General features: G+C 35.3%; 46 protein-coding genes and 2 pseudogenes (1 of these 48 running past the window's edge). 43 read left to right on the forward strand and 5 right to left on the reverse strand.

The genetic code is table 11. The annotated features are described in order from the left end of the window. Window positions 1–127 precede the first annotated feature (127 nt). Complete coding sequence (gene speD, locus ACIQXQ_RS18355; protein WP_402959345.1) at window positions 128–943, forward strand: adenosylmethionine decarboxylase; 816 nt, start codon at window positions 128–130, stop codon at window positions 941–943. Window positions 944–1,017: 74 nt separating this feature from the next. On the opposite strand, the gene ACIQXQ_RS18360 is transcribed toward speD, so the two are convergent. After that, window positions 1,018–1,686 carry a VTT domain-containing protein gene (locus ACIQXQ_RS18360; RefSeq protein WP_402873077.1) on the reverse strand — a complete coding sequence of 223 codons (669 nt, stop codon included), beginning with the start codon at window positions 1,684–1,686 and terminating at the stop codon, window positions 1,018–1,020. Window positions 1,687–3,223: 1,537 nt separating this feature from the next. Here ACIQXQ_RS18360 and ACIQXQ_RS18365 point away from each other — a divergent pair. The 20 genes from ACIQXQ_RS18365 to ACIQXQ_RS18455 all read left to right on the forward strand — a co-directional run bounded on the left by ACIQXQ_RS18365 (window position 3,224) and on the right by ACIQXQ_RS18455 (window position 23,614). Then, window positions 3,224–5,047 carry a polysaccharide biosynthesis protein gene (locus ACIQXQ_RS18365; RefSeq protein WP_402959347.1) on the forward strand — a complete coding sequence of 608 codons (1,824 nt, stop codon included), beginning with the start codon at window positions 3,224–3,226 and terminating at the stop codon, window positions 5,045–5,047. A 131-nt stretch (window positions 5,048–5,178) separates the two neighbouring features. Continuing rightward, a complete protein-coding gene (locus tag ACIQXQ_RS20780) occupies window positions 5,179–5,328 on the forward strand; it encodes a YwzD family small protein (RefSeq protein WP_483878347.1) in 150 nt (49 codons plus the stop codon). A 19-nt stretch (window positions 5,329–5,347) separates the two neighbouring features. Then, window positions 5,348–5,962, forward strand: a complete 615-nt coding sequence (locus ACIQXQ_RS18370) for a sugar transferase (protein WP_402959349.1) — start codon at window positions 5,348–5,350, stop codon at window positions 5,960–5,962. Between the two features lie 68 nt (window positions 5,963–6,030). Next, window positions 6,031–7,182, forward strand: coding sequence for an aminotransferase class I/II-fold pyridoxal phosphate-dependent enzyme (locus ACIQXQ_RS18375; RefSeq protein ID WP_402959438.1), 1,152 nt, complete (start codon window positions 6,031–6,033; stop codon window positions 7,180–7,182). A gap of 81 nt (window positions 7,183–7,263) precedes the next feature. After that, window positions 7,264–7,611, forward strand: a complete 348-nt coding sequence (locus tag ACIQXQ_RS18380) for a helix-turn-helix domain-containing protein (protein ID WP_402959351.1) — start codon at window positions 7,264–7,266, stop codon at window positions 7,609–7,611. A gap of 48 nt (window positions 7,612–7,659) precedes the next feature. After that, window positions 7,660–8,493 (forward strand): SGNH/GDSL hydrolase family protein, encoded by an 834-nt coding sequence (locus ACIQXQ_RS18385; RefSeq protein ID WP_402959353.1) that lies wholly within the window; start codon window positions 7,660–7,662, stop codon window positions 8,491–8,493. A 55-nt stretch (window positions 8,494–8,548) separates the two neighbouring features. Beyond that, window positions 8,549–9,238, forward strand: a complete 690-nt coding sequence (locus ACIQXQ_RS18390; RefSeq protein ID WP_402959355.1) for a YveK family protein — start codon at window positions 8,549–8,551, stop codon at window positions 9,236–9,238. Between the two features lie 18 nt (window positions 9,239–9,256). Then, on the forward strand, window positions 9,257–9,943 hold the full coding sequence (locus tag ACIQXQ_RS18395; RefSeq protein ID WP_402959357.1) for a CpsD/CapB family tyrosine-protein kinase: 687 nt from the start codon (window positions 9,257–9,259) through the stop codon (window positions 9,941–9,943). A gap of 74 nt (window positions 9,944–10,017) precedes the next feature. Next, window positions 10,018–10,773, forward strand: coding sequence for a tyrosine-protein phosphatase (locus ACIQXQ_RS18400; protein WP_402959440.1), 756 nt, complete (start codon window positions 10,018–10,020; stop codon window positions 10,771–10,773). Window positions 10,774–11,005: 232 nt separating this feature from the next. Next, the gene (locus ACIQXQ_RS18405) at window positions 11,006–12,175 is read left to right on the forward strand and encodes a glycosyltransferase family 4 protein (protein WP_402959359.1); all 1,170 of its coding nucleotides are present in this window, start codon (window positions 11,006–11,008) and stop codon (window positions 12,173–12,175) included. Window positions 12,176–12,359: 184 nt separating this feature from the next. Then, complete coding sequence (locus ACIQXQ_RS18410; protein ID WP_402959361.1) at window positions 12,360–13,481, forward strand: glycosyltransferase family 2 protein; 1,122 nt, start codon at window positions 12,360–12,362, stop codon at window positions 13,479–13,481. Window positions 13,482–13,558: 77 nt separating this feature from the next. Then, on the forward strand, window positions 13,559–14,863 hold the full coding sequence (locus ACIQXQ_RS18415) for a hypothetical protein (RefSeq protein WP_402959363.1): 1,305 nt from the start codon (window positions 13,559–13,561) through the stop codon (window positions 14,861–14,863). A gap of 55 nt (window positions 14,864–14,918) precedes the next feature. After that, complete coding sequence (gene murJ, locus ACIQXQ_RS18420) at window positions 14,919–16,445, forward strand: murein biosynthesis integral membrane protein MurJ (protein WP_402959365.1); 1,527 nt, start codon at window positions 14,919–14,921, stop codon at window positions 16,443–16,445. A gap of 123 nt (window positions 16,446–16,568) precedes the next feature. After that, window positions 16,569–17,552: an ATP-grasp domain-containing protein gene (locus ACIQXQ_RS18425; RefSeq protein ID WP_402959367.1), complete on the forward strand. Its 984-nt coding sequence runs from the start codon at window positions 16,569–16,571 to the stop codon at window positions 17,550–17,552. Then, entirely contained in the window at window positions 17,549–18,211 is a 663-nt protein-coding gene (locus ACIQXQ_RS18430) for an HAD family hydrolase (protein ID WP_402959369.1), read from the forward strand. Before ACIQXQ_RS18425 ends, ACIQXQ_RS18430 begins: the two co-directional genes overlap by 4 nt. A 170-nt stretch (window positions 18,212–18,381) precedes the next feature. Then, window positions 18,382–19,635 carry a type III PLP-dependent enzyme domain-containing protein gene (locus tag ACIQXQ_RS18435; RefSeq protein ID WP_402959371.1) on the forward strand — a complete coding sequence of 418 codons (1,254 nt, stop codon included), beginning with the start codon at window positions 18,382–18,384 and terminating at the stop codon, window positions 19,633–19,635. Between the two features lie 22 nt (window positions 19,636–19,657). Continuing rightward, window positions 19,658–20,620 (forward strand): ATP-grasp domain-containing protein, encoded by a 963-nt coding sequence (locus ACIQXQ_RS18440; protein ID WP_402959373.1) that lies wholly within the window; start codon window positions 19,658–19,660, stop codon window positions 20,618–20,620. Window positions 20,621–20,660: 40 nt separating this feature from the next. Next, complete coding sequence (locus tag ACIQXQ_RS18445; RefSeq protein ID WP_402959375.1) at window positions 20,661–21,755, forward strand: GNAT family N-acetyltransferase; 1,095 nt, start codon at window positions 20,661–20,663, stop codon at window positions 21,753–21,755. Between the two features lie 13 nt (window positions 21,756–21,768). Continuing rightward, window positions 21,769–22,581 carry a hypothetical protein gene (locus ACIQXQ_RS18450; RefSeq protein ID WP_402959377.1) on the forward strand — a complete coding sequence of 271 codons (813 nt, stop codon included), beginning with the start codon at window positions 21,769–21,771 and terminating at the stop codon, window positions 22,579–22,581. A gap of 79 nt (window positions 22,582–22,660) precedes the next feature. Beyond that, entirely contained in the window at window positions 22,661–23,614 is a 954-nt protein-coding gene (locus tag ACIQXQ_RS18455) for a methionyl-tRNA formyltransferase (RefSeq protein WP_402959378.1), read from the forward strand. A 1,077-nt stretch (window positions 23,615–24,691) separates the two neighbouring features. On the opposite strand, the gene ACIQXQ_RS18460 is transcribed toward ACIQXQ_RS18455, so the two are convergent. Beyond that, the gene (locus tag ACIQXQ_RS18460; RefSeq protein ID WP_402959381.1) at window positions 24,692–24,910 is read right to left on the reverse strand and encodes a hypothetical protein; all 219 of its coding nucleotides are present in this window, start codon (window positions 24,908–24,910) and stop codon (window positions 24,692–24,694) included. A gap of 773 nt (window positions 24,911–25,683) precedes the next feature. Between ACIQXQ_RS18460 and ACIQXQ_RS18465 the strand changes: the two genes are divergently transcribed. The 11 genes and pseudogenes from ACIQXQ_RS18465 (at window position 25,684) to ACIQXQ_RS18515 (ending at window position 41,759) form a co-directional block, all read left to right on the forward strand. Further along, window positions 25,684–26,445, forward strand: a complete 762-nt coding sequence (locus tag ACIQXQ_RS18465) for a glycoside hydrolase family 16 protein (RefSeq protein WP_402959384.1) — start codon at window positions 25,684–25,686, stop codon at window positions 26,443–26,445. A gap of 20 nt (window positions 26,446–26,465) precedes the next feature. Next, window positions 26,466–27,815 (forward strand): glycosyltransferase family 2 protein, encoded by a 1,350-nt coding sequence (locus ACIQXQ_RS18470; RefSeq protein WP_402959386.1) that lies wholly within the window; start codon window positions 26,466–26,468, stop codon window positions 27,813–27,815. An 896-nt stretch (window positions 27,816–28,711) separates the two neighbouring features. Then, the gene (locus ACIQXQ_RS18475) at window positions 28,712–29,338 is read left to right on the forward strand and encodes a metal-dependent hydrolase (RefSeq protein ID WP_402959388.1); all 627 of its coding nucleotides are present in this window, start codon (window positions 28,712–28,714) and stop codon (window positions 29,336–29,338) included. Window positions 29,339–29,566: 228 nt separating this feature from the next. Beyond that, on the forward strand, window positions 29,567–29,971 hold the full coding sequence (locus ACIQXQ_RS18480; protein WP_402873229.1) for a C40 family peptidase: 405 nt from the start codon (window positions 29,567–29,569) through the stop codon (window positions 29,969–29,971). 201 nt (window positions 29,972–30,172) lie between these two features. Then, complete coding sequence (locus ACIQXQ_RS18485) at window positions 30,173–32,299, forward strand: ATP-dependent Clp protease ATP-binding subunit (protein WP_402959390.1); 2,127 nt, start codon at window positions 30,173–30,175, stop codon at window positions 32,297–32,299. A gap of 435 nt (window positions 32,300–32,734) precedes the next feature. Next, a pseudogene (gene pulA, locus ACIQXQ_RS18490) lies at window positions 32,735–34,687 on the forward strand (type I pullulanase); the annotation flags it as partial. 230 nt (window positions 34,688–34,917) lie between these two features. Continuing rightward, a complete protein-coding gene (gene fdhF / locus ACIQXQ_RS18495; protein WP_402959392.1) occupies window positions 34,918–37,881 on the forward strand; it encodes a formate dehydrogenase subunit alpha in 2,964 nt (987 codons plus the stop codon). Beyond that, window positions 37,874–38,440, forward strand: a pseudogene (locus ACIQXQ_RS18500) (helical membrane plugin domain-containing protein); the annotation flags it as partial. The gene fdhF and the pseudogene ACIQXQ_RS18500, both read left to right, overlap by 8 nt. A 262-nt stretch (window positions 38,441–38,702) precedes the next feature. Then, window positions 38,703–39,200, forward strand: a complete 498-nt coding sequence (locus ACIQXQ_RS18505) for a PCYCGC motif-containing (lipo)protein (protein ID WP_402959394.1) — start codon at window positions 38,703–38,705, stop codon at window positions 39,198–39,200. Window positions 39,201–39,407: 207 nt separating this feature from the next. Continuing rightward, window positions 39,408–40,379, forward strand: a complete 972-nt coding sequence (gene uvsE, locus ACIQXQ_RS18510) for a UV DNA damage repair endonuclease UvsE (protein ID WP_402959396.1) — start codon at window positions 39,408–39,410, stop codon at window positions 40,377–40,379. 807 nt (window positions 40,380–41,186) lie between these two features. Continuing rightward, entirely contained in the window at window positions 41,187–41,759 is a 573-nt protein-coding gene (locus ACIQXQ_RS18515) for a tyrosine-type recombinase/integrase (RefSeq protein WP_402873024.1), read from the forward strand. Between the two features lie 234 nt (window positions 41,760–41,993). Here the strand turns inward: ACIQXQ_RS18515 and ACIQXQ_RS18520 are convergent, their stop codons facing one another. Next, on the reverse strand, window positions 41,994–43,598 hold the full coding sequence (locus ACIQXQ_RS18520) for an esterase/lipase family protein (protein ID WP_402959398.1): 1,605 nt from the start codon (window positions 43,596–43,598) through the stop codon (window positions 41,994–41,996). Window positions 43,599–43,946: 348 nt separating this feature from the next. Beyond that, a complete protein-coding gene (locus tag ACIQXQ_RS18525; RefSeq protein ID WP_402959400.1) occupies window positions 43,947–45,062 on the reverse strand; it encodes an NAD(P)/FAD-dependent oxidoreductase in 1,116 nt (371 codons plus the stop codon). Between the two features lie 176 nt (window positions 45,063–45,238). On the opposite strand from ACIQXQ_RS18525, the gene ACIQXQ_RS18530 reads away from it, so the two are divergent. The 4 genes from ACIQXQ_RS18530 to ACIQXQ_RS18545 all read left to right on the forward strand — a co-directional run bounded on the left by ACIQXQ_RS18530 (window position 45,239) and on the right by ACIQXQ_RS18545 (window position 48,815). Further along, entirely contained in the window at window positions 45,239–45,832 is a 594-nt protein-coding gene (locus ACIQXQ_RS18530; RefSeq protein ID WP_402959402.1) for a branched-chain amino acid aminotransferase, read from the forward strand. Between the two features lie 186 nt (window positions 45,833–46,018). Further along, on the forward strand, window positions 46,019–46,957 hold the full coding sequence (locus tag ACIQXQ_RS18535) for an MBL fold metallo-hydrolase (RefSeq protein WP_402959404.1): 939 nt from the start codon (window positions 46,019–46,021) through the stop codon (window positions 46,955–46,957). Window positions 46,958–47,134: 177 nt separating this feature from the next. Beyond that, complete coding sequence (locus ACIQXQ_RS18540; protein ID WP_402873015.1) at window positions 47,135–47,407, forward strand: hypothetical protein; 273 nt, start codon at window positions 47,135–47,137, stop codon at window positions 47,405–47,407. A 172-nt stretch (window positions 47,408–47,579) separates the two neighbouring features. Continuing rightward, entirely contained in the window at window positions 47,580–48,815 is a 1,236-nt protein-coding gene (locus tag ACIQXQ_RS18545) for an MFS transporter (protein WP_402959406.1), read from the forward strand. 77 nt (window positions 48,816–48,892) lie between these two features. On the opposite strand, the gene ACIQXQ_RS18550 is transcribed toward ACIQXQ_RS18545, so the two are convergent. Beyond that, window positions 48,893–50,497, reverse strand: coding sequence for an FMN-binding glutamate synthase family protein (locus tag ACIQXQ_RS18550; RefSeq protein ID WP_402873010.1), 1,605 nt, complete (start codon window positions 50,495–50,497; stop codon window positions 48,893–48,895). A 203-nt stretch (window positions 50,498–50,700) separates the two neighbouring features. On the opposite strand from ACIQXQ_RS18550, the gene ACIQXQ_RS18555 reads away from it, so the two are divergent. From ACIQXQ_RS18555 to ACIQXQ_RS18585, 7 genes are all read left to right on the forward strand, one after another. Continuing rightward, entirely contained in the window at window positions 50,701–51,840 is a 1,140-nt protein-coding gene (locus ACIQXQ_RS18555; protein ID WP_402959408.1) for a glycerate kinase, read from the forward strand. Window positions 51,841–52,094: 254 nt separating this feature from the next. Beyond that, entirely contained in the window at window positions 52,095–53,306 is a 1,212-nt protein-coding gene (locus ACIQXQ_RS18560; protein WP_402873005.1) for a quaternary amine ABC transporter ATP-binding protein, read from the forward strand. Beyond that, window positions 53,303–55,033: a glycine betaine ABC transporter substrate-binding protein gene (locus tag ACIQXQ_RS18565; RefSeq protein ID WP_402959410.1), complete on the forward strand. Its 1,731-nt coding sequence runs from the start codon at window positions 53,303–53,305 to the stop codon at window positions 55,031–55,033. The genes ACIQXQ_RS18560 and ACIQXQ_RS18565 overlap by 4 nt, the downstream gene beginning before the upstream one ends. 273 nt (window positions 55,034–55,306) lie before the next feature. Further along, on the forward strand, window positions 55,307–55,753 hold the full coding sequence (locus tag ACIQXQ_RS18570; protein ID WP_402959413.1) for a HEAT repeat domain-containing protein: 447 nt from the start codon (window positions 55,307–55,309) through the stop codon (window positions 55,751–55,753). 258 nt (window positions 55,754–56,011) lie between these two features. Next, entirely contained in the window at window positions 56,012–56,965 is a 954-nt protein-coding gene (locus ACIQXQ_RS18575) for an XdhC family protein (protein WP_402959415.1), read from the forward strand. Continuing rightward, window positions 56,962–57,567, forward strand: a complete 606-nt coding sequence (locus ACIQXQ_RS18580) for a nucleotidyltransferase family protein (RefSeq protein WP_402959417.1) — start codon at window positions 56,962–56,964, stop codon at window positions 57,565–57,567. Before ACIQXQ_RS18575 ends, ACIQXQ_RS18580 begins: the two co-directional genes overlap by 4 nt. Window positions 57,568–57,580: 13 nt before the next feature. Next, window positions 57,581–57,671 carry the beginning of a xanthine dehydrogenase family protein molybdopterin-binding subunit gene (locus tag ACIQXQ_RS18585; protein WP_402959419.1) on the forward strand. The gene runs 2,234 nt beyond the window's last position, so only the first 91 of its 2,325 coding nucleotides appear in the window; the start codon lies at window positions 57,581–57,583; the stop codon falls past the right edge of the window.

The following is a 57,671-nucleotide window of genomic DNA, read 5'->3' on the forward strand; positions in this document are numbered from 1 at the left end:
ATTACCTAATTTAGTTTAATTTAGAAGATATAGATAGGTAAACTCCACAACGATAATTAAAAGTTTTTATTCTCAAATAATGGGTAACTATAAATATGGTTGGTAAAAAAATTAAGGGGAATCGTTCATGAAAATTACACCTGAGCAAAGAATTGAACTCCATGGCTTCAATAATCTTACTAAATCATTAAGTTTTAATATGTATGACATTTGTTATACGAAAACGAAAGAGGAACGTGAAGCATACTTAGAATACATTGATGAACAATACAATGCGGAAAGACTCTCTAGCATATTGAAGAATGTATCGGATTTAATTGGAGCTCATGTTTTGAATACAGCCAAACAGGATTACATACCACAGGGAGCAAGCGTGACGATGCTTATTTCTGAGGGGCCCGTCGTAGAAGTACCCACCGATACCTATAAGGAAACGCCTGGACCTTTGCCGAACAATGTTGTCATGCAACTGGATAAGAGCCACATTACGGTTCATACATATCCTGAGTTTCATCCCAATGAGGGAATCAGCACATTCAGGGCTGATATTGACGTATCTACGTGTGGGGAAATTTCTCCATTAAAAGCACTCAATTACCTGATTCATTCTTTTGACACCGATATCATCACGATAGATTATCGGGTTCGAGGATTTACCAGAGATACAAATGGTCGCAAATTGTTCATCGATCATGATATAAATTCCATTCAAAATTATATCCCTGATGAAGTAAAGGGATTATACGATATGATAGATGTGAATGTGTACCAAGAGAATATCTTTCATACTAAATGTAAACTGAAAAGATTCGAGCTAAACAATTATCTATTTGGTTATTCAGAAGAAAAACTAAAACCAGCTGAACGTGATGAAATTATCGAAAGGCTTCAAACGGAAATGGATGAAATTTTTTACGGGGCAAATGTTCCGGTACCCAAGTAAGACTAGCACCTTGGATAAGAATAACTTGTTAACTTTACAATAGTAATTGAAGCCAAAACGGCTGCCGGCAAAAGTCAGATTTCAAGGACTTTTGCGGCAGCTGTTTTCTTTTTCGCATATTCAATGGTAAACGCGATGAATGGAGGGATAAAGCTGATAAGAGTAATGCCGAGCAATGAGAGGAATAAATGACTACCTACCCATGTAAGGTTGCCGAGTAGGTAACCCGCACATACCCAAGTGATCGTCCAGACCATCGCTCCGACCATATTATGTCCGATAAATCGTTTGAACGAATAGCGTGTGAACCCACTAATGAAAGGTAAGGTTGTGCTAAGTAAAGGAACGAATCGGGAGAACATAATCGCATATTTTCCATAACTGGTTAAAAATCGATGGGTCTTTTCAATAGATTTATTTGGGATGTACTTAAATACTGAGTATTTTTTTTCTTTCTTCGTGGATTTCCCAATCAGGTTCCCGATAAAATAATTCTGGGCGTCCCCCGCAACAGTTGCAAGGAAGAAAAGGAACAAAAGTGTAGGGAAACTCAAGTGTCCAATCGCAGCAATGGTACCGCTGGCAAACAAAGTCGCATCTCCAGGCAGGAAAGTCAGAACAATATAAGCCGTCTTCGCGAAAATGATGATGAATAAAATGACATAAATTTGTTTACCGAAAACAGTGATATATTGAGTCAGATCCGTATCGATCGATTGAGTAAAATGTAAAAGATTATGCAAATTAATGCACCCTCCTTTATGAGAATAAAAAATTCTAGAATGTAGTTTGATAAAAATAATTCCAAAGACGGATAAAAAGATAAAGGAAAAAGCCAGATTTACACCCTTAGTAATATTACATATTATATTATGCCAAGTAAATGGTTTATAACTGGGAATATGGGGATGAATTAAGTATTAAAATGTAATGTGAGGCGAAAAATGTTTGTATAGGAGTATAGGACTTCAAGGATGGTCCTACATTGTTGGATATTCTGTGATTGTAGCAAAATCTTAAGTATACAAATCTTGGGGATAATAAGTAGTCCTTCAACCACCTCTCCTTTGCTAATGTTTATTATTCGGATTAACTGTTCTTTCAAATACACCATGAATGCTGTTACGTTACTCAAAGGTAAACTAGTTTTAGTGAATTTATATTATATGTATATAGAGATTTGCACTAAGAATTTCCTGATAGACCGTTAATGAGAAATGGGTAGCGAATACCCACTTTAGCTCTGAACGGATAAGTTTTTTAAATTCACGGGCTTTATTAGCTCTTACATGAAACAGTGGAAAGAAACGGTTTGCATGGATTTAAAGAATACCACCCATTTAGCATAATCCAGTCAAACGTATCATCTTACCATTTATATGGAGTTACCGAATGTTGTTTTATCTTTGATGACATGGTCTTTTTAAATTATTAATTTTAATGCCTCTCTTTCAATGTGTAGTGACCATATACACGAGAAATAATGGAACAGATACGTAGTAATTGTTGCTATTTTAAAAAGCAAGGGGAATACAGAAAAACTTCGGTAATATCTTATTTTTATGCTAGAGCTTCGACACAATCTTTTACAAACGGATTCATAAGGAAGATCTTATTTCTAAAATTTGTCTTTTTAGTGTACTTATTCAACAGAAATTAGGTATTCTATTTCTGTATTTGTACTCTCATTTTCTTAAATTAGGTTCTAAAGACTTTTATGTGAGTAATTTACATAATATTTAAAGTGAATAAAACTTAATCTTATAAACATTAATCTGAATCTAGAAAACACTTATTGACATATCGTGTTGAGAGGTGGTATTTTTAACACTATATAAGTTCTTTATAAAGAACACTTAATTAAGATAAAATATAGACATGTAGATTATTGCCGATAAAAGTCATCAATAAGATGAAGAATATAGCTCTCATAATATATTCTTTTAAAGTTTAAATTTATTAAATTAAATATCTTGCAACTAAATAAAAAGTTTTTCGGTTACCTGGAGTTATCTAATTGTTCTTAATTAAGAATACTCATAATGATTACAAAAATGGCAATTTGGTGATGTCTCCTAACCAATATTAATGGAGGCACTCGACCATACTGTGGGTTGAAAAACCTTAGACGCGAGTCGTCAAGAGTGTGGTGAGAGGAGGGGTTAAATGCCCCATATTCTTGAAAAGTATAAACATATGTAGTTTCTTCAGAGACTACATATGTTTATACTTTTCAAATTCGAGAATGTAGATAGTTTATATAAAGAAGGGGGTTTTTTGATGAATTATAAATTACGACTGTCTTTACTTAATATAATTGATTCTTTAATTATATTAGTAGCAATCCTCTTAAGTCATTACCTTCTAGTGTCCGAAACACCTTCTAGTGGAGAACATATAATAATAGGTTTGATTTTTTTAGCTTGTTATCACCTTTTTTCTTTCAAATTCCAGCTAAACAAAAAGTCTTGGGAATATGCGAGTGTTAAGGATATAATCATTATTTTTAAAACGGTAACAGTTTCAACAGCGGTAACTATATGCATACAGCTCTTGTTCTTAAATACCATTGAAATAAGATTTCTTGCTATATCTTGGTTACTTTTCTTCCTATTCATTGGTGGATCAAGACTTTGTTGGAGAATTTATCGGGACTCTTACTTGTTGAAGGACTCAAGTAAAAAGCGCACTTTAATAATAGGAGCTGGATCAGCTGGAAGGATGGTAGCTAGACAACTTTTAAAAAATAATTCTGTAGACTTAATACCCGTTGCCTATATTGATGATGATATAAACAAACAGAAGCGCGATATTTTAGGTATACCTGTTATTGGGGCAACGAAAAAAATTGAGTATTATGTCAAATCTTTAAATATAGAGCATATTATCATTGCGATTCCTTCATTAGATAAACAAGCATTAAATTTAATTTTTCAAGAATGCGCTAAAACTGAGGCAAAAACACAAATTCTTCCGATGTTAGAAGATTTATTAACAGGAAAACTATCCATTAATAAATTTCGTGATGTCTCTGTTGAGGATTTGCTAGGTAGAGATCCAGTACAATTAAATATGGATTCTATCTCTGAATATGTCACTAATAAGGTCATCTTAGTAACTGGTGCGGGGGGGTCGATTGGATCAGAAATTTGTCGTCAATTAGTACACTTCAAGCCTAAGCAATTAATATTATTAGGACACGGAGAAAATAGTATCTACACGATTGAAATGGAATTAAAGGAGAAATATATACATACAAATATTGAATTCTTTACAGAAATTGCAGATATACAGGATGAAAAAAAGATATTATCGGTCATGGGAGATTATAAACCCGATGTCGTCTATCACGCAGCTGCTCATAAGCATGTACCTTTAATGGAGAAAAATCCTGAAGAAGCCGTTAAAAATAATTTGATTGGTACAAGAAATGTAGCTAAAGCCTCCAGCTGGCATGGAGTTCAAACATTTGTGATGATATCGAGTGATAAAGCAGTTAATCCGACAAGTGTAATGGGAGCGACGAAAAGATTGGCAGAAATGCTTATTCAGAATATGGATAAAGAAAATGATACAAAATTTGTTGCTGTGCGCTTTGGTAATGTGTTAGGTAGCCGTGGTAGTGTCATTCCATTGTTCACAAAGCAAATTGAAAAAGGGGGGCCATTAACCATTACCCACCCTGATATGGTTCGATATTTTATGACGATACCTGAAGCATCAAGACTCGTCCTTCAAGCCGGGGCCTTTGCTCAAGGGGGGGAAATCTTTGTGCTAGATATGGGACAACCAGTCAAAATTGTTGAATTAGCTGAGAAATTAATATTGCTATCAGGTCATACTATTGAGGAAATTGGAATTGAATTTACTGGGATAAGACCCGGTGAAAAGCTATTTGAAGAATTGCTAAGTCAAGATGAAGTTCACGAGAAACAAATTTATCCAAATATTTACGTTGGAAAGACTAGAAAACTATTTAAAATGGAGATTGAGAACATTATTGAAAATTATGCTAATCTCGATAAAGAGACGTTAAAGTTGGAACTAATTAATACAGCTAATCTTAACACTGTTTCACAACCTGTTATGTCTGCCTCAAGTTAAAGGACCTTATAATATGAAATTTGTAATATTCCCTGAATTAGGTCATGGAACAAGGGTTTAACCTGATATAAAAGCAATGCGATAATGATGATGTTTTAATTCAAATAATAAAAGATGGGTGACAATACTATATGAATAGTTCTGAAGATGTACTACAGAAAAAATTTAAAGAGGTTTTGTTTAATACCTATAAATTAAGTACCGAAGTAGAAAACATAAGTATCAATAACTTAATAGAAGAAATTAAACAGCAATTAATAATTGTAACAGATAGGAAGTAATAAATTTGGAAGTGATGACATGAAAAGACTGTTTGATATAGTAATATCATCATTATTAATTATGGTATTAAGTCCTATTCTTTTATTTATTGCAACTTTGGTAAGAATAAAAATGGGCTCCCCTATACTGTTTAAACAGAAACGCCCTGGTTTACATGAAAAACCTTTTTACTTATATAAGTTTCGTTCTATGAAAGAAATCAAAGACCAACAAGGAAACTTATTACCTGACCATTTACGTCTATATGCTTTTGGGAAATTCCTACGAAAATACAGTCTAGATGAACTTCCACAATTAATTAATGTAGTAAAAGGTGATCTTAGTTTAGTAGGACCACGACCATTATTAATGGAGTATCTTCCTTTGTATACTGAAGAACAATCAAAGAGACATCTAGTGAAACCAGGAATAACAGGGTGGGCACAAGTTAACGGAAGAAACGGTATATCATGGGAAGATAAATTCAAACTTGATGTATGGTATGTTAACCATCAATCCTACTTACTTGATATAAAAATACTATGGTTCACGATAATTAAAGTTATTCAATCAGATGGAGTTAATCAATCCGTAGATGTTACAATGGATGAATTTAAAGGAACTAATATAAATGATGTTAAAGAACATATATAAAAATTGTATTGGCTTAACAGAGGATTTATAGGTGGTCCATCTATTGGAAAGGTGATGAAATGGATAAAATGTTAAATACGACATTTGAAAAAAAAATCTTACTTTCTTCTCCCCATATGAGCGGAGAAGAAAGTAAATATATTAATGAAGCTTTCGAATCAAATTGGATTGCACCATTAGGCCCGAATGTAGATGCTTTTGAAAAGAGAATAGCTAGTTTTGTAGGGGTCAAAGGAGCAGTAGCTGTGAGTTCAGGAACTGCAGCAATTCATTTGGCCCTTTCTTTATTAGATATACAAAGAGAAGATGTCGTATTTTGTTCAAGTCTAACCTTTGTTGCAAGTGCAAATCCTATACTATATCAAGGGGCAGAACCTGTATTTATAGATTCAGAACCTGATACGTGGAATATGTCACCATCTGCCTTAGAGGAAGCATTTAAAGATGCTGAGAAAAGTAATAAGCTTCCTAAAGCAGTTATTATTGTGAATCTATATGGTCAGCCTGCTAGGTTCGATGAACTGGTATCCATTTGCAATGAATATCAGGTCCCTATTATAGAAGATGCAGCTGAGTCCCTTGGTTCAGTGTATAAAGGAAAAGCAAGTGGTACTTTTGGAGAATTTGGAATATTTTCTTTTAATGGTAACAAAATTATCACGACATCAGGTGGAGGAATGCTAATTTCCAATAATTTAGAAGCGCTAAAAAAATCGAGATTTCTAGCCACACAGGCAAGGGACCCTGCCCCTTATTATCAACATAGCACACTCGGCTATAACTACCGCTTAAGTAATATTTTAGCTGGTATTGGAAGAAGTCAATTAGAGGTGTTAAATGAAAGGGTCAGTAAGAGAAGGGAAATCTTCCAAACCTATCAACGAGAATTATCACAACTACCAGGTGTATCTTTTATGCCAGAATTAGAGAACACCATCTCAAATAGATGGCTTACCGCATTGACAATTAATGAAAAGGTAGCTGGAGTGACATCTCAAGAATTATTAACGGCCTTAGAAAAAGAAAATATCGAAGCTAGACCAGTATGGAAGCCACTACACCTTCAGCCACTCTTTAATAACTCTAAATACTACTCTCATACTCATGAGAGTATTTCAGAACAGCTATTCAAGAAAGGATTATGTTTACCATCAGGATCCAATATGCCTATTGAAGATCAAATGAAGGTGATTTCAACTATAAAAAATAAGATGGAATAATGAATTCTTATTAAAAAGTATTTCAAAGGGGATATAAAATATTTCAATTTATATTACAAAGAAGTTAAAAGAGGTATTCGGATGATTGGGAAAAATATAGCTGAAATCAGGAAAAGAAGAGGGTATACACTATCAGAACTAGCGAAAATGTCAAAAATATCAAAGTCTTATCTAAGTAATATCGAACGAAATATTAATAAAAATCCGTCATTGGAAGTAATGAAAAAAATTGCAACAGTATTAAAAGTAGATCTTCTTACATTACTGAAAAATGGTTCGGAAGAAGACAAGCATCTGCATATCGAAAAAGAATGGCTTGGTTTCTTAAACGATCTAAAGGAGCTAGGAGTAGAAAAGAATCAGCTTCAAGAATACAAAACTTTAATGGAATTTATAAAATGGAAAAATGAAAATTCAAAACATAAATGATATTAGAAATAAAACAAGCTTCGAAAGCTATTTGGAATGGTGATAATAATGAATAAGTATATTGTCTTTATATTGAGTGTACTTTGTATAGTTATATTGTTTTTGGGAAATCAACATTGGAAGAATATGAGTGAAAAAGCTGGCATAGAAGGAAAAATCGCAACAGAGAAAAACTTAAAAAAGGAACTAGAGGACAAAAACAATTTAATTAATAGTTTAAATCCTAAGAATAATAAAACACAATCAATGATTGATTTTTTACATTATCGAGCCCTTACACAAGAAAAGGTTATTGTTTCTATCTTAGGAAGTAACGGGACAGCAGGAACCGGTATAAGTAATCGTTCTAATGGCTGGCCAGAAATTTTAAAGAATGCTATACAATCAGAAAATGAGGATTTAGAATCCTTAGTATTAATTAATCATGGATATGAAGGATATTCAACATCTGATTTTTTAAAAGGGAAGAAAATTGACTTAGTCATTAAGGATCAGCCAGATTTAGTGATTTTCGAAAATGCACAAATTTCTAACCACTATCAATCAATCGAAATTTCAAGAACAGAAAATGATTTAGAAAATATAATGATTAAACTACAAAAGAAACTTCCAAACTCGAAGATAATAATCATTTCATCAAACCCAGTTGCTAATAGTAAGAATAAAAATAATATAGGTCTAAATTATCTAGATTATATAAAAGAATCAAAAAAGGTAATTAGTAAAAATAACTGGACCTATATTGATAGCATAGAAGGAATCAATAAACAATTAAAGAAAGAAAATATCTTACTAGTAGATATATTAGCAAAAGATCAAACCAGCCTTAACGATAAAGGTAATGTATTATGGTTTAATGCTTTATATGAACATTTTAAATGAAATACTAAATTTAATCAGATTATAAATCCTTAGGACAATTTTATTGGAGGTTTACATGGGGGAAACAGTTAGTATTAAAGAAATTTATATCTTTTTAAAAAAACGTTGGAAGCTAGTAATGTTAACGACATTGTTGGCAGTATTGATTAGTGGAAGCGTTACTTATTTTATTTTAACACCTGTATATCAGGCATCTACGCAAATCCTAGTAAATCAAAAAAATGCAGAGAATCCGATTGATGTTACTCAATTGCAAAGTAACATTGATTTGATAAATACCTACAGCGTAATTATAAAAAGTCCAGCCATATTGGAAAAAACCATAGAAAACCTTGAACTTACTCAAAGTGTGGAGGAACTCAATCGAAGAATTACAATTAACAGCCAAGAGAATTCACAGGTTTTTTCTTTGACAGTTGAAGATAGTAATGCAAATAAGGCGGTCGAGATTGCAAATAATGTGTCTGAAACGTTCCAAAAGGAAATCAAAGGTATTATGAATGTAGATAACGTGAACATCCTTGCGAAAGCCGAATATAAAGATTCCCCCATTCCTTCTAAACCAAAACCTTTACTGAATATTGCCATTGCAATCGTGATTGGAATGTTAGTTGGAATGGCTTGGGCTCTATTATTAGAATACTCAGACAGTACATTAAAGGACGATCAGGATATTGAATCATACCTTGGACTTCCCGTACTGGGCTCTATTCAAAAAATTCCACAAAAAAAAATTCCACAATGAATATGAGAGGTGAAACTTTTGACTCAAAAGTTGAAAAATAAAGGGAAAGTGGATGTTCATTTAATCGCCCATAGTGATCCTAAGTTATCTGTTTCTGAACAATATCGGTCTATAAGGACAAATATACAGTACTCATCAGTGGATAAACAAATAAAATCAATAATGATAACATCGCCTGAAGCCTCTGATGGAAAATCCACAACAGCAGCTAATTTGGCGATTGTCCTTGCACAACAGGGAGAATCAGTATTACTTGTTGATGCTGACTTAAGGAGACCTACTGTTCATTATTCTTTTAATATTAGCAATTTACTTGGGTTAACTAGTGTACTGACGAAGAAAATGAGCTTAGAGCAGGTCGTCTCTAGAACATCTATTCCAAATTTGAGCATTTTAACGAGTGGTCCCATTCCACCTAACCCTTCAGAATTACTAGATTCAAAAGCAATGGTAAAAATGATGAAAGAAATGCAAGATATGTTCGAATACGTTGTATTTGATACACCACCTGTTCTAGCTGTTACAGACCCTCAAATTATAGCAAATAAATGCGATGGAGTTGTAATTGTTGTGTCAAGTGGGAAAACCCATAAAGATGAAGCATTGAAAGCAAAAGACTTGCTAATAAAAGCTCAAGCAAAATTGCTAGGTGTGGTAGTTAATAGAGTCGAAGTCAGTAAAAATGAGTATTACAGCCCGATATAATTAGCAGGCTCAAGTAGTTGAAACTATTGTTTTTTTAATCCTCTAATAAAAAGGAGCATGATGGTTTGATTGATATGCATTGTCACATTATACCAAATGTTGATGACGGACCCCATGAGCTTTTAATGAGTTTAGAAATGGCAAATACTGCAGTAAAAGCTGGTATAACCCATCTATTTGCTACGCCACATCATATGAATGGGAGATATGACAATACTAAGACTGATATCTTAGAGCATGTTCATATGTTCAACAAACATTTACAGCTGAATAATGTTCCGCTTACAGTCCATCCAGGACAAGAAATAAGGATTCATCGAGAATTATTTCTTTCTCTTGAACACGATGAATTACTAACTTTGGGTAATAGGGGGAAATTTATATTATTAGAACTCCCTTCTGATCAAGTTCCTAGTTACACTCAGAATATGGTCTATGAATTGTTATTGAAAGGAATTACCCCAATAATTGTACATCCAGAAAGAAATAGAGGATTTATAGAGAATCAAAATCTCTTGTTTAATTTAGTCCAAGAGGGAGCATTGTCCCAACTTACATCCGGCAGTATCAATGGGCAGTTTGGAAAAAAAGTAAAATCCTTTTCGGAAATGATTATCGAACATAACTTGGCTCATTTTATAGCTACTGATGCGCATAATATTGATAACAGAGGATTTTCCCTACAAGAAGCTTATGAATCAATCAGAAAAAAGTATGGAATCAACCAAACATTTTTTTTAAAGAAAAATGCTGAACTTCTTATGCGAAATCAAAATATTATTATAGAGAATCCAGTTAAAATAAGAAAAAAGATTTTAGGGATTTTTTAAATTATATAGAGCTGTGCCAATCATTCTGATAATATCTGAGGAGCTCTAGGCTCCTTATATTTTTAGGTTTTCCGGCCTTTATTAGTCAGTAAAAGGATAATCAAACTTTATTTTTTAATCTAATCAAGAATGGTGTAATTTGAATATCAAAATATCATACCTTCTGTGAAACCTTGGAATAAGCATAAACATTAACCGGATTACTTAAGCTTCATAATGGGGAGTGATATAAATGAAAATTTTATATGTTACCACAATATCAAATACTATTAATTCTTTTTTAATTCCACATATAAGGCTTTTGATTGAACAAGGACATGAGGTTGATATTGCCTGTAATAAGGAAATGGACTTAGAAGAAGAGTTAATTTATTTAGGGTGCAATATACATTTAATTGAATTTCAAAGAACACCTTTAAAAAAAGAAAATATAATTTCTTATAAAAAAATTAAAAAGCTTGTTATTGATGAGGCGTATGATCTAATTCACACTCATACTCCTGTAGCTTCTTTTGTGACGAGATTAGCTTGTCGAAATATCGAAAATGTAAAGATTCTATACACGGCTCATGGGTTTCATTTTTATAAAGGAGCCCCTATTAAAAATTGGATATTATTTTATTTGATGGAAAAAACCGCTGCAAAGTGGACTGATGGAATCATTACTATAAATAATGAGGATTTTAAACTATCGAAAAAATTCAATATAAGGAAGAATGGCCAAGTTTTTTTAATTCCCGGTATAGGAGTTGATACCTCTCAGTTTAAATCCTTAACTCTGGAAGAAAAGAAAAAGTTAAGAAGTGAGTTTGGGTATAAAGAAGATGATTTTTTATTAATATATGCAGCTGAACTAAACAGAAATAAAAACCAAGAATTTCTGATTAAAAACGTGGCACTGTTAAAGAAATCTTATCCAAATATTAAACTACTCCTTGCAGGTGATGGAGAATTAAAGAAAGTTTATGAAAAATATATAGATATGTTAAATGTAAGGGATAATGTGAACCTTTTGGGTTACAGAAGCGATTTAGCTAAAATAGTACCTATGTGTGATGTAGGAGTATCTGCTAGTTTAAGAGAAGGACTTGGCATAAACATAATTGAGTATATGTCGTGTGAATTGCCTGTTGTTGCATCTGAAAACAGAGGGCATAAGGAAATAATAAAAAATGGGGAAAATGGCTTTTTGTTTAAAATGGATAACTCGAATTATTTTAATAAGTTGATAGAAAATCTGTATATAGATAGTTCATTAATAGAAAAATTAGGAGCAAATGCAGTGGATAGTATTGATAAATTCTCGATTGAAAATTCAAAGAAGGTTATGGGAGAGATATATAGTTTATACACAATAAATGAGGATGATCTTTATAAGGAGAAAAAAATGATTGTTGATTAAGTTTGAGTATCCTAATCCAGCCTAGTCTTCTCATTAATTAGGGAAATGTGAGTTTCATATTTTAAGTGTCATTAAATGATTTTATTTTTCTCGGTAATTATTCGTATCCATTCTATTTCTGTTTTTTTCCTGTATTAATTTCCAGACATAGTGTTTTAAGAAACTTTTAATGAGGTGAGTGATTATGCTCAAGGTTAGCATTATTGTCCCTATTTATAATGCTGAAAAATATCTTAGTCAATGTGTAGAAAGCCTAGTATGTCAAACATACACTAATATTGAAATAATCTTAATTAATGATGGTTCAACAGATAATTCCAGCACTATATGTGAAATGTTTGCTCAGAATGATAATAGGATCAGAACGATACATCAACAAAACAAAGGGTTATCAGGAGCAAGAAACGCAGGTATTGAAGTCTCCTCGGGGGATTTTATCATGTTTGTTGATAGTGATGACTGGATTGAATCAAATACATGTGAAGAAGCAGTTAAATATAGTCAAACATTTAATGCTGATATTGTTTTTTGGTCTTACACCAGAGAATATAGTGATACAGCTTTAGTAAAAAAAGTGATTAACACCAAAAATGATGTTGAAATTTTTAATAAAAGTGAAGTTAAATTTAAGCTCCATAGAAGAATAATGGGGTTAATTGAAGACGAAATGAGATATCCTGAAAACATGGATTCTTTGGTTACAGCGTGGTCAAAATTATATAGAAGGAACATATTAAAAAACAACGAAATTGAGTTCATTGATACAAGAATAATTGGAACAGAAGATGCTTTATTTAATTTGTATGCGTTTGGTTTCTGTGAAAGAGCTGTATATATCAATAAAGAATTATATCATTATCGAAAAACCAACCTAAATTCTATTACTAAAGTTCAACAAGCTGACCTATATGAAAAATGGAAAAATTTATTTATATATATGAAAAGGTATATAGAAATTAACAGCTTGGAAGAAATTTATACAACTGCTTTGAATAATCGCATTTGCTTAAGTATTGTTGGCTTAGGACTAAATATTTTAAACAGTAATCATAGTACCCGTAATCGCATAACTCTTTTATCAGACATATTAAATGATGAGTTATATACAAGTGCCTATGCGAATTTAAAACTTAAGCACTTTGATCTTAAGTGGCGAATATTTTTCTTCCTGGCTAAATATAAGAAAATTTCGCTATTATATCTGATGCTTGTTTCTATAAGTTTTATTTTAAACAAAAGAAACAAGTTAAAATCCATTGAAAATGGTTCAATTAAAAATATTTCCATTTCGGATGAGGGGATATAAGTTACAATGCTATAACCTAAAAGTCCAACTGTTCAATATGGTTAGAAATAAAGTTACTCATTATGGGGTGGAAATTTTTGGTCTTGGTGTGGGCGATTTTTTTTATCGAAGTTTTTGTATTAACACTATTAAAACCCTTAATAACTGACTTTGAATCTGCAACTCTATATTTAATCGCATTTAATGTCATATTTGTATTTATTAGCTTCATTAAATATAGGAAGGGTATACGAGAATTATTATTTGCTGCTTTTGTTTTGCGACTATTAACAATGTTTTGGGACGTTTATGCAAGGAACATTTATTTATTACCACATAGTGGAAATGACTCCGAGGGTTTTTTAATATCAGCTAGCCATATTTCTAATGATCTAAGTTTACTTAAAACTGATATGTATGGGGGTTTATATACTAAGGCATTAGGGGTTTTATTTTATATTACGGAACCTGAAAGGTTACTGGGACAGTATATAAATGTATTGTTAGGAGTATCCATTATAGTTTTTTTGTACAAAATTCTATCACTTTTAGAAATAAATAAAAAAACTAAAGAACTATCAATAACTTTACTTTGTTTTTTTCCACAAGCCATTATTTTTTCAGGGATTTTACTTAGAGAAAATATAATAAGTTTCCTTGTGGTCATTTCCTTTTATTTTTTTATAAAGTGGTATAAGTATGGAAAAAAATTCAATGGGCCCCTCTCAATTATCTTCTTAGCTATAGCCAGTATTTTTCATTCGGGAGTAATTGGCATCCTTGTTGGATACATTTTTATGTTTATGTTCTCTAAACAAGGAGAAAACAAGCTTACTTTTAATCGAAATACAATTGTAATCTTTTTCTTATTTACTTTTGCCTCACTATTCTCATATACACAATTAAATGAATTTTTATTTAGTAAGTTTAATAGTATCCAAGAGGTTAATGATTTATATGATTCAGTAAATGATCGAATTGGCAGCTCTACATACCTTGTAGGTCTTAATGTCGACTCCATATGGAAGCTGATATTTTTTTCCCCTATCAAAATGTTTTATTTTTTGACGTCCCCTTTACCTATGGATTGGCGGGGACTTAGCGATATTATATCATTTTTTTTGGATGGTCTAATTTACCTTGGAATAATGATGTATTGTGCCTTCCATATTAATAAATGGAAAAAAGGCCATCCTCTCATTATAGGTGTACTTGTCATGTTGCTTGCAGTAGTTTTTATATTTGGGATGGGTGTTGCGAATGCTGGTACAGCGATACGTCATAGACATAAAATTTATCCAATCATTATTATTATTTTTGCATTGGTCAACCATAGTAAAAAAAGTAGGCTTCAAAGTAAGGAAATCAAGGAAAAAGGGGAAAAGTCAGTAATTGATATATAATATTTTATCAATTACCAATATGTAGAAACAAGAGGTAGTAGAGGGGTAAAGTCAAATGAAGAAAGCAGTAATATTTCTAATGTTACTAACCTTGACTTCTAAATTGCTTGGGTTTTTAAGGGATATTACCCTTTCGTATTTTTTTGGAGCCTCAAATGTTAGTGACGCGTATTTAATAGCGCTCACCATTCCAGATAGTATATTTTCTTTTATCATAACGGGAATAGCTACAGGCTTTATACCACTTTATAGTCGAATTAACAAAGAAGGAAATGATCAGGTTGCGAATAAGTTCGTCAGTAACCTTATCGGTTTCATCCTTCTTCTTTGTACTTTCATAGCATTTATTAGTCTAATGTTTACGGAACCAATCGTAAAATTATTCGCTTCTGGGTTTGATAGAGAATCAATGGACTTAGCTGTTTTTTTTATGAGAATTAGCATATTTGGAATTTACTTTACAGGGTTGATTACAATATTTAATGGTTATTTACAGGTGAATAATAGTTTTATCATTTCCGCTCTCTCAGGAATACCATTGAATTTGATTATTATATTTTCCATAGCTTTGAGTGCGAATAACAATGTAACCATACTTGCTATTGGAAGTGTTATTGCGGTATTCATTCAATTAATATTTCTACTTCCCTCTGTATTCAAAAAAGGGTTTAAATATCATTTTATTTTAGACAGGCATGATGAGGATTTAAAGCAAATGCTATTTCTGTCTCTTCCCATAATCATAGGAGTATCAGTAAATCAAATTAACGTCCTTATTGATAAAACAATTGCATCCCATGTAGCTTTAGGGGGGATATCTGCACTTACCTATGCAGAACGTCTTAACTTATTTATACAGGGATCATTTGTAATGTCCATTATTACAGTAATGTATCCCTCCATTTCTAAATTGGCAGCGCAGAATGATTTGGAAAGATTAAAGAAAACTGTTTCAAATGTTATCAGCAGTATTAACATTTTGGTTATTCCTATAACAATAGGAACATTAGCACTTTCTAAACCAATCGTATTATTCCTATTTGGAAGAGGAGCCTTTGATGCTGCAGCAGTATCCATGACTTCCGATGCTCTATTTTTTTATTCAATAGGCATGTTGGGATTTGGATTAAGGGAGGTACTATCTCGGGTTTTTTATGCTTTTCAAGATACAAGAATACCAATGAACAACGCGATATTTGCAACGGTAATAAACATTTTATTAAGTGTATTATTATCCAAATATTTGGGTATCGGCGGATTAGCATTGGCAACCAGTATTGCGGGCATTTTAAGCAGCATCTTATTATTTATTAAGTTAAAAAGTAGAATAGGCTCGTTTGGAATTAAAAACATCTTTATCACATTTTTGAAAATTTCATTATCTTCAATTTTTATGGGGATAGTTGTAAAAACGACGTACGAAATATTAATAGACCAATTTAATTCGACACTAACATTATTATTGTGTATCATGCTAGGAATATTCGTATACTTATTTATCATAATATTCACAAAAGTTGAAGAAGTAGACATTATTATAATCGAATTAAAGAAAAGGTGGAAGGGGTTTTTCCAGAGATAAATAGGTGTGTAATCATGGGAATCACTCTTTACTACTTTGATAATAATTTATTTTATAATCAATGAAGTTTCATTTAGTTAGATTAAAAGTAAATCGTAGTCTATGAGAAGGAAGGAAGTAAGAATGAGTGAATTTACTGTTTTATTTACTAGTAGTGGTCGTAGAGTCAGTTTAATTAAGCATTTTAAAGAGGTGTTCAAAAAAATAAGTCTAAATGGAAAAATAATTACAGCGGATTGTAAAAGGACATCCCCTGCAGGGTTTATTGCTGATATTCATGTAATAGTACCGCATGTCATGTCAGAAAATTATATCACTACTTTATTAAGTATTTGTCAAAAACACAATGTTTCTTTAATTGTACCTCTTATTGATATTGAACTTGAGATTTTGTCCCTCCATAAAAATCTTTTTGAAGAAATAGGTGTAACCGTATTGGTAAGTTCGCCTGCTGTAAATGAAATTTGCTTAAATAAGCGTAAAACTTCTAAATTTTTCATTGAAGCCGGTTTTGATACGCCAAAAGAATATAATATTAATGAAATAATTAATCAAGGTAATGCAAATTACCCTCTATTAATTAAACCAGCTTCAGGTAGTTCAAGTATTGGGGTTTATAAAATCTATAATAAAAAAGAACTTGAATTCTTCTCTGAATATTTGGATGATCCTATTTTACAAGAATTAATAGTTGGGGAAGAGTACACAATTGATGTACTAGTAGACTTTAAAGGAAATGTGATTACAGCTGTTCCAAGGCTCCGTATGGAAACGAGAGCAGGCGAGGTGAGTAAAGGTATGACCGTACGGAACCATTTACTGATTGAAAAAACCACAGAGATGGTATCTAAGCTTCATGGATTAATTGGCTGTATAACTGTCCAATGTTTCTTAACTGAAAATAGAGAGGTGAAGTTTATCGAAATTAACCCTCGGTTTGGTGGAGGGTTTCCGTTATCTTTGGAAGCTGGTGCAGATTTCCCTCGATATTTAATTGAAAGTCTATTAGGCATAGAATCGAATTTGAATGTTGATAACTGGAGAGAAGGACTTGTAATGTTAAGGTATGACGAGTCTATTTTCGTGGATAGGGAAGAGATTGAATGATTAAAGCTATTATTTTTGATATGGATGATACTCTTTATGAAGAGAGAGAATATGTGCTTAGCGGATTTTTTGCAATTGATAATTATCTGAATCAAATCAATATTGATGGATTTTATAAAAAAGCAGTCAGGTTATTTGATAGGGGGGTTAGAGGTACTATTATTAATGACGTATTGGAATCCATGGGTATTTTATATTCCGAAAATTTCATTTTATTTCTAGTCGAATTATATAGAAATCATATACCTAAAATTACCTTGCTTGATGATGCGAAAGTGGTAATTGAAACACTAAGACCTAAGTATAAACTTGGATTACTAACAGATGGTTACATTAAAACCCAACAAAATAAAGTCAAGGCATTAGGTGTTGATGGTTATTTCGATATAATGATATATTCAGATTCCTTTGGTCGGGAACATTGGAAGCCTAGTCCTACCCCTTATTTAGAACTAATGAAAAAGTTTCAGTGTGAAGGTCCAGAATTAATATATATAGGGGATAATCCAATGAAAGATTTTATTACTGCTAAAAAATTAGATTGGATGACTGTAAAAATAGAGAGAGAAACAGGCGAATATAAAGATACACTAATATCTGAAGAATATAAAGCGGATTATACCATTAATACACTTTACGAGTTGTTAGAGCTGCTATAAATAAGTAATAGTACTTAGTCGGAGGATTTCAAGATAAATGTCGAGTTGACTTTTTCATTCATTTCTCAATCTAGCTAAAGATATCATTTAAAAATTGAAATTATAAGAAATTCTTATTGGATAATTAGATATATAAAATATATTTAACTCTATTATGCGAAGGAGCAAATATGACTTTAACTTACCCGCAAATCAAAGAATGTATCGAAGACCTTGGATCATCATTTTATCTATTTAATGTTAATAGATTAAGAGATAATTATCAAAAAATTAATGAATCTTTTAAAAGTAGGTATCAAAAATTCATAATTGGTTATTCATATAAAACTAATTATTTACCACATTTATGTAAAGAAATGTTACTGTTAGGGGCATACGCTGAGGTGGTGTCTAGATTGGAGTATGATTTAGCCATAAAAATAGGTGTCCCTCCTAAAAAGATAATATTTAATGGGCCCTTAAAGACTGAAGAGGATATTGAAACTGCTATAAATAATGAAAGCATTTTAAATATTGATTCGCTTTATGAAATTGATTATGTAGTAGATTTCTGTCTAAAAAATCAATTCAAACAGGTTAATGTTGGTTTGAGATTAAATTTTGATATTTCTAATGATGGAGTGAGTACAATACAAGAAGGCTTTGAACGAAGTCGATTCGGAATCTGTGTTTCAAACGGAGATTTAGAATATGCAGTAAATAAATTTAAAGAATTAGAAAATGCTAATATTGTGGGTTTACATGGCCATTTTTCTACAAGCGACCGAAAGGTGGAAACGTATAAAAATATAACAAAAAGATTATGTGAAATTGCTAAACAATATATTGGTGACACATTAGAGTATATTGATATTGGGGGAGGTATATATGGAGAATTGCCTTCCTCATTTAAGTTAAATACCCCTACCTTCGATGATTATGCTGAAGCAGTTTGTGGAATCATGAATGATGAATATGGAAAAAAAGAAATTACCCCTTATTTAATTTTAGAACCTGGAAATTCCATAGTCGCCAATACCTTTGATTTTATTGCGAAAGTTATTGAGATTAAAAGAATTCAAGATCAATATTTCGTTTTAATAGATGGAAGTGTACACAACGTTAAGCCTACTATGCATAAAAGGAATCTTCCCATGAGAATAATTAGACAAGAGTCTAAGGTGAATCCACATGTAACTTATAATATTGTTGGTTATACATGTATGGAGAAGGATTACTTAGCTTATGACATCGATGGGGAATTGCCTATGAAAGGCGATTATATAGTTTTTGAAAATGTTGGAGCATACACGATTGTTTTTAACCCACCCTTTATTAAAGAAAGGCCAGGCATTGTTGCATATGACGATGATGATTTTTTCGTAGTACGTAAGAAAGAAAGTTTTAAGGAATTTTTTAATGAGGACCTATATGTATTTAAATAATTAGAATGAGAGGTATTTCAAAATGAATATATTAATATGCAGTGCAGGAAGAAGAGTGAAATTAGTAAAGTATTTTTTAGAAGAATTAAGTGAAATTAACGGAAATATAGTATTGACAGATTGTGATATGACTGCACCCACTTTACAATTTGTAAAAAATGCAGAAGTGGTTCCTCAAGTTTCTCATCCAAAGTATATAGAACATATTAGAGAATTATGTAATAAGCACGAAATAAGTGCGATATTGAGTTTGATAGATCCAGAATTAGGTGTTTTAGTGGAACATAAAGAAGAGTTTGATAAAGAAAATATAAAAATAATTATTTCAAATAAAGAGGTTGTGAATATTTGTTTTGATAAATACCTAACATATAAATTTTTAAAAGAACATGGGTTACCAGGCATTCCAACGTACATAGATATAAATGAAATATTATCTGCAATAGAAAGTAGTCAACTTTCATTTCCACTAATCATTAAGCCTAGAAGAGGAAGCGCAAGCACAGGAATATCAACAATAAACTCCATACAGGAACTTCATGCTACATGGAAAGAAAATGAAGAACTAATTGCACAACCATTCATGGTAGAAGAGGAATACGGAGTGGATTGTTACGTGGATTTATTAAGTAATAAAGTAACTAATATTTTTTGTAAAAGGAAAATAAAAATGAGAGCAGGTGAAACGGATAAATCAGTTGCTATTGCAGATAATGATTTGTTCGAATTAATTGAAAAATTAATAAATTACCTTAAACCTATTGGACCTATAGATATCGACTGTTTTAAAACGAAAAAGGGGTTTGTTATTTCAGAAATAAATCCGAGATTTGGTGGGGGTTATCCTCATGCGCATGAAATGGGGCAAAATTACGTTAAAAATATAATAAACAATTTAAAAGGCTTGGAGAATAAACCTTCAATAGGAAATTATTCTCCGGGATCGACAATGATAAAGTACGATGAAATCATGATTTTAAAATAATCAAATTAGTTCTTCAAACAATGAAAATGGAGGGAATACGATGTACGAAGTCATTTCATATTCAGATACAGAAAAGTGGAATCAAAAGTTAAATCGGATTAATAACAAAGATATTTTTTATAATCTTTCCTATTCAAACTTATATCAGAGTATGGGTGATGGGGATCCTTTTTTGTTTTATTATGAAGATACAGGAGGAAATAGAATATGCTATCCCTTTTTAAAAAGAAATATCAATTTATTACCTTTCCTTAAAGAAAAAGAAGTGAAATATGAAGCATTCGATATTATAACACCATCTTATGGATATGGTGGCCCTATATATGATGTAGGAGACATCAAAATGATTGAACAATTTAGAAAGGAATTTGATGAATTTTGTCTTGAAAACAATATTATTACTGAATTCATTCGATTTCATCCCTTATTACAAAACCATAAGCACCTGGACGCTTCATTAGATATTTCTTTCAGTAGGGAAACAATTTTCATTGATTTAAAAAAAAGTGAAGAAGAAATTCTTAATGGCTATCATAAAAACCATTATCGGAATGTTAAAAAGGCCATGAAAAACCAATTAGAATTTAAGGTTTTTAAAAATGAAGATGCTATTGAACTGGCTGATGAATTTTATATTTTATATAAAGAAACGATGGATAAGTTAAATGCAGCCGAGTATTCATACTTTTCCATACATTACTTAAAAAATCTCTTATCCGGCCTCAATAATCACTCTATGATTGGGGCTGTTTTCTTTGAAGGACAGATTATATGTGCTGCATTATGTCTATATGAGGGAGGTTCTCTACATTATCATCTCGGATGTTCCATGAGAAATTATTTAAATTTAGGTGGAAACACTTACCTACTTCATTGTATATCCATCTGGGGGAAGCAAAAGGGGTTACATAGTTTTCATTTAGGTGGTGGACATGTTGGGAGAGACTCTTTATTTCAATTCAAATACCGTTTTAATCAAGACGGGGCCATTCCTTTTTATACAGGTAAAAAAGTTCATAATATAATTAAATACAGGGAATATAGTACAGCGTGGGAAAAGTATTATTCTATTAAAATAACAAACGATTTCTTTCCCGTTTATCGTATAAAACCACCTAGTAACTTATTCATTTAGGAGGTAAATTATATTGGAGTTTAATTACAACAAAAATATTTTTAGTATAACTGAAAGAATGGGGAAAAAAAGATCTATAGACATAACAAGTCAAACTGATGTTCTACTAAACATGGAACTTTCCTTTTCTGATCCAGAGTCATTATTAGTCAAAAGACCCAACAATTCAATTGAACTGAATATACCGAATTATATTTTAGATTTAAAGCAAGACGAAGAAATTATTTTCAAGAAAATTCATAAAAGTACGAGAGCCGATATTAGAAAAGCGATGGAAAAAGACCATTTGATCTATACTGAGTTTGAAAATCCCAATAATGTTCAAATTAAGAAATTTCATTCTTTATATAATTCATTCGCTAGAGAAAAGAAAATCTCATTGTGTAATCTCAATAAACTTTTATCTTTAAGGGATAATGATTCATTAATTATGACCTCAATATCGGACCAAAAAAACAATGTTCTATGTACAGGTATGTTGTTAATAGACAGAGAAAGTAAACAATTATATGGGTTATATGGTGTGTCAAACAGACTGTCTAAATCAACGAAAGAAGATAAAATAAAAATAGGTAGGGCAAACAAGTACTGGCATTGGAAAGAAATACAATCTGCTAAAAAAAGAGGGATGGATTGGTATAACTTCGGTGGAGAAGTTTTTCAAGAGACGGGTTCTGGTATTAATGATTTCAAAAGAAGATTTGGCTCGATATGTAAATACGATCGACGGGTTTATATTCCTAAAAGTTTGAAAGGCCGGGTGTACGTATATCTTCTGTATCTTAAATGGAAGAAGTGTCTTAAATATGACAGGCTAAAGAGCTGAATATATATAGAAGTGAAAAAAAGATAAACCTTTCATAACTTTCGCCCTTTATATTCTATAAAGAAAGAGGACAATTTGTATGAACAAATCGAAAGACCCGCTAAAAATAATCATAATTACTATTGGGTTATCTCCAATAGTGAAACCTCTAATTGATTCACGATTTAAAACAGTAGGAATTATAGAATCGGGTATAAGAAAAAAAGCTAGAATGACTATAAAGGAAATAGTATTTCTTTTGTTCAGAATTATCAATAGAAAAGTAAAGGGATTAAATAAATTATGCAATAAGTATAAAATTCCTTATTACTATATGGATAGTGGATGTGATAGAAACCTAGAGAAATGGGTTAAAAATTTATCACCAGATTTAATTATAATTTATGGAATGACTGAGTTACTTAAAAAGAGTATCTATGAAATACCAAAGTACTCCTCAATAAATCTTCACCCATCCTTACTCCCAGCTTACAGAGGACATAGTCCGGAGTTTTGGTCCTACTATAATACCGAATTAAACCCTGGCGTAACACTTCATTTTGTTGATGAAGGTGAAGATACAGGTGATATTATTTATCAAAAGCGTTATAGTTTACCTCTAGGTTCTAGATTTCCAGAAATGGAGAGGAAATCCATCGGAGAGATTGGTGCCCAAATGATACTAAAAGCATGCGATGAGTTTGAAAAAGGAGATATACCACGTATTAAGCAACCCTTAGAAAGCACAACTATTAGAGCTCGAAAGATATTAAAAGATGAGCATAGCGACTTGATTCATTGGGAGACTTGGTCTGTAGAAAGAACATGGCATTTATTAAGAGGACCGGAGTCCTGGCTTAATGCCCTTGAACAACCGAAAGGAATTTATAGATGGAAGATTATGAATTATGAGGTCTGTCCAATGAGTGATTATACAGCATCTAAGATATATAAAGAAAAAGGAAAACATTTTGTCGCCTGTGAAAATGGCAAAATCTTTTTAACTAAGTATATTTCAATTAAAGATTTTTTACTTACCATATTAACCAACTAGTAGAAAGTTGAGATACTATATAGTATACAATTGAAAGGTATGAAATAAAGCCAGAACTATACAATATTTATTCGTTTTGTAATATTTTTTGGACTTTAATAAACTTATTTTTAGGTATCATGTCCAAAAACACCCTCTACCTCAATTTTTCGTCGAGTGTAAATAAGTGCATTTGATATCAGACCATAACTCACTTTTAGTTGTTCTTCATAAATTGAATACATATGCACTTGGCGGTTTCCTGTCACCTTTGTACATTGTAATCTTATCGGGATGCGGTCGAGTAGCGCCTAAATAAAACCTTCGGTTATTTTGACGGTGTATCATCCTTTTGTTCATCATTTGCCCAGTTACTTACATGACGAATGTCTTTTTTTTGTAAAAAAAAGAGTATAGGAAGAGATCAAAGTTGACCAGGTCTTGATTTCCTTATTATTTTGATATCGTTCATTCGTATAATTGTCGCATCCTTATCGTTTTTGAATAAATATTTTGATCGCCTAATAGAGCGTATGTTGTTTATATTTCGCTTATCGTGATTCTAAGTCTTTCCGCACTAATTTCAATAGGGGCTGACCCATCTTTTTTCTTTTCGTACTTGGGCATCTTCTTCATTCTAGATACCACTCGTTTCTTTTTCACTAATGCTTTTCCAATTTGAGTTGGATTTTCTTCGGTCTATAAAGAGAACGTTTCGTCTTTAGCAGACAGTTCATGACCATCTTCATTGGTAATGGTCTGAATCTGTTGGTACGTTTCTTCAATTGCCTCTTATAGCTTCTCCTCAAACTCCGACGCCAATTTTTTTCTCAAATGAATACTTGTTGCGCTTGTTTCAATTTTTGTTATGTCTAGGAAAAAGTTCTCAATTGTGAGGTACCAATCTTCTATTGGTTAATGGTTCATTTCTTCAAATAGCTTCGGAATGAGCTTTTCTATTAGTAGTGTGTGCGAAAGCCATATATCATTCAATAATCTGATTTCTTCAAGGTCCAGCCACCTTATTAGGATATTTTCTTCAACCAGTTTAGCAATTTTACGGCAGGAATATACTAGGCTACAAAATGACCTTCATAATCACTTTGGGGCAGTAAGAGCTACGTCCACCCACCACAATTTAAAGTACTCGAAAAAGACTTTATCCCCTAATGATTCAACACTGTGACGTGATGAGCCAGCCGGTTCGATATCCTGAATATCCAAACTCCCAGCCGTTTGTTGTTTATCATAAGGAAGTTTGTTATTTAGGGTTGTAGTTTCCTCTTGAATGGTGAGTGGTAGTAAAGTTTGTTCCAAGTTCATTTTTCTGTAAAGTTCTTTGAATCAGTCATAAAAAGGGTTGCACCTAAAAGTCATATACCTGACTTTTGGTACAGCCCTTATTTTTTGTATAAAGTTTATCAACATATATAGTATCCATGGTTTGAAAGTACAACTAAATATGCTTACTAGAATTAGCTAAAAACCTCTTTTTCACTAATAGCTCTTTGTAAACGGGGTTTGCCTACACTTTTTAGTCTACATATTATTTTTTCTAGTTATTGACAGATGATAAGAAGAGATGTTACTTTGTACTTATAGTTGTTCTCAATAAAGAACAAAACAAGTGCCTTACTTCCTTTTATTAAATTAAATTGTAGTAATAAAGGGCTGTAAAAGGCTTTTTTAATCAATGAAATCTATTATTTAATATCTTTAAGAAAATCCTTTAAATAATGATACCTTTAGACTTTCTGTTCTTTATTGAGAATCATCACCTTTATACACAGGGGCACTCGATCAGCTGTGGGTTTGGCTAAAAGTGAGTTGAGGAGAAATTAAATGCCAATAAAATACGGTTTTTATGTAAGGACTATATCCATAAGTACTTTATTAATAAAAAGTGAGGTGAATTAATGTGACGTATAAAGATTATCAATATTTATACTAATAGCCCCATGTATAAGCATTTTAATGTTCATTTGTTTCCACTTATCCAAAAATGCTTGAACAAAAATATCCAATTCAGGCATTGAAGACACCATCACTTAATGGGTTTTGTTCTGATTTGAAAGTAGGAGATACTGCTCATGAAAAAAGTACTGTTAGGTATTATAACCGCTTTATTAACGATTGGTTGTGGACACCAAGAAACAGATATTTACTCGGTAACTGCTAAAAAGAAGACCGCCTCTAAACTACTTTGGTCTGATGAGTTCGATACTCTTGATAAGACTAAGTGGAACTTAATTAATGAACCAAGCTGGAAGCCTGCAAAACGAAAACAATATTACCTACCCAGGAACTTAACTGTTAAGAATGGCATTCTAACCATCCATGTGAAAAAGGAAAATTATGAGAAAGACCCATACACATCAGGAGCATTATATACAGAAAACAAGCAGACTTTTCATTACGGACGACTCGAAATCAGAGCTAAGATTGCTGATGGAAAAGGATTACTATCCGCACTTTGGTTACAGCCCCTTGATAGGACAGAATTCCCGGAAATCGACATTATGGAAGTGTTGGGTCAAGAACCCAATCGCCTATGGAATGTCGTGCACTGGGAAGATAAAAAAAAGAAAAGACAACGTGACTTTACTCACACCGATACAAAAAAACCACTCAACGATGCTTTCCATGTCTACGGCATTATCTGGACAAAGGAAAAGCTTACCTTCACCTTAGATGGAAAAGTTACACATACCATGACAAAGAACGTCCCACAAAAACCTATGTATTTAACAATGAACGTATCTGTTGGAGGACAATGGGCCACAGATCCATCACCTAAACAAAAATTCCCAAAGAAAATGCAAATTGATTATGTAAGGTACTACAGCAAATAGATAAAAATGGGGGAATACGAATGGAAATGAATGTTTTCACATACACAACTGCCGCTTTGTTTACCTTTGTTGTTTTATTCCAATTTAGTTATATTATTGTAACATTTAGGTATAGTCGTAAACCGAAAGCACTTAAGCAGATTCACCCTGAAGATACAATTAGCATTTTAATTCCAGCCTATAATGAAGCCGCGGTTATCGAAAGTTGTTTGAAAGGAGTACTGGCACTAAACTATACCAATTACGAAACGATTTTTATTAACGACGGTTCCGATGATTATACCTTAGAACGGTTGATCGACCTTTTGGATGCTGAGCGCACTGTTATCAATCCATCAGGGTCTCTCATATACGCAAAGGTTCACGAAGTGTATCGTTCTAAAAAGTATCCCAATATTTACATTATTGATAAAGAAAATGGAGGTAAAGCCAATTCTCTGAATGCAGGAATCGCATATGCCACAGGTAATATTATGATTACACTCGATGCAGACAGTATTCTACAACATGATAGTTTAATCTATGTCAACCAAGAATTCAACAATCCCGATGTTATTGCAGCTGGCGGGATGGTACAAGTAGGACAAATGTATAACAAAGCAGGCAAACCTGTTTTTAAAGGCAACCCTATCCTCAAGTATCAATTATCCGATTACTTAATGTCCTTTTATGTTCGGAGATTCGCGCAATCTAAAATGAAAATGATTGCGATTGTTTCAGGTGCCTTTGGTGTTTTTCGTCGGGACGTGCTGCATGACATTGGCGGCTATAAGAAAACCCTGGGTGAAGATATGGAAATCACATTGAATATCCAAACATATATCCGAGTGAAAAGGAAACAGGCCAAACTAATCTTTATTCCAGAAGCTGTATGTTTTACCGAAGTGCCTGAGAACCTTCGTGACGTTTATAAACAACGGATACGCTGGCAAAAAGGTTTTGTTGATTGTATAGTTAAATATCGTAAATCCTTTTTCCGCACACTCAGTGTAGGGTTCACACTTTTCCTCTTTTGGGATGCAATTATCATGGCAGTGTTAGGTATCTTAACTATAATTTTATTGCCCATTTTAATTATTGCAGACCTCTTTACCATTTATCATCTAATCTTAATGGGGGTTTCAGTCGTCTTACAATTCGTTTTCCGAGTCACCACTTATTGGTCCGCTACCCGTTATAGTCACAACTATCGCTGGTTTGAATACGTGCGACTCATACTCTTTTTTATTATCGAACTGCCGTTTCGTCCACTCTTGGACATGAGTTTCTATTTATTCGGCACATTTTCTTACGTGTTTGAAAAAGACAAACATAATTGGAATAAAGTCAAGCGATTAGGTAATGTAGAAATTACAAAAAAGAGTGCCTAGCTATGCCTAAGTATTAGGCAAAAGGAAATAGGACTATGGAACCGATGTTGTAAAGTTAAAACAAGAGATAAGTTTATAGTCCTATATATTATCTATTTGAGAATATTCGAGAGTATCCAGATTTCCACAATTAACGAAAAGAATATCAGCTATAAGGGGAAGAACGGATTTACTTTGTCGAATGTTGGTACCGTCATACAATGTATTTCTACCATTAAAGGTACAGGTTGTTAGAGACAATATTCATATGTCACTCCTAAACAATGGAGAGTCTCTGCGCTTGATAAAAAACAAAATTGGTCCAAATATATCTATAACCTTGGGTACTGAAAATTGATATAACTCATAGGAAGTCATAACAATATTTGAATCAGCCATTAGATAATTTTCATAATACTCCCTATAAAGTGGAAACTTTATTTAGCCAGACTCCAAAGAGTAACATTACTCATATATGTCGAGATTTTGAGAGATGGCATCCTCATATCCTAATTAATATAAGAATGAAAAAATCGAAAAAGCTTGTTTGAACACCAAGTTAGTTTTTTGAAATATAAAAAATAGAATACGTGAAAAGGATGGATCAAGAAAAAAGCTTTTACATGAAGCTATATTATTCCGAACAAGTAATTGGCATAAATCTTTTCGTTTTTTAAGACTTTAGTAAATTAGATTGTCAGTCGTAAAACGAACTCATTACTTCCACTAATTAAAAAACAAACTTCCGAAAGAACCATACAGTAAAAATGTATGGTTCTATTTGTGTTAAAAGCAAGTTTTCTTCCCTAAATTAAAGAAAATTAATCCAAAATAATGTATAGTTAAAAAGACGAGATTCGAACAAACATTCGTTTCTTGTTTGTAAGCTAACTTCTTAGAGGAACAGGGGAGAGAAAGTGAACGGAACAGCACATATGGCAATAGGGGCAACAATAGGATTTCTAACGGCGAACACTCTACAGACCGATCCAACCACCACGTTATTTCTAGTCGGTGTAGGTGGAGTTTCAGGATTAATGCCTGACATGGATATTGACGGGAAGTTGAGTAATAAGATTACCTTTTCACACAAATTCATTCGAACTTTGGCTCAAACCATCGGAGTGCTTATGATCATTTATAGTCTTCTAGCAAGTTCTGAAACGGAGAGATGGCTAGGTGTAGGCGCAGGTATTGGTATTATTATCATTTCTTCATTTATAACACAAAGACATATGCTAACTCTTACAGGGCTTGGTATTTTAGGGACTGGGCTGTCTTTAGATATTAGCTGGCTATGGCTTTTAGGAGTTTATATTATATTAGCTTCCTTTACACCGCACCGTAGTTATACCCATTCGATAGCGGGGGTTCTATTCTTTGGAGTGATTGCGTTTCAGTTCCAAGAGACATTGGGGACTGAAGGGATTTTCACTACTTGCATTTTAGGGTACATAAGTCATTTGCTGGCTGATATGAAGTTTCTGCCGTTTAATAAACGGGGGGTAAAGTTATTGCTACCATTTTTCTCAAAGGAATTTTAGGAAAAGCCGCAGTGTTTCTTTAATAGAGACATTGCGGCTTCTTTCCTTTTATATAAGGTGATTTTTATTTTAGTATCGTTTATTTCCTAAATCTACTAATGTAATATAATTGTAAAGTCCCTGTGATGCGCATGTTATGACTTTTCTAGTATATTAGGTTTAGCATATTGCATCAGGGGGTAAGTTATATTGTTAAAGAAAATTTTTGTCGGATTGTCGTTAGTTACAATGATTGGATTTGGTTCCTTTACTGGAAACAATGTAGAAGCTGCATCTTATCATACCAAAGCAATTAAAACCGCTAAAAGTGAATTAGGGACGAAATATAAAATGGGTGGTATGTCTTCTTCCGGTTTTGACTGTTCAGGTTTGGTGAAATATTCATATAACAAAGCTGGAAAGACATTACCGCGAACAGCTGCTGACATTTACAAAAAAGGAAAGAAAGTTAAAACCTTGAAAAAAGGGGATCTAATGTTCTTCTCACCGAATAAAGCAAAAAAACCAACGCATGTAGCGATATATATAGGTGACAATAAATTCATACACTCCGCATCTTCCAAGGGAGTTTCCTACGCAAAGACGAATAATAGTTATTGGAAACCACAGTATATTGGGGCAAAACGTATATAATTAGTAAAACTATTCCTTATAGAAACGGAAATTGAGGCTGAATTCAGTCTCTTTTTTTATTTAACAGATTAAATGTGCACTAAAACTAGTCAAGCAAAATTCTTGAAAGTCAAAGAAGGTCAATGTATAATAAAGGCATAAGGTCAAAGTTAGTCAAAGTCAAATGATAACTCGTAATAATAAATAAGGAGGAGTACTCATATGTTATGTGAAAAATGTCATGAAAACCAAGCAAATATTCAGGTTCATCTCAATATGAATGGGCAACAGCATGATGTCAAATTGTGCTCCACTTGTTATAAAGAAGAACGAAATAAACTTGGTGCAGCCATGGGAGGAATGGATACAGGAAAGTTCCAATTTGATGGATTTTCAAATTCATTCAACCCTTTTAATAGTAGCAACATGCCTCCATCAAAACCCGTACAAGAAGATAAAGACGGAGGTTTGCTTGAAGAGTATGGTCACAATCTGAATGATGTTGCAAAAGCAGGACTCATTGATCCGGTCATTGGAAGAAATGAAGAAATCAAAAGAGTCATCGAAGTGTTAAATAGACGAAACAAAAACAATCCAGTTTTGATTGGTGAGCCTGGCGTTGGTAAAACAGCTATTGCAGAAGGATTGGCCTTAGCAATTGTTGAAGGAAAGGTCCCGGAAAAATTGCGTAACAAACTGGTTTTTTCACTCGATATGGCATCTCTTGTAACGAACACAGGCATTCGTGGTCAATTTGAAGAAAGAGTGAAACAATTAATCAGTGAATTACAAGATAGAAAGAATGTCATTCTATTCATTGATGAAATTCACCAAATCGTAGGTGCTGGTTCAGCTGAAGGTTCAATGGATGCAGGGAATATTTTAAAACCTGCCTTAGCACGCGGTGAACTTCAACTTGTGGGTGCAACGACCCTTTCTGAATATCGGAAAATTGAAAAAGATGGGGCCCTTGAACGACGATTCCAACCCGTACAAGTTGATGAGCCGACAACAGAAGAAGCGATAGTCATTTTACAAGGTCTGAAAGATCGTTACGAGTCTTTCCATGGAGTCATATATACTGAGGAAGCGCTGGAAGCAGCTGTTGAACTTTCCCATCGTTACATCCAAGATCGCTTTCTACCAGATAAAGCGATTGACTTAATGGACGAAGCCGGCTCTAAACAAAATTTGACGATTGAATATAGTCAAGAGGATGTAGTAACACAACGTCTTGAACAAATCTATAAAGAAAAAGAAAAGGCTCTAAAAGAAGAAGCCTACGAAAAAGCGGCCGAGCTTCGAGATGAAGAAGAAAAGTTGGAAAAATCCCTACAGGCTGGAGCCAATGCAGCTAAACCGAACGTCACTGTAGAAGATATACAAAGGATTATAGAACAAAAAACGGGAATTCCTATAGGCAAGTTGCAAGAAGATGAACAGAAAAAAATGGTTCACCTACAAGAGAACTTAATGAAAAAAGTCATTGGTCAAGAAGAAGCAGTCAAAAAGGTTGCAAAAGCTGTTCGTCGAAGCCGTGCAGGTTTAAAATCCAAAAACCGTCCGACCGGCTCTTTCCTTTTTGTTGGACCGACCGGCGTAGGTAAAACTGAATTGGCTAAAACGCTAGCCGAGGAACTGTTTGGCGATAAAGAAGCTATGATTCGCCTTGACATGAGTGAATTCATGGAAAAACATAGTGTTTCTAAATTGATTGGTTCTCCTCCAGGTTATGTTGGTCATGAGGAGGCAGGACAATTAACTGAGAAAGTTCGCCGTAAACCATACAGTATTATTTTATTGGACGAAATTGAAAAAGCCCATCCTGATGTGATGCATATGTTCTTACAGATTCTTGAGGATGGTCGTCTGACGGATAGTCAGGGAAGGACTGTGACATTTAAAGATACTGTCATCATCATGACAAGTAATGCTGGAGTCGGTGAAAAGCAAAAAGTTATGGGATTCGGTACGAGCACTGCTGTTGAAGAAGCTTCAATCCTACAATCATTGGGTAGTTTCTTTAAACCAGAATTCCTAAACCGATTTGACAGTATTATTGAGTTCTCCACACTGAAGAAAGAAGATTTATTACAAATCGTTGATATCATGATTCATGAACTTGAAGAAACCCTGATTGCTCAAGGCTTATCACTTGTCGTGACAGATGAAGCTAGGCACAAATTGATTGAGATGGGTTATCACCCACAATTCGGTGCAAGACCCCTTCGCCGTGTTCTTCAGGAACAACTTGAAGATGGCATAACAGACTATATTTTTGAACAGCCTGAAGTGAAAAACTTCAAAGCTATCGTTAAAGATGACCAATTGAAAATTATCAATTCATAATGATTAGTACTAGAAATGCCTCCAAGACAGTATGACTGTAATGGGGGCATTTTTTAAAACGTTCTAAATGACCGCTCGTTTAGTTTAATAATTAGAATTCTTTTAATGAAGTCTTAGTTTGAAATAGTTTTTTTCATAAGGATATCAATTACTTGAAGGAACTGCAATAAAAAAATTGTTAGGTATAAACAAGGACTTATTTCTTTTTGCAGAGAGCATAGTATATAATATTGTTTAACAATGGGAGAAATGGTATATGTTTGATGATGAAACAGTTGTGGAATTAAAAGAAAGTGTATTCACTTTTATGGATTGGGCCATTCAAATGAAATCAAAATAGTATATAAAAAAACGAATTCCTATTTCATAAGGGGAATTTCATTGGAGGAGTGACCTATGAAAGATTCACTTTCTTATTTCGAAGAGGAAAATACCAATCAAGCACCTAAGGAAAAAGAAATCGAAAAAATTCTGGACTCCTTGCCGGTTGCAGAAATTGACCCAATGAGCCCGCAAGAAATGGATAACCTTTATTATTATGATGGCAATGATTTAGGGAATGACTTTCACCCAAATCGAACAGCTTTCCGTCTCTGGGCACCTACTTCAAGTGAAGCTAAGCTTGTTACGTATAAAAGTTGGGATGATCCTGTTGGTACCGAGTTTGATATGAAGCGCTCGGAGAAGGGAACGTGGACGGCTGAACTTCCAGGTGATCAAGATGGCTTGATATATACATACAAAGTGAAAGTCGGTAATGTATGGAATGAAGCTGTGGATCCATACGTCCGTGCCGTCACGGTTAACGGGAATAGAGGGGTAGTCATTAATTTAAATGATACTAATCCCCAAAAATGGAGTACTGATAAGCCACCATTAGCTAAACCGGAGGATGCGATTATATATGAACTTCATATCAGGGATTTATCAATTCATCCCGACAGTGGGATTCAACAAAAAGGTAAATATTTAGGTGTGACTGAAACAGATACTATAAGCCCATATGGTACGAAAACAGGAATCAATCATATTAAGGACTTAGGTGTAACTCATGTTCAATTCATCCCCATATTTGATTTTGCTACGGTAGATGAAACGAGATTGACTGAGCCTCAATATAACTGGGGATACGACCCAAAAAATTTTAATGCACCGGAAGGATCCTACTCATTGGACCCTTATCAGCCGAAACTTAGAATTAGAGAGTTAAAGCAGATGATTCAAACGCTGCATGATCAAGGTTTACGTGTCATCATGGATGTAGTTTTCAATCACGTATATACAGTGGATGACTCAAATTTTAATAAACTCGTACCCAATTACTTTTTCCGCTTTAACGAAGACGGAACACTGTCTAATGGGACGGGGGTAGGGAATGACACCGCTTCCGAACATAACATGATGCGTAAATTCATTGTCGACTCTGTGGTTTATTGGGCAAAAGAGTATCACCTCGATGGCTTCCGGTTCGATCTTATGGGGGTTCATGATGTGGAGACGATGAATGAGGTGAAAAAAGCTGTTCATGAAATTGATCCGTCTATCATTCTGTTAGGTGAAGGATGGGATATGAATACACCACTGGATGCTTCCCTGAAGGCAAACCAGAAAAACGCGCATAAGATGCCGGGTATTGCTCATTTTAATGACGCCATTAGAGATGGCTTGAAAGGTTTTGTAATGGATAAATACGATAGGGGCTTTGTCAACGGCAAACAAGGCATGGAAGATATCGTAAAAAGGGGAATTGCTGGTGGATTGAAATACGATGATCATTTAGCTACGTACCAGACCCCATCCCAGGTCATAAATTATGTAGAGGCTCATGATAATTATACTTTATGGGATAAGCTTGTCATCACCCAACCTGACGTGTCAGATGAAGAACGTAAACAGATGCATAAATTGGCAACTGCTGTCGTATTGTTATCTCAGGGAATCCCCATGATACATGCCGGTCAAGAATTCATGCGAACAAAAGATGGAGATGAAAATAGCTATCAATCCCCAGATTGGATCAATCGACTGAATTGGAAACGAAGAGCGGAATTCGACCATGAAGTAGAGTATGTAAAAGGATTAATTGCTTTGCGAAAAAAACATCCTGTATTTAGACTTACTTCGGCTGAAGAGATTGAACGGCACTTGATGTTCCTCGATGCTCCTGCAAATGTAATAGCTTATTCATTAATGACAGAAGATTCAAATATAGTTGTCGTTCATAATGCAAACTGGCATTCAATCGACATTACTTTGCCTCATCTAAAAAAGTGGTCACTTTTAGTTAATGGACAGAAAGCGGGTCTAGAAACAATAGAAGTAATTCATAGTAGTCATATTAACGTATCACCCTTAAGTTCATTTGTGATAAAAAGTGCTGCCGATTAATATCTCATGAGAACCGAAAAGGAAGAACGGTAAATTGCGTTCTTTCTTTTTTTCGTGAAAAAAGATAAGATGAATCGTTCTAATGGCAAGTTTGAATCTAAAATGCTATCAAAAGTACCGGAAGAATCCAGGACAGATGTGCTTATCCATTATTTTAACAAGTTTAAGGCGTTTTTAAGCAGGGTAAATTAGATTTATAGATTGACCACTTGTATTAGGAGGAGTTTATTTTGCGAGAAAAAGTACATATAAAAATTAATGGAGCGGAGACAGTTCTGGATGGCAACCAAACAGTGCTACAAATGCTTAATGATAGTTCAATAGAGGTTCCTAGTGTTTGTTATCATCCAAGCTTAGGGCCGATTGAAACTTGCGATACGTGTCTCGTTAGCGTAAATGGTGAACTTGTGAGATCTTGTTCAACTGAAATCAAAGACGGAGATGTGATTGATACATTAGCACCTGATGTGAAAGAAGCACAGGTAATGGCAATGGATAAGATATTATATAACCATGAATTGTATTGTACGGTTTGTGATTATAATAACGGCGGTTGTGAAATCCACAATACGGTGAAAGAAATGAAAGTGAACCACCAAAGTGTTCCGTTTGATCAAAAACCTTATGAAGTGGATCAATCCAATCCATTTTACCGATATGACCCTGATCAATGCATCCTTTGTGGTCGGTGTGTAGAAGCCTGTCAAGATGTTCAAGTAACAGAAACATTATCGATTGATTGGGAAGCCAAAAGACCACGGGTCATTTGGGATAATAATGTTCCTATAAATGAATCATCATGTGTATCATGCGGCCATTGTTCAACTGTTTGCCCATGTAACGCGATGATGGAAAAAGGAATGGAAGGGGAAGCGGGCTTTTTGACAGGCATTGCTAAACAAACCCTTAGACCAATGATTGAAATTACCAAAAATGTCGAAACTGGATATGGATCTATTTTAGCCATTTCTGATATGGAATCTGCCATGCGTGATGCAAAAATCAAAAAGACAAAGACCGTTTGTACATATTGCGGTGTAGGCTGCAGCTTTGACGTGTGGACAAAAGATAGAAAAATATTAAAAGTAGAACCACAAGCAGAAGCACCGGCAAATGGTATTTCTACTTGTGTAAAGGGTAAATTCGGTTGGGATTTCGTGAATAGTGAAGAAAGGCTAACTAAGCCAGTGATAAGGGAAGGCGATGCTTTCCGCGAAGCCGAATGGGAAGAGGCACTGAATTTAATTACTAGGAGATTCACTGAAATCAAAAAAGAAAACGGACCTGATTCTTTAGCCTTCATTACATCCTCAAAGTGTACAAATGAAGAATCGTACTTGATGCAAAAATTGGCCAGAAGCGTTATTGGAACCAATAATGTCGATAACTGTTCTAGATATTGCCAAAACCCAGCGACCGTTGGTTTGTTCAGGACCGTCGGTTATGGTGGGGATACAGGTGGAATTAAGGATATAGAAAAATCTGAACTTGTTTTGATTATTGGATCGAATACTTCAGAATCTCATCCAGTTTTATCGACCAGGGTCAAACGTTCACATAAACTTGGAAAGCAAAAATTAATCGTTGCTGATATCAGAAAACATGAAATGGCTGAACGCTCTGATTTATTCATTCAACCAGCTCCAGGGTCAGATATCGTTTGGTTATCAGCCGTGTCCAAATATATCATCGATAAAGGCTGGGCGGACAAAAAGTTCATCAAGGATCGTGTGAATGGCATGGATGAATACATCAGAAGCCTGGAACCTTTTACAATGGACTATGCAGAAAAGCACACGGGAGTAAGCAAAAAAGACTTAATCGCCATTGCAGAAGCACTTCATGAAGCTAACAGTGCTGTTTCCCTTTGGGCTATGGGTGTAACACAACATATAGGTGGAAGTGATACAAGTACCGCCATTTCCAATCTCATGCTTATTACTGGTAACTATGGGAAACCAGGAACAGGAACCTATCCTTTACGAGGCCATAATAATGTTCAAGGAGCCAGCGACTTTGGTAGTACGCCGGACAAACTTCCTGGATATGAAATGGTGACAGATAAAAAAGTCCGGGATAAGTATGAAAAAATATGGGGCACACCAGTACCTTCAAAGCCTGGACTGAACAATCACGAAATGGTCGAGGGCATCCATGAAGGCACCTTAAAGGCCATGTATTTAAAAGGGGAAGATATGGGATTAGTCGATTCCAATATCAACTATGTACATGATGCGTTTGAAAAGCTGGACTTTTTCGTAGTACAAGATATCTTTTTATCCAAAACTGCTGAATTTGCGGATGTCGTTCTTCCTGCTAGCCCAAGTTTTGAAAAAGAGGGTACGTTTACAAATACGGAACGCCGTATTCAAAGATTGTACCAAGTGTTTGAACCCCTTGGTGACTCTAAACCTGATTGGCAAATCATTATGGAAGTGGCAAATAGGTTAGGTGCCGGATGGAATTATGCTCACCCAGGTGAAATCATGGATGAAGCCGCTCGCTTATCACCAATTTATGCAGGTGTAAGCTACGAGCGGTTAGAAGGATACAATAGCCTTCAATGGCCCGTTGCAGCAGATGGTCATGATACACCACTTCTATTTACAGAAGAATTCCCATTCCCGGATGGGAAAGCACGGCTATTCCCGGTTGAATGGTCAAAACCAATCGATTTTGGAGAAGAATACGATATCCATGTGAATAATGGAAGATTATTAGAGCATTTCCATGAAGGAAATCTAACATATAAATCGAAAGGAATCACTTCCAAGACTCCAAATGCATTTCTTGAGATTTCACCTGAATTGGCTGAAGAAAGAGGCCTAGAGGATGGTACGCTAGTCCGCCTTTCTTCTCCATACGGAAATGTAAAAATACAGTGTCTCATTACCAATCGAGTGAAAGGTAAAGAGGTCTACTTGCCAATGAATGATTCGGGAGATGGCGCCATCAACTTTTTGACCAGCAGCTATGCTGATAAAGACACGGATACTCCAGCCTATAAAGAAGTACAGGCAAAAATGGAAGTATTGAAGGCGAAAGGAGAAAATCCATTACCTCGCATCAACCATCGTAATGGTAATCCTCAACCTCAAATCGGGGTACAAGTACAGAAAAAATGGGCCCGTGAAGATTATATTTTCCCTGGTGACCTTTTAAAAATAAAAAAGGAGTCGAGGAACCGTGGCTAAAGCGACAAAAGTAATCAATCGCATAGAACTCAGTGAAGAAGAATTGCGAAAAATTGAATTCGAAGATATTGAAAGAACTCTTCTCGAAAATAAAGAGGTCATTAAAGAAACGTTCGAAGTCATGAAAGGCATGCAGGACCGTGGGATACTTTCCATGGTCAACAGCCTGCTGAAGGAAGGAGATAAAGTCCTGAATATTCTGGTCAAAACAGCGGATACTCCTGAAACAGCCAATACTCTAAAAAACCTTCTTCTCATGCTTGGAACATTAGGAACGCTAAATGTTAAACAGCTTGAGCCACTTATCCTGAAGGTGAATTCAGGTATAGCCAGAGTCGCAGAAATTGATAAATCGGATGAAAAATCCGGCTACCTTTCATTGGTACGTTCATTAAATGACAAAGAAGTAAAACAAGCGATGACGTTATTGATGACCTTCTTAAAAGGAATGGGAGAAGATACAAGTGATTTAGAACGAACCACTCAATTACCAGAAGATCAACAAGTTCATAAAGAAAATGAACAGGCAACCATTCAAAGACCGACTTCAAAGAAAGATTTCGGTTCAAGTATGCCCAGTAAAAGCGGAAGAGAATCAAGAAAAAGCAGTAATTGGCTTTGGATTGCAGCAGGGGTTTCCCTCATGACCCTTCCGCTTCTATCAAAGAGGCAAAAGAACGAACAAAATAAAATTAAATAATAACGAGGGAAGGACCTTATACTGAGGGTCCTTTTTTAAGGTTTCATTTAAACAATCCACTTGTAGTTTAAAACTTTTACACATAAAATAAGGGTAACCAAAATTTTCAAGGAGTGTAAAAATGAAACTTAAATACACAGCGTTAACTCTCGGTATGTGTTCGTCTTTATTACTTTCAGCATGTACTGAAGAGAAAAGTGAAGTGAAGAAAGAAACTAGTCATGAGAGCCATGACCATACCGTTTCAGGGGATGTTCAGGAAGAAACTAGTGGAAAAGCTACAGCACCTGAGTTTCTTTCTGGAAAACCTGAAGACATGAAAACCATCTATTTAGCCGTTGCCCAAAACCAGGCGCTATTGGAAAAAATACCGTGTTACTGTGGATGTGGAGAGGAAGCTGGCCACAAAAACAATTACGATTGTTTTATCCATGAAAATAAAAAAAATGGAGCAGTAGTTTGGGATGATCATGGGACGAAATGTGGAGTATGCCTAGAGATAGCTGCACAATCCATCCTTGATTTAAACGATGGAATGACGATTAAGGATATTCGGGACAAAGTAGATAAAGCCTATAAAAAAGGGTATGCTAAACCAACTCCGACTCCTGAAGTGTAAGTAAGAGTTAAGGTACTAAAAAGGAATGAAAATAAATCCAAAATAAAGAAACAGGTGCACTTATGTATCTGTTTCTTTATTTTATCCCTTTTTCATTGTAGGCATTGATTCCAATCTTGCAATCAGAAATCCTAAGCTCAAGATGTAATAATAATAGGAGTTATGGGGATACTTCCTCATATAAGACATTCAAGGGAGTTTTTAATATTGACTTTAATCCGCCTTGGTTATGTGGCTATGAGCAATCAAGTACCACATTGTTCGCCTTCTCAAACGATGACTTTTGCACAATTTACTAAAATTAAAGATAAAGAAGCTGCGATACGAAAGTTAGAAAGGATTTCCGCTTCAAATCTCCAAAATTGCTGGCGTCTTCTCATACATAATGCTGCATATGATATCCAGTTTTTTCGTCTTTCTTCTAAACTTATACCTCTAGTAAACCATCCAGAAATACCAAAATGGGACTATCTTGAACCGCTAGCGGATGAACTGAACAAGATAAAAGATTTCCTTCTATCTCATCCAGAAGTGCGGATAGACTTTCATCCAGATCATTTTGTCATCTTGAATAGTAGCAATATTGATATACTAAAAACTTCAATGAAAACACTGAAAATGCATTTTTTATTATTGAAGAAACTAGGTATTGATCCTGAGCATCGGTGTGTTCTCCATGTAGGTGGAGGGTATGGCGAAAACGAGAAAGCTTTGGAACAGTTCATACTAAATTGGGGGATCATCCCAGAATCTCTTCAAAGGATGATTATCCTTGAGAATGACGATACGACTTTTACTTTATCAGAGACACTCTACTTATGTGAAAAACTGGGCGTACCTCTTGTATTTGATTATCATCACTATCTAGCTCACCATTCTAAGGATGAAAATTGGAGCGAGCATTGGGGTCGTATCCTCAATACATGGCACTATTCGAAATTACCACCCAAAATGCACATTTCTAGTCCTAGGAATGAAAAAGAATTTAGAGCACATGCAGATTTTGTGGATGTTAATATGTTTGTCGATTTTTTACGGGAAATCAAGGGGAGTTTACCACAGTTGGATTGTATGATTGAAGCAAAACAAAAGGATGGAGCTCTATTCCAGTTAATGGACCAAATAAAAGAATTTCCTGAAATTAAAATCATTAATGGGGGGAGCTTTTTTATACACTGATGAAAGATAATAATTTTTAAATCCTTGGTGAATTAATAGTTGACTTTTATTAATTTATCAGGTATTTATTTTTAGTTTACATAATAACATTATGGTAATTAAATAGAGAAACAAAAATGAAAAAGAAGAAGTATGGTGATGACTGGCGTAATTTCAAGTTATGATTAATCTCTGAAACTATACAGAAAATATGAAGATTCTCAAAAAAAACGAGGCTCATATTTCCGTTTTAAGGCACCTATTTTATTTTACTAGAGTAATAGGTATCGAAACGATCTAAATCTACACAAGGTGCCATATAATTAATTTGAGAGCATTGATGCTCTGTTTGCCATTATTGGAAGGAGAAAGTTCTCATATAGAACGAGTTTAGAATCCAAACTATGAAAATATTATTTTCAGTAAGAAAATGGAATGTCTTCGTGAACCAGCATGATATTTCGAAATGATTAACACCAATATAGTGTGAAATTCATTAAAATCGACAGAGCGTTCTCAAAGATGAATCAAAAACGGCTTCCATATTCTCATTTTAAGGTGCTTATAATTTAAAACTATAGTAATAGGTATCTTAGAATCTAAATGAGCTGTATTGATCCAATAAGATCGTTTAATGAGATTCTATGTTTTTTAATGATATTCCGTCGCAATATAACGAAATATTCCGAATGTAACAAAGGACCTGTTTTGATACATTCGAAATCCCTTTAAATCAACGTTTATAAGCCTTATGAAAATCAAAAAACTTGGCTTTTTTTTGCGTCTTAACGTACAATATAAAGAGGGAAAAGGGGAGATGAATGACAGATGCAAAGGACCTCACAACGAATAAAAAATGTCCAGCCGATACGCCGGCTAGATCATATAGATAAGATGAAAAAGTCTCTATTAAAATATTGCAGCTACCGTGATTACATGATGTTCTCTATTGGAATCAACATCGGTCTACGGATTGGTGATCTCTTAAAATTACGCGTCCGGGATATATTGGAAGGGACGCATATTGTCATTGTTGAGCAAAAAACTGAAAAAATTAAACGTTTCATAGTCAACCCACAACTTCGTAAAGAAGTAAGAAAGTATGTAAAAAAAATGAAATTAAAAAATGATGACTATTTATTTCCTAGTCGCAAAGGCAATGGTCCCATAAGCAGGGTTCAAGCCTATCGTGTTTTGAATAAGGCCGCTGAAATGGCTGACATTCCAGACGTGGGGACACATACACTCCGAAAAACTTTCGGTTATCTCCATTATCAGAAGTTTAAGGATATAGCTTTGCTCCAACAAATCCTTAATCACTCTAATCCGAAAGACACCATGATATACATAGGACTCACTCAAGATTTGATGGATGAAACATTGATGGATTTTTATTTTTGAAAAAAGGGACCAGAAATGGTCTTTTTTTATATTGCCCATAATAGCATTATGTAAACAAGGTAAAATAGTGATAGAAAAATAAATAAATAGCAGTGATTCGTTACTAATTCGAAAGAGTAAAAACTTCTTAGCCTCTCACTATAGAAACTATCCAATTTAAAACTTATTTTATTCATATTAATTAGAAATCTTCCCAAACCGCCAAGTAAACGACAGTTTGGGACAGTGGTTCCCTTACTTATTAATATAAATAGAACGAACAATGGTGCGATTCACCATTTGACCAGTCATATTTTTTTCTTTTACATCGATCGTTAGATTATAGGTCCCCGATTTTGGGACGGCCGGAAGATTACCAAAGTAGGTACCTGAATTCACTTTATTAAGAGAACCCTTATTTTTAATTTCAACACCTTCTTCGTCTGTTAGGTGAACATCAAATGTTAATGGGTTGGTTAAGAGGTTGGTTTTGACAGGAGATTTAAGTACAAACTGTGCATCATTCTGCTTTACTTTCCCTGGCATTTCAAGAACAAGCGGCTCCTTGTCATCCACTTTTGCGGTAAGTAAATACGCATCTTGCTGGGCCTTTGTCTTCATTCTAATAATCCATTTTCCAGGTTCCATATTCGTTTGTTTTAAAGTGTGAATATAGGCACCTGCAAGAAAAGACATTTCTTCTTTAGAAGCCTGTGAAACTTGGAAGGTTGGATAAACCACTCCTGATGGAGAGATTAGTTCTATATCAACATCTGCAGTTGCCGTATAAATGGTTACTTCACCATCTTTAGTTGATTCATTCAAAGGGATAGGCTGTTCTATCCAATTATTTGATTGTAAAGGACCACCGTGGATAATTTGATTGTGTGTAGTCGAAATAATTTCTTCTTTGGCAGGCTGTTCACTTAAACTAGCAATCCCTGCAGTCGAGGAACTGCGTAGATAGGGTTCAATTCTTGAGAAAACAGCGGATCCTGTACGGATATTGTCATGATCATATTTGCTATCAGTAAAGAGATGGGTACCATAGGGTAATTTTGAACTCCACTCATTGACGAGCCCATCATTACTGCCATAGGATGATAAATACAGCCCTCCAATTGATAATGCAGACAGTGCTGGCCCCTGATTGGTACCGGTAAGCGTGTAGTATTTATTTTTCCTTGAATTTGCATGGTTATCGATGACAGAGCGAAATTCAGCCATCTGTCCAATTTGTAACGAAGCCGTTCCTTCATCATTTGCTCCAAGAAGAGAAGCTAGCCATCCCGCATACCAGCTGTTAGCCAAATCGGCTAAGTTGGAACCGTGGTGAGGGGAGGCAAGGGTTATAACTCGACCCACATATGGATGTGCTCCATATGTGACTAGTGCAGCTTGTGTATCTGGTCCCCCTTTACTATGAGCGATAATATTCACTTTTTTTCCACCAAAGTGTGCACTGATTTGACCAAGCTTAGTAGCTAATAGCCTCCCATTCTTATATTGACTGGAAGATCCATTTCCTGCTGCATCATAAAGCTGAACAAAAACCGTTTGATACCCCGCTTCGTATGCTTTTGTATACATATCATTGATTCCATGATATTCCGTTTCACCGTACCAACTGGTTGAAGATCCGTTCTTCCCTTGAACAAAAACGATGGGCGGCTTACTTGAGTTATAATTAGGAGGGGTGCTGCCTAGAAACCAATCACCAGGTGTAAAACTTTCACTGGGGGGCTTTAGCTTACCATAGGGCTCGATTTCTGCAGCTGAAGTTTTAGATGGACAATTCATAAACAAAAATAATGAAAATAGAAAAGTAACAAGAATGATTTGATACCATATTCTTTTCATACACATTCCTCCTTGTGCTTTATAATTTCCAAAACCAACCTTGACTCTTAAGTTTAAATTCAGGCGTCGCCTATGTTATTCCTTCAATTTTTAATAAAATGAGTGAATAAGTCTAGCTCATACCATCGAAGAATGAAGATAAACAGGATAAAGTAACTGATATGAGTGAAAAAAATGGTCCAAGAGGTATATAGGGGTTTTCTCCGTGATAAAATGTTGTTCGCGATGGGAGCAAATGTTTAGTTTACATAATATAGTTATGATAGATTAATTAAGAAGCAAAACAAAAAGATCAAGGAATTAATCTATTCCTTGGTCTTTTTGTTCTACTTAAGTCGAAATGAAGATTTACATTATTGCACCCTTTACGTCATAGTTTTCTAAATCAATGTCTAATTCCCTGTCAAGAGCAAGGTTCGCCAGTTGAGATCCAATATAAGGTCCCATTGTTAAACCAGAAGCACCAAGTCCATTGGCTACGATGATGCCATCCCAATCAGGAAGGGGGCCAATGACCGGAAGGAAGCCAGGGGTAAAGGGACGGAAGCCGACTCTTGCTTCAGTAAATGTACTCTCGGCTAAACCTGGCGCAGTATGTAAAGCTTTATCAAAAACCTCCTGCATACCTCCTGCCGTCATTCGGTAATCAAATTCCTCCATATTTTCATGAGTGGCTCCTGCTACAATTTTATTTTCATTGAAAGCTAATATGTATTGATCGCTAGGGGGCATTACGACAGGCCAGTTATTTGTGTTGCTATTTGGTAATGCTAGATGGATAATCTGCGCCTTTTGGAAGCTAACTTGAAAGTTTACTCCTAATGGTTCAAGTAAATGAGACGCCCATGCACCTGCACAGACAATTACTTTATCCGCAACCATGCTATTGCCTTCAACCATTACACCAGTTACAGAATTTTCTTCGAAGTTCAGTGAAGCATCACCATGAATCAATGTCGCTCCATTTTTTTGTGCCGCACGCAATAGACTATCTCGTAACGCGCGACCATCAACCCGTGCCGCACCACTTATATGAACCGCAGCATACTCATCCGAAAGTGGCGGGAAGAGAGCACGTGTTTCTTCCACACTGAGCATGGTGATATCACCAATTTCAGGAGCCTCTTCCTTACGCTTTGTCGCTCTTTTTTGCATGCCAATCAGTTTTTCTTCATCAGTATGTAAGCTGATGGCCCCTACTTTAGCGTAGCCTGTCTCTGTTTCCCCATCATTTTCAAGCTCTTTAATTAAACTTGGATAAAAGCGGGCCCCATTTTTAGCAAGATGGTACCATGCTTTATTACGTCTCTGCGATATCCAAGGACAAACGATACCTGCCGCAGCAGCGGTGGCTTGCCCATTATCTTGACGATCTATAATGACTACTTCAGCGCCTTTTTTCACAAGCTGGTAGGCAGTGGATGCGCCTAAAATCCCTGCACCTATTATAATGATTTTTTGCATATAAACATCCCATTTCTTTCATATGTGTAAACGTTCTTCTATAACTATAACGAAGACACTATCCGATTGCTACATCTTGAATGGTATTTGATTATTCACACAGTTATTTTATCTCTGTAAGTTATGCTATGATTAAGAGGAAAAGGCTTGAAAAGATATTAGGAGGACGAATACCGATGTTAAGAAAACAAATGGAAACATACATATCGAAGACTTTGAATGGAGATACGATTGAGTTATATACAGAAGAAAAGGCGTATGTAAAAAAGCATCAGTTGCTCGCTGATGATATAACTATAGAAGAAATCGAAAACACTACCCGCTTTACTGATGCTTATATCGAACTCAGTGATAAAGAAACCGAAGAATTGATTAAAGAAGAAACCGCTGCATTTCTAACACAGCCGCTTGAATACTTAAAAACGAATAAAAATGAATTCCTTTACTTTGAATCATCTTGGTTTGATTTAATTGGAGTTGAGGCGCTTTCTTTGGAAGTAGATGATGTATTCGGCACTTATAACGCCATGTTCGGGTTGAAATTCCAGAAAAAAATGGGAGACGCACTTAAAGCATATTTCAATCAAGAACTTCAAGGAGATATGGGAACATTCAGCATGATATTTAACCAAGGTGACGGGCTATGGGACGTTAATTTTGCCTTGAATGCTGTACAAGGATTTAAGGAAGAGATGACGTTAGGTGAAGCGTTCCAACTAATTTACCATTTTCTTTTTAACCTCAATGAAGCAATCGAAGAAGAACAATAAAATAGATGAATGACCCCCATCATTGTTTGATGGGGGTCTTCATGTGCATCCTTTTATTTTTATTGTCATAACCAAATTAAAGGAACTATTGAAAAAGTGCCGAATTAGTAAATAACATTGAATTCTTATTTAGTTCTCTTTTTATTTAATATAAAAAATCCAGAATTAGAAGGAGAGTAATTATATTTGCTGAATGAATTGGGAGTTACACAAGTGACGATTCCATTGCCTTTTAGGTTAGATCACGTGCATTGTTTTTTAGCCGAAGGAGCGAATGGGTGGACAATTATCGATGCAGGATTAAACAACCAAACAGCACGTGATATATGGAAACCGATAATCGAAAAACATGAAATAGGGGATATTATCCTTACTCATTATCATCCCGACCACTTTGGGTATGCAGGTCATTTACAACGGTTAACGGGTGCTGATGTGTGGATGACGGAAGTGGATGAAAAAGCAGGCACTACCTATTGGGAACCTGAAACACTCGATTTCCTGAAATCTAATTATGAATCATGCGGTATGGAAGAGGATTTAGCCCAAGCCTTATCTAGTGATGAAAGCAGCTTTATTCCAAAGGTAAAGCCCTATCCCACGGTTAACCATCATCTTGAGGAAGGAATGAAGATTTTATTTGGCAAGCTAGAGTATGAGGTGATTTTTACACCAGGACATTCAGACGGGTTAATTACTTTATACAATAAGGAAAACAGCATTCTTTTTTCTACTGACCATATATTGCCGAGAATCTCTCCAAACATATCTTATTGGTTTCAAGGAATCAGCAATCCGTTGGAGGCTTTTTTTACTTCCTTAAAGAAAATTCAGAAGTTACATGTAGACTATGTGATTCCTTCACATGGAAAGCCCTTCAAAGACGCAAATAAAAGAATTACGGAATTATTAGATCACCACCAAGAACGGTTACATGTAGCCTATGAAAATATGAAAGAACCGACCACTATACAAGCTGCTTGTAAGATTCTGTTCAAACACCTATCGACTCACGAATCTCGGTTTGCAATTGGGGAGACATTGGCTCACCTAGAGTATCTCCATTCCAAAGGAAAATGCCGAAAATATAAAAGAGATGGGATTTGGTATTACCAATCGATTTAATGATTAAGCTCATTTTATGAGCTTTTTTATCGTTTTGACCCAATATATTCAATATTAAAAAACTGCCAACATTGTTCTATCCCATTGTAATCTTACAATTGAAGTTGAGATTTACCATTATTCTTTTTTTGTTTCGAAGTTTATACTAATAATCAAGTGAAAGGAAGAGGGTACTCCGTGGACAAAGTATTATTTTGGGATAAAGCAAAGAAAGAACATTTCGTTAAAGAGCTTACTAATCAAATGAAAATTAAAAACCGGCTTTTAGGATTAATAATTTCGAATGTCGATAAAAAGACTAGTAGAGTGGAGAGCAATAATAAAGCTTTTAAATATGAACAACAAATAATCATGTTACAAAAGATGGCGGATCTTTGCAGAGGAATCAGAGGAAGAGAGGATATTAAACAACTTAATCTGCTGATCGATACGTATAATTCTTTAAGTTAGGAAAATAGGACAGCACTAAGAGATGGAGATTATTCATACTCATTAAAAATATGAATATATGGCGTTATTTACATGACGGGGTATCGTAATATGATGGAAAGTGTTATATAATTATATTATTCAGAAAATTTAAAGTTGATTCTCTGTCACTAATTAGTTGGGAGTTTTGAGAATGAAGAACAGGCATTTGAATACCGCAACAGGAGTTTATATGAATTATTTCTTGCTTGGTATGGTGAATATCATGCTGGCATCGAATATGTCTTATTTATCGGAGCAATGGGATACGGATAGTGCTGGTATTAGTTATATTATTGCTGCTATCGGAGTAGGGAAATTGCTTACATATGCCTATACTGGTTATTTATCAGATAAAATCGGGCGGAAACCGCTAGTCTATGCCTCTGCATTCGGTATGGGCATTTTTCTAATCGGGATTCCCCTGTCCCCGAGTTATCAATTGGCTTTTGTTTTTGCAATACTCGCAGGTGTTGCCAATTCATCGATGGATGCCGGTTCATATCCGGGTCTGATCGAGATTTTTCCTAATTCAGCTGGCTCTGCTAGTGTTTTAGTTAAAGCCTTTATGTCTGCAGGAGCATTCCTTCTTCCTTTCATGATTCTATTTATCTCAGATCATGATATGTTTTACGGATACGCCTTCTTTATACCTGCTGCTATTTATTTAATCAATATGCTATTTTTATTTACTGTATCTTTCCCGAGTAACCCAAAAGGTAATGCCAGCATTTCCGAGAATAATACAAAGAAGAGCAAGTTCAAAGGGAAACCGGTGTTGAGGAAAGAGGGATTTGCCCTTATTTTAATTGGGTTTACATCGACTGGCTTGTTCACCGTTTCCCAAATATGGCTTCCATCATATGGACAGGAAGCGGTAGGCATGAGTATGGCCAATTCAATAAAACTATTAAGTTATTATAGTTTGGGTGCTCTCATTTCCGTTTTGGTTCTATCTGTATTGCTAAAGAAATTTTTACAACCAATTACCGTCATCATGGTTTATCCGATTATTACCTTTATTTCTATTTTGACGATCCTTTTAGTTAAGATACCTATCATCGTGTCCATTACAGCCTTTTTTATTGGCCTTTCTACTGCAGGCGTTTTCCAATTAGCCATTACAATTATGACTGAATTCTTTTGGGAGAAAAAAGGGACCGTTACAGGATTTGTTGCAACCGCAGCTGGATTGGCATCAATTGTCATGCCGCTTATCACAGGGATGATGTCGAAAAGTGGGAATATATCTATCATATTCATTTTCGATGCTTTTCTCTCAATAATAGGTTTTATTTCTGCGGTGTATGTCTATTATCGCCATGGTCAGTTGGTAGACAAGAACAAGAAACCTGAAGAGGAAAAAGTGGATTTTCGTTTAAATGCCTAATTCTTGATATATATATGAAAAGGGTCTCTCGTCGGGAGGCCCTTTTCTTTTATGAAAATAAAGTGTAGGAGTAGACGTTATTGTGTGGCTATTTTTTCTTTTACTTCGTGCATGATATTTTCCAACGAAGTTACGATGCCTTTTTCATCTTTATAGCTAATATGCTTTGGTTGAAAATCGACAGGTGAATCTAAACCAGCAGCAGCCGATATACGAAAAAGACCTTTTCGTAAAGTGACAAGAAAGTTAACGACCCGGTACTTCTTTTCGTCAATGACCAGTGCCTTTTGCAAGTCTGGGTCAGTTGTCGCTACTCCGACTGGACATGCGTTGGATTGACATTTCATTGTCTGTATACAACCAATCGCTATCATGAATCCCCGGGCAATATTGACCAAATCAGCTCCCATGGCTAAAGCAATTGCTATCCGATCCGGGGTGAATAATTTTCCTGAGGCAATGATTTTAACCTGATTCCTTACTCCATATTTCTCAAGGGTTGATACAAGAATGGGTAACGCCGATTTAATAGGCAATCCTACGCTATCAATCAATTCCTGATATGAAGCTCCCGTACCGCCTTCCCCACCATCCAATGAAATGAAATCAGGCCCTTTTCCAGTATCTTTCATATATTTAGCCAATTCCTCGACACTATCATTTCCCCCGATGACCATCTTGATTCCTACTGGTATCCCTGTATGATTCCTGATTTTTTCAATGAATTCACATAAAGTACCTACATCACTAAATTGATGAAAACGATTCGGGCTATCTATCGATTTATAAGGCTCAACTTTTCGTATTTCGGCAATTTCAGGATTTACCTTTTCTGCATCGATATGTCCTCCGCGAGTTTTAGCTCCTTGAGCTAATTTTATTTCAAATGCCTTGATTTGTGGAATTTCGCTTTTCCTTTTCAGTTCATCCCAATCCATCTCACCAAACTTATCCCGTACGCCAAACATTGCGGGGCCGATTTGCATGATGATATCCACTCCACCTTCTAAATGATAAGGAGACAAACCACCTTCACCCGTGTTCATCCAAGTACCTTTAGCCATGCCTAACCCTTCAGACAAAGCTGTAATAGCATTCTTACCCAGAGATCCATAGCTCATCGCAGACATTCCGATAAGACCTTTTAATTTAAATGGGTATTTTACGTTTGGGCCTATAACTACCGTATCATTGTCGTGCAATAAAAAGGCAAGTGATTCTTCATCTTCCCATTTTTCCTCTCTTTGCGAAAAGAGAGGATCTTTTAGGAGGATATACCTTTTGGTTTTCACTTTTGTTTCCCTATCGTATTTCTCTTCTTCGGCTAGTTTTGGGAACATACTATTTCGAACAAAAAGACCTTCCTCATCAAAATCACGTTTTGAACCAAACCCTACCACATCTCTTAAATATTTAGAACCTTTAACCATATGCTCGTATTCATCACGGGAAAAAGGTTTCCCTTCATTATCACTGTTAAACCAATATTGCCGCATTTCTGGTCCGATTTTTTCCAAGAAATAGCGAACCCTTCCGAGTACGGGATAGTTTCTAAGTATTGCATGATGCTTCTGGTTTCGGTCAAAGAAAATCATGTAAATCAACATCAGGACAGCCATAATTATAATGATAAAGACAAGAGCGAATCCCAAGATAATCAAAAGATTGGCTATGACATCCATTTTACCCCTCCTATATGCAGAACTATATCGTTTAATCTACGCGGTCCTTCCTGCATTTATACAATTATCCAATGGGGGCACATGCGCTTCATTTTTTCCTCATGGTCCCCGTTTACTGCGTGATTCAATAGAAGAAGGAATAATCCGTCTATTAAGTTTATAATTAACTGTATATATAAACCGCTTAGGAAGGAGATGGAATTATGAAAATCGTTCTTGCACCAGATTCCTTTAAAGGAAGTTTGACGGCCCCTGAGGTGGCACAGGCAATGGAGCGTGGCGTTAAAAGGGTTTTGCCTGCGGCAGAAACAGTAGTAGTCCCCATGGCTGATGGCGGTGAGGGAACGATGGAAAGTCTAATAGCTGCGACACATGGTCAAAGAGTTGACGTACTAGTAAATGGACCACTATTAAACAAAGTACAAGCTGCCTATGGGGTTTTAGGAGATGAAGAAACCTGTGTAGTCGAAATGGCTTCTGCATCCGGTATATGTCTAGTTGAACCCAATAAGCTGAATCCTTTAATTGCGACGACTTATGGAACGGGTGAGCTTATTCATCAAGCGCTAAATGACGGGTATCGAAAATTCATATTAGCCATCGGTGGTAGCGCCACAAATGATGCTGGTGTCGGTATGCTCCAAGCGTTAGGGCTGAAGGTTTTAGATAAAGAAGGGGTAGAAATCGGATATGGAGGAGCGGAACTATCACGCATTACAGCGATTGAGATGCATGATTTCGATCCAAGAATAGCTGAATGTGAATTCATCATTGCTACAGATGTCCAAAATCCGTTGATTGGAGCCGATGGGGCAACTAAAGTATTCGGTCCGCAAAAAGGGGCAACCCCAGACATGGTTGAAATGTTGGAAGAGGCTTTATCGACCTGGGCGGATCTGGTGGAAATCAAGACAGGTGTCCAATTACACCATAAAGCAGGGGCTGGTGCAGCGGGTGGGATTGGTGGTGCCTTTCAAGCTTTCTTTCCTTCTAAAACGAGAAGAGGCGTCGATATCGTCATGGAATATTCAAGTCTTATAGAAAAGTTATCGGGAGCACAATGTGTTTTTACTGGAGAGGGACAAATCGATGTTCAAACGACATCAGGGAAGACGCCAATGGGAGTGGCTGAAGAAGCGAAGAAACTAAGAATCCCTGTATTTGCCCTAGCAGGCTCAATAGGCAAAGGAGTTGATGCTTTATATCAACATGGATTTACAAGTGTGCATAGCCTTGTCAACGAACCTATGTCACTACAAGAAGCTATGGAACGTGGAGCTGAACTGTTAGAGATGCTGACTGAACAAGTTCTGCGTACCTTTATTGCTTCTTCTGGACAGTAATTATTAACATGAGGGATTGAGAAAATATAGTGGAAATTTCTTAAACACAGTGTACTTGCTGTGTTTTTTTATCGTATGCCAGATAAGAACATAGCCTTATAGAACATTCCTTTTCACATCCGGTGGGTCTAAAAAGTTCCTGAATCCTCGATGGGATGATTGTACATACTTAGTTGCATACGAATGTATTTGGTTTGGAAGCACATTCTATACATAACTCGTTAAGAACACATGATGAATGAAGAGGTGAGTTGATGGAAGAACCAATTGTAACGGTTAGGAATGTATCAAAGATCTTCGGTAAGTCTCCAAAAGCAGCCATCGATTTATTGGAGAAAGGGAAATCCAAAAAGGAAATTTTAAAAGAAACTGGTCAAACAGTTGGTGTCAATAAAGTGAACTTCGAAATCTATCCGGGTGAAATCTTCGTGATCATGGGGCTATCTGGAAGCGGGAAGTCCACCTTAATTCGAATGTTCAATCGTTTAATTTCACCTACTAGGGGAGAAATCCTCATCAATAATGAAGACATTGTTAAAATGAATGCTTCTCGTTTAAGGGAAGTTAGACGAAAAAAAATTAGTATGGTGTTTCAAAACTTTGCTTTATTCCCTCATAAAACGATCTTGGAAAACACCGAGTTTGGATTAGAAATACAAAAAGTGCCGGTAGAAGAACGAGAAAAAAGGGCGATGCAATCCCTAGAGGTTGTGGGACTAAAAGGGTATGAAAATCAGGTACCCTCCCAATTGAGCGGTGGGATGCAGCAACGTGTCGGCTTAGCCCGGGCACTTGCTAGCCATACTGATATCATCTTAATGGATGAAGCATTCAGTGCGCTTGACCCGCTAATTCGAAAAGATATGCAAGATGAATTACTTGAGATACAAGACCAATTTAAGAAAACCATCATTTTCATCACACATGATTTGGATGAAGCTTTACGGATTGGTGATAGAATCGCATTGATGAAGGATGGAAGCGTCATCCAGCTCGGGACACCTGAACAGATCATGATGAACCCTGCAAATGAATACGTTGAGAAATTCGTTGAAGATGTAGATTTATCGAAGGTATTAACCGCTTCCCATGTTATGAAAAGAGCAGAGAAAATCAGTGTGGACCGTGGTCCAAGGGTTGCACTGGAAATTATGCGGAAGCAAGGATATTCAAGTATCTTTGTAGTAGATCGAAGGCTAAGGTTATTGGGCGCCATTACAGCTGAGCAGGCCCTTAAAGCTATAGACAGCCATCAACCTATATCAGAGGTCATGACAACTGATATACCGCTAGCTAAGGAAGACCAATTACTCATTGAAATACTAGATGTGATGTCCACTTCAACACTTCCGATATCTGTAGTCGATGAAGAGAAAAGATTGAAAGGAGTCATTATCCGTGGAGCCGTCATTGGTGCTTTGGCTGGTAATAAAGATTCCTTGAACGAGATGGAAGTGAATACATGAATATCACAAGAATCCCATTAGGCACTTGGGTTGATAAAATAGTTGATTGGATCACCATCACATTCGCTGGTTTATTCTCTTTTCTAACACGATTAATCGAAGGGATTTTAAATATCCTTGTTGATGCTTTGAGTATAGGGCCACCACTGGTTTTAATTATATTTTTGACGCTTTTAGTTGCCTATACGAGTAAATGGAAGTTAGGCCTTTTTACAGTATTAGCCCTCCTGTTAATCGATAATCTGGGTTATTGGGAAGCTAGTGTCCAAACTTTGGCCCTCGTTCTTTCATCGGCGATCTTAACGATTGCGATTGGTATTCCGATAGGGACTTGGGCTGCCCAAAGTCCTACTGCGAGAAAAATCATCATTCCAACTCTGGATTTCATGCAGACAATGCCAGCTTTCGTATATTTGATTCCAGCCATCTTATTTTTTGGAATTGGGGTTGTTCCTGGTATTTTCGCTTCGATTATCTTTGCAGTTGCACCGACAATTCGCTTAACCAATCTTGGCATACAGGAAGTTCCGAAAGATTTAATTGAAGCTTCTGATGCGTTCGGTTCAACAAATAATCAAAAATTACTCAAAGTTCAATTACCATTGGCTGCTCCAACCATTTTTGCCGGCATTAATCAAAGCATTATGTTAGCTCTCTCCATGGTTGTTATAGCTTCCTTGGTAGGAGCACCAGGTCTAGGTGCAGAAGTTTATCGTGCTGTAGCTCAGATCAAAGTAGGACAAGGGTTTGAAGCGGGTTTGTCTATTGTCATAATCGCCGTTATCCTAGACCGAATTACACAAAACCTACGAAATCCTGCCTATACGAATTTTTTGAGTAAACGAATCGTCTTCTCAGTTTTTGGTGTCTTGTTTCTAGGTGCCTGTATTTTTGCTTCTTTACAAGGAGAGAACCCTTCCGAGGAGAATTCAGGTAGTGTAGGCAGTCTGACCGATTATGAAATTATCGGTATTGACCCAGGAGCAGGAATCATGAAATCCACCAAAAAGGCTATGGAAGATTATAACCTGGATGATTGGACCCTTGTTGAAGGATCATCAGCTGCCATGACCGCTGAATTGAAAAAGGCTTATGGCAATAAAGAACCCATCATTGTAACTGGCTGGACGCCGCACTGGATGTTTCAATCATTCGACTTAAAATATCTTGAAGATCCCAAAAACTCCTATGGTAAAGATGAAGACATTCATACCATTACTAGAAAAGGCCTTGAAAAGGATGCGAAAGGAGCCCATACCGTACTGGATCAATTCTTCTGGAAATCGAGTGATATGGAAGAAGTGATGGCAGATACAGCAACTGGAATCGAACCCGAAGAAGCTGCAGAAAAATGGATAGCAGCACATCCAAAACAAGTAGCAGAGTGGACAGACGGGGCACAAAAAGGAAATGGAGAAAGTATCAGTCTGGTTTACGTAGCATGGGAATCAGAAATCGCTAGCACCCATGTAATTGGAAAGGTTCTGGAACAACAAGGGTTCAAGGTTACTTTACAGCAAGTAGAGATAGGTCCTATGTTCGCAGGAATCGCAAATGGTAGCGCTGATGCTATGGTTGCCGCCTGGTTACCAACCACTTCAGCTGAATATTACGAAGAATACAAAGAAGATATTGTAGATCTTGGGCCAAACTTGAAAGGTACGAAACTCGGGTTAGTGGTACCAACCTATATGGATATCGATTCTATTGAAGAATTAAATGACTAAAGAAAAGGGATTCTCATTTTGGGGATCCCTTTTTGCATTAGACTATTTGAAGCAGAATGTAAGGTAACAAAACCAAAATGGTGAATATTGTTTATACTTTTGTGCAGATTAGGACATTTACTTAGGCAGTCTATAAAATTTTCCTATATTAACATAAAGAAAAGGGTATACTAGATAGATAAGAATATATATATTCTTAGTAACACATGTAAGAATGGTTTCATTTAGTCAGAACTTGATTCTTACATACAGACAGAAGGAGAATTGATACGTTTGAATAATAAAGAAGCAAATGCAATCGAATTACCAGCAAATTATGAGGAATTAAAAAAATCGGCACACCGTACTGCGAACTGGAGAGAACGGTTAGATGCTATCGAAGAGTTAGGACAGCTGAAAAACCAACAAGTTATTGATATTCTAACACATATTATGAATAACGATGCTGTATATAAAGTACAAGAGGCAGCCTACCGTCAATTAAAAGGTTTAGGTGAAGATGTCCAGTTACCCGCAAAGAAAAAAGGTGAATTGTTTAAAGGGGTAACCAAAGTCTTGGTAAGAATTAAAAAGAGCTTACCTGAAGGCCATACGTATAACGAGTTCAAAGAGAAGTTCAAAAAGATGAGAATTGATATATATGATGCCTACGAAGGCGAAAAGGGAGCCGACTTCGATAAGTGGCTTCAGTCTACCTGGGAAGGGTTATCGAAAAAGTAATTCGATTTAGTTTCATAGTATAGGGAAAAGGAGCAATCATTTTGCTCCTTTTTCTTATGCATACATATTAGATTGAATATGCATCTCGTAACATATTCTAAATATTCATAAACCATTGAAAGGCCTAATCTCCTAGAGCTTGTACATCGAATCATAAAAGTAGTAATCCTACTTTCTCCACTAAGATTCATTTTTTTCATAACTCAACATAATGATAGTAATACCCTATTTGAATTCATACATGACCGGGGGAGGATCATGAATCAACTATTCGAAATCTTGGAAGAAGTGCAAAACACTTCTATGGAGTGTGTCTTAGCAACAATTATTCAGGTGAAAGGTTCGGCATACTTGCGTGAAGGTACCTCGATGCTCATAAAAAAAGATGGCACATTCACAGGCATTATTAGTGCTGGTTGTTTGGAAACCGATTTATTGCATCATTCTCAAAGAATATTTGAAAGTAAAAAAGCGGAAACCATCGTCTATAACATGGAAAATAATGAAGATTTGGATTGGGGAGTATCTACAGGTTGTAATGGAATCTTATATATTTTACTTGAATATGTAGATCATAAGTTAAAAGAAAATCTTTTATGTATCAACGACACAATCACCAAGGGTAAGGATAGCATTTATCAAAGAGTACTAAGTAATGAATGGAACTTATCAGAATCCTATTTTTCACCAGAAGATTCATTCAAAGACGAATCGCTTAGATATAGTCAAACATCTAATTATGTATTTACTCAAAAGTTCTCGCCAAAACCTCGATTAATTATCTTTGGTGCTGGAGCAGATGCACATCCAGTTGTTTCTTTAGCTTCCCAAACCGGATTCTCGGTTACAGTTTGTGATTGGAGAGAATCACTTTGTAACGAACATAATATACCTGAAGCGGATAAGTATATAATTGGCTTCCCAAAAGAAATTGAGAAACAAATTTCCTTCAAAAAAGACGATTATGTCATTATGATGACCCATAACTTTCAGAGAGATAAGGAAATCCTTTCTTTTGTTAAAGATGAGTCATTATTCTATTTAGGCATTTTAGGTTCAAGAAAGCGAACGGCAAGTCTATTTGATGATGAAATCCCTAAGAATATACATGCACCCATTGGTTTATCGATCGGAGCTGTAGGACCATATGAGATTGCAGTAAGTATCATAGCTGAACTAATTCATATAAAAACAAGGAAGACCAGTCAATGAGAATTTCCGGTATATACTTGGCTGCTGGTAATAGTTATCGTATGGGAACAAATAAATTAACCTTAACATTAGGTAATAAAGAAATAGGTAGATGGGGTTTAGAAAAGGCCCTCGATTCAAATCTGGATGATATTATCCTCATTTCTCAACACCAAAATCGACTAGACTTATCTGGATTATGCACCCAAAAAGTAATGGAAGTAGAAGTTACCAAATCTAATGCGGGACAATCTCACTCACTTAAAGTCGGTATAGAACAAGCGAACATCTTACATTCGGATGCAGTCATCATTTTACTTGCCGATCAACCTTTTATTACGACAGATATGATAAATCAACTCATTAAAATATATAAACAAAAACCTACTACCTCCTTTGTTGCCTCTAGTTTTCTTGATATTATCCAGCCACCCATTCTTTTAGATAACCAGCTTTTTTCCAAGATACTTCACTTAACAGGAGATCAAGGTGCAAAAAAGATATTGAAGGAGCAAATGGAGCAAGGAATTCTTTTACCCTTTAATGACGAAAAACTGTTTACTGACATTGATTATATGGATGAGTACTTGTTTTGGAAAAAACACGTAGAATCAAACAGATAATGAGGGGATTTATATGGATATCATTGGAAAAGGTGTGATTCGTAAAGATGCGTGGGATAAGGTGACCGGTCAAGCCAGGTATACAGGAGATCATCATCATGCAA

Source organism: Peribacillus sp. NPDC097198, from assembly GCF_044762055.1.
Lineage (GTDB): Bacteria > Bacillota > Bacilli > Bacillales > DSM-1321 > Peribacillus.

What these genes read in the sequence shown, in the direction of transcription:
- ACIQXQ_RS18435 (WP_402959371.1), top strand. Translation starts at nt 18,382, where the DNA reads ATGACTTTAACTTACCCGCAAATCAAAGAATGTATCGAAGACCTTGGA.
- ACIQXQ_RS18405 (WP_402959359.1), top strand. Translation starts at nt 11,006, where the DNA reads ATGAAAATTTTATATGTTACCACAATATCAAATACTATTAATTCTTTT.
- ACIQXQ_RS18400 (WP_402959440.1), top strand. Translation starts at nt 10,018, where the DNA reads ATGCATTGTCACATTATACCAAATGTTGATGACGGACCCCATGAGCTT.
- ACIQXQ_RS18515 (WP_402873024.1), top strand. Translation starts at nt 41,187, where the DNA reads ATGCAAAGGACCTCACAACGAATAAAAAATGTCCAGCCGATACGCCGG.
- ACIQXQ_RS18390 (WP_402959355.1), top strand. Translation starts at nt 8,549, where the DNA reads ATGGGGGAAACAGTTAGTATTAAAGAAATTTATATCTTTTTAAAAAAA.
- ACIQXQ_RS18580 (WP_402959417.1), top strand. Translation starts at nt 56,962, where the DNA reads ATGAGAATTTCCGGTATATACTTGGCTGCTGGTAATAGTTATCGTATG.
- ACIQXQ_RS18485 (WP_402959390.1), top strand. Translation starts at nt 30,173, where the DNA reads ATGTTATGTGAAAAATGTCATGAAAACCAAGCAAATATTCAGGTTCAT.
- speD (WP_402959345.1), top strand. Translation starts at nt 128, where the DNA reads ATGAAAATTACACCTGAGCAAAGAATTGAACTCCATGGCTTCAATAAT.
- ACIQXQ_RS18410 (WP_402959361.1), top strand. Translation starts at nt 12,360, where the DNA reads ATGCTCAAGGTTAGCATTATTGTCCCTATTTATAATGCTGAAAAATAT.
- ACIQXQ_RS18375 (WP_402959438.1), top strand. Translation starts at nt 6,031, where the DNA reads ATGTTAAATACGACATTTGAAAAAAAAATCTTACTTTCTTCTCCCCAT.
- ACIQXQ_RS18465 (WP_402959384.1), top strand. Translation starts at nt 25,684, where the DNA reads ATGAAAAAAGTACTGTTAGGTATTATAACCGCTTTATTAACGATTGGT.
- ACIQXQ_RS18525 (WP_402959400.1), bottom strand. Translation starts at nt 45,062, where the DNA reads ATGCAAAAAATCATTATAATAGGTGCAGGGATTTTAGGCGCATCCACT.
- ACIQXQ_RS18565 (WP_402959410.1), top strand. Translation starts at nt 53,303, where the DNA reads ATGAATATCACAAGAATCCCATTAGGCACTTGGGTTGATAAAATAGTT.
- ACIQXQ_RS20780 (WP_483878347.1), top strand. Translation starts at nt 5,179, where the DNA reads ATGAATAGTTCTGAAGATGTACTACAGAAAAAATTTAAAGAGGTTTTG.
- ACIQXQ_RS18555 (WP_402959408.1), top strand. Translation starts at nt 50,701, where the DNA reads ATGAAAATCGTTCTTGCACCAGATTCCTTTAAAGGAAGTTTGACGGCC.
- ACIQXQ_RS18560 (WP_402873005.1), top strand. Translation starts at nt 52,095, where the DNA reads ATGGAAGAACCAATTGTAACGGTTAGGAATGTATCAAAGATCTTCGGT.
- ACIQXQ_RS18505 (WP_402959394.1), top strand. Translation starts at nt 38,703, where the DNA reads ATGAAACTTAAATACACAGCGTTAACTCTCGGTATGTGTTCGTCTTTA.
- ACIQXQ_RS18440 (WP_402959373.1), top strand. Translation starts at nt 19,658, where the DNA reads ATGAATATATTAATATGCAGTGCAGGAAGAAGAGTGAAATTAGTAAAG.
- ACIQXQ_RS18470 (WP_402959386.1), top strand. Translation starts at nt 26,466, where the DNA reads ATGGAAATGAATGTTTTCACATACACAACTGCCGCTTTGTTTACCTTT.
- ACIQXQ_RS18455 (WP_402959378.1), top strand. Translation starts at nt 22,661, where the DNA reads ATGAACAAATCGAAAGACCCGCTAAAAATAATCATAATTACTATTGGG.
- ACIQXQ_RS18480 (WP_402873229.1), top strand. Translation starts at nt 29,567, where the DNA reads ATGATTGGATTTGGTTCCTTTACTGGAAACAATGTAGAAGCTGCATCT.
- ACIQXQ_RS18550 (WP_402873010.1), bottom strand. Translation starts at nt 50,497, where the DNA reads ATGGATGTCATAGCCAATCTTTTGATTATCTTGGGATTCGCTCTTGTC.
- ACIQXQ_RS18380 (WP_402959351.1), top strand. Translation starts at nt 7,264, where the DNA reads ATGATTGGGAAAAATATAGCTGAAATCAGGAAAAGAAGAGGGTATACA.
- ACIQXQ_RS18575 (WP_402959415.1), top strand. Translation starts at nt 56,012, where the DNA reads ATGAATCAACTATTCGAAATCTTGGAAGAAGTGCAAAACACTTCTATG.
- murJ (WP_402959365.1), top strand. Translation starts at nt 14,919, where the DNA reads ATGAAGAAAGCAGTAATATTTCTAATGTTACTAACCTTGACTTCTAAA.
- ACIQXQ_RS18545 (WP_402959406.1), top strand. Translation starts at nt 47,580, where the DNA reads ATGAAGAACAGGCATTTGAATACCGCAACAGGAGTTTATATGAATTAT.
- ACIQXQ_RS18365 (WP_402959347.1), top strand. Translation starts at nt 3,224, where the DNA reads ATGAATTATAAATTACGACTGTCTTTACTTAATATAATTGATTCTTTA.
- ACIQXQ_RS18425 (WP_402959367.1), top strand. Translation starts at nt 16,569, where the DNA reads ATGAGTGAATTTACTGTTTTATTTACTAGTAGTGGTCGTAGAGTCAGT.
- ACIQXQ_RS18370 (WP_402959349.1), top strand. Translation starts at nt 5,348, where the DNA reads ATGAAAAGACTGTTTGATATAGTAATATCATCATTATTAATTATGGTA.
- ACIQXQ_RS18385 (WP_402959353.1), top strand. Translation starts at nt 7,660, where the DNA reads ATGAATAAGTATATTGTCTTTATATTGAGTGTACTTTGTATAGTTATA.
- ACIQXQ_RS18445 (WP_402959375.1), top strand. Translation starts at nt 20,661, where the DNA reads ATGTACGAAGTCATTTCATATTCAGATACAGAAAAGTGGAATCAAAAG.
- ACIQXQ_RS18430 (WP_402959369.1), top strand. Translation starts at nt 17,549, where the DNA reads ATGATTAAAGCTATTATTTTTGATATGGATGATACTCTTTATGAAGAG.
- ACIQXQ_RS18530 (WP_402959402.1), top strand. Translation starts at nt 45,239, where the DNA reads ATGTTAAGAAAACAAATGGAAACATACATATCGAAGACTTTGAATGGA.
- ACIQXQ_RS18520 (WP_402959398.1), bottom strand. Translation starts at nt 43,598, where the DNA reads ATGAAAAGAATATGGTATCAAATCATTCTTGTTACTTTTCTATTTTCA.